Annotated in this window: 26 protein-coding genes (2 of these 26 cut by a window edge); 9 read left to right on the top strand and 17 right to left on the bottom strand. The window is 70.8% G+C overall.

The window, feature by feature from the left end:
- Nucleotides 1–647, top strand: partial view of a DUF3159 domain-containing protein gene (locus AB0E14_RS10215; RefSeq protein WP_362414554.1) — the 3' portion only. 109 nt of this gene lie to the left of the window's left edge; 647 of the gene's 756 nt are visible here — the last part of the coding sequence; its start codon lies beyond the left edge, outside the window; it ends in the stop codon at nt 645–647.
- Nucleotides 648–770: 123 nt separating this feature from the next.
- Here AB0E14_RS10215 and AB0E14_RS10210 read toward each other — a convergent pair whose 3' ends face one another.
- A complete protein-coding gene (locus AB0E14_RS10210; RefSeq protein ID WP_362414552.1) occupies nt 771–1,445 on the bottom strand; it encodes a TrkA family potassium uptake protein in 675 nt (224 codons plus the stop codon).
- Nucleotides 1,445–2,113 (bottom strand): TrkA family potassium uptake protein, encoded by a 669-nt coding sequence (locus AB0E14_RS10205; RefSeq protein ID WP_362414550.1) that lies wholly within the window; start codon nt 2,111–2,113, stop codon nt 1,445–1,447. Before AB0E14_RS10205 ends, AB0E14_RS10210 begins: the two co-directional genes overlap by 1 nt.
- A gap of 278 nt (nt 2,114–2,391) precedes the next feature.
- Here AB0E14_RS10205 and AB0E14_RS10200 point away from each other — a divergent pair, with 278 nt between their 5' ends.
- From AB0E14_RS10200 to AB0E14_RS10190, 3 genes are all read left to right on the top strand, one after another.
- Nucleotides 2,392–4,443, top strand: a complete 2,052-nt coding sequence (locus tag AB0E14_RS10200; RefSeq protein WP_362414548.1) for an APC family permease — start codon at nt 2,392–2,394, stop codon at nt 4,441–4,443.
- A 52-nt stretch (nt 4,444–4,495) separates the two neighbouring features.
- The gene (locus AB0E14_RS10195; RefSeq protein ID WP_362414546.1) at nt 4,496–5,824 is read left to right on the top strand and encodes a class I SAM-dependent RNA methyltransferase; all 1,329 of its coding nucleotides are present in this window, start codon (nt 4,496–4,498) and stop codon (nt 5,822–5,824) included.
- Nucleotides 5,825–5,999: 175 nt separating this feature from the next.
- A complete protein-coding gene (locus AB0E14_RS10190) occupies nt 6,000–6,680 on the top strand; it encodes a serine/threonine-protein kinase (RefSeq protein ID WP_362414544.1) in 681 nt (226 codons plus the stop codon).
- A 5-nt stretch (nt 6,681–6,685) separates the two neighbouring features.
- Here the strand turns inward: AB0E14_RS10190 and AB0E14_RS10185 are convergent, their stop codons facing one another.
- From AB0E14_RS10185 to AB0E14_RS10175, 3 genes are all read right to left on the bottom strand, one after another.
- Nucleotides 6,686–7,222 (bottom strand): hypothetical protein, encoded by a 537-nt coding sequence (locus AB0E14_RS10185; protein WP_362414542.1) that lies wholly within the window; start codon nt 7,220–7,222, stop codon nt 6,686–6,688.
- A 253-nt stretch (nt 7,223–7,475) separates the two neighbouring features.
- Nucleotides 7,476–7,841, bottom strand: coding sequence for a GNAT family N-acetyltransferase (locus tag AB0E14_RS10180; protein WP_362414540.1), 366 nt, complete (start codon nt 7,839–7,841; stop codon nt 7,476–7,478).
- 25 nt (nt 7,842–7,866) lie between these two features.
- Nucleotides 7,867–8,808, bottom strand: coding sequence for a pirin family protein (locus AB0E14_RS10175; protein WP_362414538.1), 942 nt, complete (start codon nt 8,806–8,808; stop codon nt 7,867–7,869).
- 97 nt (nt 8,809–8,905) lie between these two features.
- Between AB0E14_RS10175 and AB0E14_RS10170 the strand changes: the two genes are divergently transcribed.
- Nucleotides 8,906–9,409 (top strand): carboxymuconolactone decarboxylase family protein, encoded by a 504-nt coding sequence (locus AB0E14_RS10170; protein ID WP_362414536.1) that lies wholly within the window; start codon nt 8,906–8,908, stop codon nt 9,407–9,409.
- A gap of 88 nt (nt 9,410–9,497) precedes the next feature.
- Here AB0E14_RS10170 and AB0E14_RS10165 read toward each other — a convergent pair whose 3' ends face one another.
- Nucleotides 9,498–10,229, bottom strand: coding sequence for an SDR family oxidoreductase (locus AB0E14_RS10165; protein ID WP_362414534.1), 732 nt, complete (start codon nt 10,227–10,229; stop codon nt 9,498–9,500).
- 76 nt (nt 10,230–10,305) lie between these two features.
- On the opposite strand from AB0E14_RS10165, the gene AB0E14_RS10160 reads away from it, so the two are divergent.
- On the top strand, nt 10,306–10,794 hold the full coding sequence (locus AB0E14_RS10160) for an Rrf2 family transcriptional regulator (protein ID WP_362414532.1): 489 nt from the start codon (nt 10,306–10,308) through the stop codon (nt 10,792–10,794).
- A 62-nt stretch (nt 10,795–10,856) separates the two neighbouring features.
- Here AB0E14_RS10160 and AB0E14_RS10155 read toward each other — a convergent pair whose 3' ends face one another.
- The 5 genes from AB0E14_RS10155 to AB0E14_RS10135 form a co-directional block, all read right to left on the bottom strand.
- Nucleotides 10,857–11,231 carry a hypothetical protein gene (locus tag AB0E14_RS10155; protein ID WP_362414530.1) on the bottom strand — a complete coding sequence of 125 codons (375 nt, stop codon included), beginning with the start codon at nt 11,229–11,231 and terminating at the stop codon, nt 10,857–10,859.
- 29 nt (nt 11,232–11,260) lie between these two features.
- Nucleotides 11,261–12,697, bottom strand: coding sequence for an ADP-ribosyltransferase (locus AB0E14_RS10150; protein WP_362414528.1), 1,437 nt, complete (start codon nt 12,695–12,697; stop codon nt 11,261–11,263).
- A 148-nt stretch (nt 12,698–12,845) separates the two neighbouring features.
- Nucleotides 12,846–13,796 carry a bile acid:sodium symporter gene (locus AB0E14_RS10145; RefSeq protein WP_362414612.1) on the bottom strand — a complete coding sequence of 317 codons (951 nt, stop codon included), beginning with the start codon at nt 13,794–13,796 and terminating at the stop codon, nt 12,846–12,848.
- Between the two features lie 232 nt (nt 13,797–14,028).
- Nucleotides 14,029–14,874, bottom strand: a complete 846-nt coding sequence (locus tag AB0E14_RS10140; RefSeq protein WP_362414526.1) for an AfsR/SARP family transcriptional regulator — start codon at nt 14,872–14,874, stop codon at nt 14,029–14,031.
- A 439-nt stretch (nt 14,875–15,313) separates the two neighbouring features.
- The gene (locus AB0E14_RS10135) at nt 15,314–16,003 is read right to left on the bottom strand and encodes a ScbR family autoregulator-binding transcription factor (RefSeq protein ID WP_362414524.1); all 690 of its coding nucleotides are present in this window, start codon (nt 16,001–16,003) and stop codon (nt 15,314–15,316) included.
- Between the two features lie 164 nt (nt 16,004–16,167).
- Between AB0E14_RS10135 and AB0E14_RS10130 the strand changes: the two genes are divergently transcribed.
- Nucleotides 16,168–17,022 carry a ScbA/BarX family gamma-butyrolactone biosynthesis protein gene (locus AB0E14_RS10130; protein WP_362414521.1) on the top strand — a complete coding sequence of 285 codons (855 nt, stop codon included), beginning with the start codon at nt 16,168–16,170 and terminating at the stop codon, nt 17,020–17,022.
- A gap of 113 nt (nt 17,023–17,135) precedes the next feature.
- On the opposite strand, the gene AB0E14_RS10125 is transcribed toward AB0E14_RS10130, so the two are convergent.
- The 6 genes from AB0E14_RS10125 to AB0E14_RS10100 form a co-directional block, all read right to left on the bottom strand.
- A complete protein-coding gene (locus AB0E14_RS10125) occupies nt 17,136–17,900 on the bottom strand; it encodes a glucose 1-dehydrogenase (RefSeq protein ID WP_362414519.1) in 765 nt (254 codons plus the stop codon).
- A 415-nt stretch (nt 17,901–18,315) separates the two neighbouring features.
- On the bottom strand, nt 18,316–18,855 hold the full coding sequence (locus AB0E14_RS10120) for a flavin reductase family protein (protein WP_362414517.1): 540 nt from the start codon (nt 18,853–18,855) through the stop codon (nt 18,316–18,318).
- 109 nt (nt 18,856–18,964) lie between these two features.
- Complete coding sequence (locus tag AB0E14_RS10115) at nt 18,965–19,393, bottom strand: DUF4440 domain-containing protein (protein WP_362414515.1); 429 nt, start codon at nt 19,391–19,393, stop codon at nt 18,965–18,967.
- Nucleotides 19,394–19,407: 14 nt separating this feature from the next.
- Nucleotides 19,408–25,983 (bottom strand): thioester reductase domain-containing protein, encoded by a 6,576-nt coding sequence (locus AB0E14_RS10110; protein WP_362414513.1) that lies wholly within the window; start codon nt 25,981–25,983, stop codon nt 19,408–19,410.
- A gap of 70 nt (nt 25,984–26,053) precedes the next feature.
- A complete protein-coding gene (locus tag AB0E14_RS10105; protein ID WP_362414511.1) occupies nt 26,054–41,971 on the bottom strand; it encodes an SDR family NAD(P)-dependent oxidoreductase in 15,918 nt (5,305 codons plus the stop codon).
- 147 nt (nt 41,972–42,118) lie between these two features.
- Nucleotides 42,119–56,647, bottom strand: a complete 14,529-nt coding sequence (locus AB0E14_RS10100) for an SDR family NAD(P)-dependent oxidoreductase (RefSeq protein WP_362414509.1) — start codon at nt 56,645–56,647, stop codon at nt 42,119–42,121.
- A 351-nt stretch (nt 56,648–56,998) separates the two neighbouring features.
- Here AB0E14_RS10100 and AB0E14_RS10095 point away from each other — a divergent pair, with 351 nt between their 5' ends.
- Both AB0E14_RS10095 and AB0E14_RS10090 read left to right on the top strand, forming a co-directional pair.
- On the top strand, nt 56,999–57,385 hold the full coding sequence (locus AB0E14_RS10095) for a DUF4440 domain-containing protein (protein WP_362414507.1): 387 nt from the start codon (nt 56,999–57,001) through the stop codon (nt 57,383–57,385).
- Between the two features lie 159 nt (nt 57,386–57,544).
- Nucleotides 57,545–57,671: the beginning of an FAD-dependent monooxygenase gene (locus tag AB0E14_RS10090; protein WP_362414505.1), read on the top strand. Its footprint extends 1,220 nt past the window's final position; only the first 127 of its 1,347 coding nucleotides appear in the window; the start codon lies at nt 57,545–57,547; its stop codon lies off the right edge, out of view.

The raw sequence follows: 57,671 nt of genomic DNA, 5'->3' as shown, positions 1-57,671 counted from the left end.
TCGGCGGCCTGCGCGGCATGATCGAGACGGTCGTGCCCGGTCTGCTCTTCGTCACGATCTTCACGATCAACAAGAATCTGCAGGTCTCGGCGATCGCGGCGCTCGCGGTCTCGCTGGTCCTGGTCGCCGTCCGGCTGATCCGCCGGGACACGGTCAAGCACGCCTTCAGCGGCGTCTTCGGCGTGGCGTTCGGTGTGGTCTTCGCGATGATGACCGGCAACGCCAAGGACTTCTACCTGCCGGGAATGCTGTACACGCTGGGCCTGGCCCTCGCGTACATCATCACGGCGCTCGCCGGTGTGCCGCTGATCGGTCTCATCCTGGGCCCGGTCTTCAAGGAGAACCTCTCCTGGCGGACCCGTAACCCCGGCCGGAAGAAGGCGTACACCAAGGCGAGCTGGGCCTGGGGCCTGATCCTGCTCGCCAAGTGCGCGATCCTCTTCCCGCTCTACTGGTGGGCGGACACCACCCAGTTCGGCTGGGTGCTCGTGGCGCTGAAGATCCCGCCGTTCCTGCTCGCGGTCTACCTGACGTGGGTCTTCCTCGCGAAGGCCCCGCCGCCGATCGACGTCTTCGCCGAGATGGAGGCGGAGGAGGCGGCCGAGAAGGCCCGCAAGGAGACGGCCGCGGGGCAGCCGGAGGCGTAGGCGTAGGCATAGGCGGTGGCTCGCAGCTCGTAGCGCGTAGCTCCTGGCTCGTACGGGGAAGGGCCCGGGACCTTGAGAGGTCCCGGGCCCTTCCGTATGCCCGTACGTGCACGGGTCGTGTGGCTACGCGCCCTCTTCGCGGCGGACCGAGAGGAGGTCCTCCAGCTGCTCCTCGCGGGCCTGCGCGGCCACGAAGAGGAGCTCGTCGCCGGCCTCCAGGGTCTCCTCCGGGCTCGGGGTCAGCACCCGGGAGCCGCGGATGATCGTCACCAGGGAGGTGTCCTGCGGCCAGGCCACGTCGCCCACCGCCGTGCCCGAGACGGCGGACTCCGGCGGCAGCGTCAGCTCCACCAGGTTCGCGTCGCCGTGGCTGAAGCGCAGCAGCCGGACCAGGTCGCCGACGCTCACCGCCTCCTCCACCAGGGCCGACATCAGACGCGGCGTCGAGACGGCGACGTCCACGCCCCACGACTCGTTGAAGAGCCACTCGTTCTTCGGGTTGTTCACCCGGGCGACGACGCGCGGCACGCCGTACTCGGTCTTCGCGAGCAGTGAGACGACGAGGTTCACCTTGTCGTCGCCGGTGGCCGCGATGACCACGTTGCAGCGCTGCAGCGCCGCCTCGTCCAGGGACGTGATCTCGCAGGCGTCGGCGAGCAGCCACTCCGCCTGCGGCACCCGCTCCACAGAGATGGCGGTGGGCGCCTTGTCGATCAGCAGGATCTCGTGGCCGTTCTCCAGGAGCTCGCCCGCGATGGAACGGCCCACCGCACCCGCGCCCGCGATTGCGACACGCATCAGTGACCGCCCTCCTCAGGACCCTCGGCGAAGGCCGCCTCGACCTTGGCGACCTCGTCGGTCCGCATCATCACGTGCACGAGGTCGCCCTCCTGCAGCACCGTCTGCGAGGACGGGATGACCGCCTCGCCCAGCCGGGTGAGGAACGCCACGCGCACACCCGTCTCGTCCTGCAGCTTGCTGACCTTGTGGCCGATCCACGCCGGGGAGGTGTGCACCTCCGCCAGCTGCACGCCACCGCTCGGGTCGCTCCACAGCGGCTCCGCGCCGGACGGCAGCAGCCGCCGCAGCATCTGGTCGGCGGTCCAGCGGACCGTCGCGACCGTCGGGATGCCGAGCCGCTGGTAGACCTCGGCGCGCCGGGGGTCGTAGATCCGGGCCGCCACGTTCTCGATGCCGAACATCTCGCGCGCGACCCGCGCCGCGATGATGTTCGAGTTGTCGCCGCTGCTCACGGCGGCGAAGGCGCCGGCCTCCTCGATCCCCGCCTCACGCAGGGTGTCCTGGTCGAACCCGACGCCGGTGACACGGCGTCCGCCGAAACCGGAGCCGAGGCGGCGGAAAGCCGTCGGGTCCTGGTCCACGACCGCGACGGTGTGCCCCTGCTGCTCCAGGGTCTGCGCGAGAGCGGCTCCCACTCGCCCGCAGCCCATGATGACGATGTGCACGTCCCCTTACCCCGCACTCCTGATCGTCTTGCTGACCTGCGAAAACACCCTGCTCATAACTTTCCTCACCCGAATGGCCCGGGCTGTGGCGGGCAGCGCCCTGCCGAGCTGCCCGATCCGAGCTTATGCGGCAACGGCTGACGGGACCGCATCCGAGGTCGCCGCCGGGCCCATGCCGGGTCCACAGCGGGCCATCGCCACGACACCGACTGGGAGATTCGGTGCGGATCGGGGGAGGTGGTGAGCCTGGCGAATTCTCAACGCTTACGATCCTCTGCGTGCCCAAACTGACCGACCTGCCCAAACGGATCCTGATCGGACGGGCTCTGCGCAGCGACAAGCTCGGAGAGACCCTGCTCCCGAAGCGCATCGCCCTCCCCGTCTTCGCCTCCGACCCGCTGTCCTCGGTGGCGTACGCACCCGGCGAGGTGCTGCTCGTCCTGTCGATCGCGGGTCTGTCGGCCTACCACTTCAGCCCGTGGATCGCGCTGGCCGTCGTCGTCCTGATGTTCACGGTCGTCGCCTCCTACCGACAGAACGTGCACGCCTACCCGAGCGGCGGCGGCGACTACGAGGTCGCCAACACCAACCTCGGCCCGAAGGCCGGTCTGACCGTCGCCAGCGCGCTGCTCGTCGACTACGTCCTGACCGTCGCCGTCTCGATCTCCTCCGGAATCGAGAACCTCGGCTCGGCCATCCCCTTCGTCGTGGAGAACAAGGTCCTCTGCGCGGTCGCCGTCATCCTGCTGCTGACGCTGATGAACCTGCGCGGCGTCAAGGAGTCGGGCAGCCTCTTCGCCATCCCGACGTACGTCTTCGTCGTCGGCGTCTTCATCATGATCGCCTGGGGCGCCTACAAGGGAATCGTCCTCGACGAGACCATGAAGGCCCCCACCGCCGACTTCGAGATCAAGCCCGAGCACGAGGGCCTGGCCGGCTTCGCGCTGTTCTTCCTGCTCCTTCGCGCGTTCTCCTCCGGCTGTGCCGCCCTCACCGGCGTCGAGGCGATCTCCAACGGCGTCCCCGCCTTCCGCAAGCCGAAGTCGAAGAACGCGGCCACCACGCTGCTCCTGATGGGCGGCCTGGCCGTCACCATGTTCTGCGGCATCATCTTCCTGGCGCTCGCCACCGACGTGCGGATGGCCGAGAACCCCGCGCACGACCTGCTGAGCAACGGGCAGCCCGTCGGCGAGAGCTACGTACAGGACCCGGTCATCTCGCAGGTCGCAGCGGCGGTCTTCGGAGACGGAACGTTCTTCTTCGTGCTTCTGGCCGCGGCCACAGCGCTCGTCCTCTTCCTCGCCGCCAACACGGCGTACAACGGCTTCCCGCTCCTCGGCTCGATCCTCGCCCAGGACCGGTACCTGCCGCGTCAGCTGCACACCCGCGGCGACCGGCTCACCTTCTCCAACGGCATCGTGCTCCTCGCCGGCGCGGCCATGCTGCTGGTGTGGGTCTACGGGGCCGACTCGACGAAGCTGATCCAGCTGTACATCGTCGGCGTCTTCGTCTCCTTCACCCTCAGCCAGACCGGCATGGTCCGGCACTGGAACCGGCACCTGAAGACCGAGAGGGACCCGGCCAAGCGGCGCCACATGGTCCGCTCCCGCGCGATCAACGCCTTCGGCGCCTTCTTCACCGGCCTGGTCCTCGTCGTCGTCCTCGCGACCAAGTTCACCCACGGCGCCTGGGTGGCCCTGCTCGGCATGGTCATCTTCTACGTGACGATGGCCGCGATCCGGCGCCACTACGACTCGGTGGCCGAGGAGATCGCGGCGGCCGAGGAGCGCCCCGACGAGTACGTCCGCCCCTCCCGGGTCCGCTCCGTCGTCCTCGTCTCCAAGCTGCACAAGCCGACGCTGCGCGCCCTCGCGTACGCGAAGCTGCTGCACGCCCACGAGCTGGAGGCGCTGAGCGTCAACGTCGACCCGGCCGAGACCAAGGCGCTGCGGGAGGAGTGGGACCGGCGCGGGATCAACGTGCCGCTCAAGATCCTCGACTCGCCGTACCGCGAGATCACCCGGCCGGTCGTCGAGTACGTCAAGAACATCCGCCGCGAGAGCCCGCGGGACGCCGTCTCGGTCTACATCCCCGAGTACGTCGTCGGCCACTGGTACGAGCACCTGCTGCACAACCAGAGCGCCCTGCGGCTCAAGGGCAGGCTGCTCTTCACTCCGGGCGTGATGGTCACCTCCGTCCCCTACCAGCTGCGGTCCTCCGAGGCGGCGAAGAAGCGGGCAAGGAAGGGACAGGACTGGAACGCGCCGGGTTCGGTGCGTCGCGGCCCGGTCGAGAAGCGTGCGAAGGAACCGGCCGGAAAGGGCACGTAGACTGGTGGGCTGCCGCGCCACCTCTTCCTCTTTCCTCTGGAGTCACCCGATCATGCAGAACGCACCTGTTCCCTCGTTGGTCGGGGAAGAGTACGAGGTCGAGGTCGGCCCGGTGGCGCACGGCGGCCACTGCATCGCCCGCACGGAGAGCGGCCGGGTCCTGTTCGTCCGGCACGCGCTGCCGGGCGAGCGGGTCGTGGCGCGGGTGACAGAGGGCGACGAGACCTCCCGCTACCTGCGCGCGGACGCGGTTACGGTCCTGGAAGCCTCCAAGGACCGGGTGGAAGCCCCCTGTCCCTTCGCGGGCCCGGGCAAGTGCGGCGGCTGCGACTGGCAGCACGCCAAGCCGGGCGCGCAGCGCCGCCTCAAGGGCGAGGTCATCGCCGAACAGCTCCAGCGCCTCGCCGGGCTCACCCCGGAGGAGGCCGGCTGGGACGGCACCGTGATGCCGGCCGAGGGCGACAAGCTCCCGGCGGGCGAGGTCCCGCAGTGGCGCACGCGGGTGCAGTACGCGGTCGACGCCGACGGTCACGCGGGCCTGCGGCGGCACCGCTCGCACGAGGTCGAGGTGATCGACCACTGCATGATCGCGGCGCCCGGGGTCACCGAGCTGGGTGTGGAGAAGCGCACCTGGGAGGGCATGGCATCGGTCGAGGCGATCGCGGCGACGGGCTCGGGCGACCGCCAGGTGGTCCTGACTCCGCGCCCCGGCGGCCGTCTCCCGCTCGTCGAACTCGACAAGCCGGTCTCGGTCCTCCGCGTGGACGAGAACGACGGCGGGGTGCACCGGGTCCACGGCCGCCCGTTCGTCCGCGAGCGGGCCGACGACCGCACGTACCGCGTCGGCAACGGCGGCTTCTGGCAGGTCCACCCGAAGGCCGCCCAGACCCTGGTCCTCGCGGTCATGCAGGGCCTGATGCCCCGCAAGGGCGACACGGCCCTGGACCTCTACTGCGGCGTCGGCCTCTTCGCGGGCGCCATCGCCGACCGCGTCGGCGACCAGGGCGCGGTCCTGGGCATCGAGTCCGGCAAGCGCGCCGTCGAGGACGCTCGCCACAACCTGGCCGCCTACGACCGCGTCCGCATCGAGCAGGGCAAGGTCGAGACCGTCCTCCCGCGCACCCGGATCACCGAGGTCGACCTCATCGTCCTCGACCCGCCCCGCGCGGGCGCCGGCAAGCAGACGGTCACCCACCTCGCCAACCTGGGCGCCCGCCGCATCGCCTACGTAGCCTGCGACCCGGCCGCCCTGGCCCGAGACCTGGCCTACTTCAAGGACGGCGGCTACCGCGTACGGACGCTGCGGGCGTTCGACTTGTTCCCGATGACGCACCATGTGGAGTGCGTGGCGATTCTGGAGCCTGCTGACAAGGGGCGCTGACCCGGCGTTCACCTGCGTGAAGGTGAACGCGGGCGCCGCGGCGGGTGGAGACACGACCTGTCGCCGACGCGGAATGCGCTAGCCTCCGTGCTGCCCCTGAGGGGCGGGACTGTGAGCCTTCGGCTCGCCTCGGGCACAGCGGCGAGCCGGGCCACTGCGGAGACGCACCTCGGTCGTGGGCGCCGACCCTGACGCCGAGCCCCCTTGGATGGCGACGCAGTACTTCGATGCCCCGACGCTTTCCCGTCGCATCCGCGAGGAGGGCGCCCTTGAGGAGGGTGCTGTATGGCGGTTGGGGCGGGGGCTCGCCGAGGCTCTCCGTGACGTTCACCGGGCAGGCTTGGTACACCGCGACCTGAAACCCAGCAATGTGCTGCTGACCGACGACGGTCCCCGGGTCGTCGACTTCGGCATCGCCCGCGTCCTGGAGGCGGAGCCGCGTACCCGGACCGGCAAGATCCTCGGAACGGTGTCCTTCATGGCGCCGGAGCAGTTGAGTGCACCGCGTGAAGTGGGTCCCGCAGCCGATGTGTTCGCACTGGGCGGAGTTCTCGCCTACGCCGCGACAGGGCGAGGGCCGTTCGACGGGGACACCGGCACCCCACCCATCGCGATCGCGATGAAGATCGCACAGGACGAGCCCGACCTCGCCGGATTCCCTGCAGGTGACGGGCGGATCGTCTGCGTCAGTCAAGCCGCAGGGGAGCTCCTGTGGCGGAGCGCAGAACGACGGGACCCGAACCGAAGCCTCGTGAACGAGGCCGGCTCGACTGTGGAACCCCTGGTTCTGAAGGGTGTGGTGTTCGCGGGAACGAGCACGGGGTCCGTCTTCGCGGTCGCTCCGCCCTCAGAGTGAGGCATCTACGGCGTCGCTGCGCGGCAGGTCACCCTGCCTGTGCCTGGAACCGCCAGACGGCGTGCTCCAGTCCGCCGTGTTCGTGCCCGAGGTAGTCCGCGCTCCTCATACACGGCGCGCAGCTGCTCGTACGGGAGCCCCGCGACACCCGCCGCCGCCGCGAAGGCCCGAAGGTGCACGTCCACGGCGACCTGCGACCGTCCGACCAGGTTGCCGATGTAGTCGACGCTCTTCGGTCCCACCCCCCTCACCTGTCGAAGGGTCGCGCGGTTGTCCGCATGGCCGAGCCAATCGTGGAGATCACCGCGGGTGTCGACCCCGCGCGCGGCCAGCAGATCGGTGAGGGCGTGGGCTGTCGCGACTCTGCCGGGGCTGTTGAACTTCATGGCGACGCCGAGGTCCTCCGTGGCCAGTCGTGCCTGGAAGCCGCGGACGGTGACGGCGTCCGGCCATGCCGACTGGAGCAGGAGAAGGCGTGGCCGGATGGTCGACTCGTACTTCCGGCGCGCCTGGAAGCTGACATCGCAGATGACGGCGCCCATGTGAGTCCAGCCACCTGGCGGAGGGAATGGTCCGTCCCCCAGGGCTGACTGGACATGGGCGGTGAGCAACTGGACGGGGCTGAGAGCGGCCATGGGCCAATGATGTCGTTCCGACCAGACAACCGGACCGGATTCGAGGAGGTCTGTCTGCGGGCGCGCGGTCAGGACCGGAGTCTGACTGCCACCCTCTGCGCATGTACTGCTCGTGGTCGCATCGGGGTGGATCGCCCCGCGGCGCCGCTCCGGCAGGAGTTCAGCGCTTCAGCTGGGAGTCGAGCCAGGTGAGAACCTCGGGCGTGACGGGGTCGGTGATGTCCGCGAACTCCCCGTGCTTGGTGAGGAACTTGGCCACGTACGGGCAGACGGGGACGATCCGCAGCCCGGAGGCGCGGACGTCGGTGAGGGCCTGCTCGACGAGGATCGCGGCGAGTCCCTGGCCGGCGTACGCGTCGTCGATCTCGGTGTGGAAGAAGACCCGCCGGTCGTCGCGGTCGCGGTAGGCGGTCAGGCCGGCGCGGTTGTCGTCGACGAGGATCTCGTAGCGGTGGCGGGCCTCGACGCGGCGGACGACGGGGGCGGTGGTGGCGGTGGTGGCGGTGCTGTCGGTCTGCTCGCTCATGGCGAAGGTCCTCTCGGTGCGGGGCTCAGTGGCGGGTGGGGTTCTTGCGGGGAGAGATGGTGGCGTTGGGCAGGGCGGGGGCGGGAAGTCTGGCGCCGGGGTAGCCCTCGACGGTGCCGAAGCGGTCGGAGGCGCGCTCCCAGTCCTCCCGCGCCTCGACGATGTCCTCGTGGCTGCGGCCGATGAAGTTCCACCACATCACGATCTCCTCCTCGAACGGCGGGCCACCCAGGAGGACCGTGCGGGCCGTGCGGTCGGAGGCGTTGGTGAGGGTGAGGGTGGTGCGGCCAGGGGCGGCGTAACCGAGTTCGGCGCGGCCCAGGGGGGTTCCGTCGAGGCGGACATCGCCTTCGTCGACGAGGAGCCCGTGTTCGAAGCCGGGGTCGACGTCGAGGGTGACGGTGGCGCCGGCGTCGATCAGGACCTCGGCGCCGAGGAGCGGGGTGAAGGTGCGCACCGGGGAGGTGCCGCCGGCGAGCGTGCCCAGGAAGACCCGCAGTTCCGCTCCGTCGACGTGGAGCGGCTCGGGTGCGTGGTGCTGGAAGTCGCGGGGGGCGTGGCGGTGTTCGTCGGGGAGGGCCACCCATAGCTGGACGCCGTGCAGCACGGTGGTGCCGGGGGTGGAGACCTCCGTGTGGCTGATGCCGTGGCCCCCGGTCATGAGGTTGATCTCGCCGGGCCGTACGAAGGCGTGGGTGCCCAGGCTGTCGCGGTGCTCGATCTCCCCGCTGAACAGCCAGCTGACGGTCTGGAGCCCGGTGTGGGGGTGGGGAGCGACGTCCATGCCCCCGGAGTCGGCCACCCGGTCCGGACCGTAGTGGTCGGCGAAGCACCAGGCGCCGATGAGGGTCCTGGCCCGCTGTGGAAGGGTGCGCCGTACGGTCATCGCCCGCGGTCCGCCCAGCGGGACGTCCCTGGCGGTGAGGACCTCGACTCCGGCCTCGATCTCGACGTCCGTGTGATCCATCTCCTGGGCCCTCTCCCACCAAAGTAGTTTTGTTTTCAACAACTATGGGTGATCATAGTCCCGAAGGCAACCCGGGACAACAGGCGAAGGAGCAACGGTGATCGAGACGGCGCAGGCCTCGGAGGCCCACCGGTCCAACGGCAGGATCTACCTCGACAAGCAGAGCCCCGCCGCGTACCAGGCGCTGGTCAGGACCGCTGACACCGTCCGTGCGACGGCGGCCGAGGCGGGCCTCGACCGGATCCTGGTCGAGCTGGTCAACCTCCGCGTGTCCCAGCTCAACGGCTGCGCCTTCTGCCTCGACGTCCACACCCGGGCCGCGCTCCGCGCCGGGGAGACCACCCGGCGCCTCGGGGTGCTCGCCGCCTGGCGGGACACCGAGCTCTTCACCGCCCGCGAGCGCGCGTCCCTCGCCCTGGCCGAGGCCACCACCCACCCCGCCGACGCCCTCGCCCAGGAGCGGGCGTACGCGGAGGCAGGACAGGTGCTGAACGACGACGAGATCTCCGCCGTGGTCTGGGTGGCGATCGCGATCAACGCCTTCAACCGGGTCTCGATCCTGAGCAAGCACCCGGTACGGGAGGCCTCCGCCCGATCTTGAGCAGGCCTGCCCGGTACGCGGAACTTCCGTCCGCTGATCCCTACGGGGCCGGCGCACGCGCGAGTGTGGGCCGGGGTTTCTGCTGCGGTCAGGTGGTGAGCCAGTCCCTGTAGTGGGTCGGGGCCAGGCGGGCGTTCGGGCCAGGGGTGAGGACGTCGCCCTGGACGGCGGCGAAGAGGCCGGCTTGCGCGTCCACGACGACGGGGCGGTCGTCGCCGCGGGCGGTCAGGGTGATGCGGCCGATCTCGTCGAGGGTGAAGCGGTCGGGTCCCGCGACCTCGAGGATGCCGTCGAGCGGTGAGGCGGTCACCACGTCCGCGAGGGCGTCGACCACCTCCGCGCCGGCGATCGGCTGCACCGGCGTCGCGGGCAGGCGTACGGACGTCTCGTCCGACGTCCACGACATGGTCGGCTCCATGAACTCGAAGAACTGCGTGGCGCGCACGATCGAGTACGGCGTCGGGCCGCCGCGCAGCAGCTCCTCCTGGAGCAGCTTGGCGCGGTAGTAGTCCAGCTGCGGCACCTGGTCCACGCCGACGATGGAGAGAGCGACCTGGTGGGCCACGCCCGCGCGCTCTCCGGCGGCGAGCAGGTTGCCCACCGTGGTCCGGAAGAACTCGATGGACTTCTCGTCGAAGGTGGGGGAGTTGGTCACGTTGACGACCGTGTGGGCGTCGGCGAGGGCCTTGTCGAGACCGGCGCCCGTGAGCAGGTCGACGCCGGACGACAACGATGCCGTCGTGACGTCGTGGCCCTGAGCGGTGAGCTTGTCGGCGAGCTGGGACCCGATCAGGCCCGTGCCGATGACGGTGATCTTCATGGTGCGCTCCTGACTCGGACACATCTTGTCCGAGATTATACTCGGATATTCTGTGTCTGAGTCAAAGGGAGGCGGCATGAAACTGTCCGGGGGTGTCGAGTGGGCGCTGCACTGCTGTGTGGTGCTGACCGCGGCGAGCGCGCCCGTGCCGGCGGCACGGCTCGCCGCGCTGCACGACGTGTCGCCGAGCTACCTCGCCAAGCAGATGCAGGCGCTGTCGCGCGCGGGTCTGGTGCACTCGATCCAGGGCAAGACCGGCGGGTACGTCCTCACCCGCAAGGCCGAGGACATCTCCCTGCTCGACGTGGTGCAGGCCGTCGACGGGGCGAGTCCGGCCTTCGTCTGCACCGAGATCCGTCAGCGCGGACCGCTGGGGACGCCCCCCGGACAGTGCACGAAGGCATGCGCCGTCGCCCGGGCGATGGGAGCCGCCGACGCGGCATGGCGGGCCTCGCTGGCCGCCGTCACGATCGCCGATCTCGCCGCGTCGGTGGAGGGGGACAGCGGGCCGGAGGCGCTGCCGAGGGTCGGCGCCTGGCTTGACGGGGCGTCAGGAGGCGGCTGAGGCCGAACCGGCGCCGGTGCTCAACGGAACGGGCACCGCCGTTCGGCCTCCTCGCTTCAAGCTCAGCCCTTGTCGGCTTCCAGTGCGGCCAGGTTCGGCGCGTGGCCCTCGGCGTCCGCGGGCACGTGTCCGGCCTTCGGGTCGTCCGCCTGCCCGGTCCAGCGCCGCAGCGCCTCAAGCGCGGTGAGCCCCTGCGCCTTCGACTCCCGCAGCCGGCGGGTCCAGACGATGGCCGCCGGTCGTGAGGCGGTTCCGGCGGCGGGTGAGGCGAGGAAGCCCGCGGCGGCTTCCGTGGCCGACGCCCACACATGGCCCACGGTCACGCCGCCCCGGACGACCGGTGCGTACACGACGGCGGTGTCCGTCTGGCGTGCGTAGTCGTCCGGCATGCTCACCGTGGTGAACTGCGGGTCCTCGGACATGGGTCCGCGTCGCATCTTCTCTCCCTCTCCCTGTGGCGCGTTCATCAGCGAATGATCTCACCGTGGACGTGGTAGCGGTCGTCGTCCTCGTTGTAGTCGAGCTCCGTGACGAGGTATTCGACGCCGCGGCCGAGGAGCAGTTCTCGTTCCGAGCCGTACTCGGAGACTCCTTCCAGGTACATGGCGGGGGTGCCCTCCGGGACCCTGAGGTGGAGCACGACTTCCTTGCTGGTGTCGAAGTCCGGATCGGACCCGAGAGCGGTCGACAGGTATCCCCGGTCGCTCTGGACGCTGCCTTCGATCTCCTCGATGGGGCAGTTGAAGGAGTCCAGGCCGGTCTCCCGCATGACGGTGAGGTCCTCGGGGACGGGGTGAATCTCCATCCCCTCGTCCAGCCTCTGGATGCTGTTGTCGACCTCCGCGGAACCCGGAGCGTAGCCGCGCAGGAAGCCGTTGATCTCCTTGTAGTCAGGGGGCCCCTCGTCGCCGGGGTACTTCTCCAGGCTGTAGCCGTAGAACGCCTCCCGCTGCTCGTCGGTGAGACGGCTCTGCGCGTCGGCCCATTCCGTCCGGCCGTACTCGGCGCCCTCCTCGTTGCTGGAGAAGTCCCGTGCCGGGGACCGGACCTCGGCTTCGGCGCCGTGATCGAGCTCCTCCGGTTCGGAATCCGGAGCCTCCTCCCGCTCGGAATCCGGAGCCTCCTCCTGCTCGGAGTCCGGAGCCTCCTCCTGCTCGGGAGCTTCGGCCTGTCCCTCCTCGCGCGGTAGGTCCGGTGCGGCGGCCTTGCCTGTCTCCCCGGCGCCGAGCGATGCCGTGTACGTGGTCGAGTACGGCACGGAGTCGCGGTAGGGCGCGAGTTCCAGCTCCAGCTCGGGAAGTTCGTCGTCCGGGTCGTCTGCGTTGTCAGAGTCGGCCGGGTCGTCCGCGCCCTCGGCGTCGGCCGTGTCGTCCCCGTCCTCCGGGTCGGCCGTGCCCTCTGCGTCGGCCGGGTCGTCCGCATCCTCTGGGTCGTCCGCGTCGTCCGCGTCGACGGAGCCTTCCGGCGCTTCCGGTTCGTCGTCCTCCTCCAAGGCGTCCTGGAGTTCCGGCTCCTCCGGCTCTGCCAGGCCTTCCGGTTCCTCCGGCTCCTCCGGCTCCTCCGGGTCTCCCAGCTCCTCCGGATCTTCCCGGCCTTCCGGTTCCTCCAAGCCTTCCGGCTCCTCAGGCTCCTCAGGCTGTTCCGGCTCTTCCGCGAGATCCCGGCTGTCCCTGGAGTCGAAGCGCTCCCTGGGAGCCGACGGTTCCTCCGGTTCGGCGTCCCCGCTGTCCCTGTCGGCGCTGCCGCCTCGGGTCGTCTCCGCCGACTTCGCGTCCGTGCCGGAGGGCGATTCGGCCTCCCGCGGCGGCTCCTGAGGCTCGCCGACCGGCTCCGGCGCGTCCGGCACGCGAGGTGGCGGGACCGTGTCCGGCCTGGTCGCCGCAGTCGTGTCGAGCTCGCTCATCGCTTGTCCCCCGTGGATGGTGACGGCGGTTCGTGAGACGTGAGGATGACGCAGCGCCCACTCTGTCGACCGAACTCGCCTTCAGCATCCTAGAGTTCGATCGATTTTGACTCCAACCTGACTGTGAATGACCTAGTTTGTACGGAAGTCACCTGTGGTGCCGTTCTGGTACCAGGCGCGGGACCAGGCGGACGTACGCGACCATGCCCAGGACTTCGACGAGGGTCTGGGTGACCACCACCACCGCCGCGACGGCGAGGGTGTCCGGGAGGGCCAGGGCCAGGGGGAGGACGACCAGGGAGTTGCGCGTCGCGCCCGTGAAGACGATGGCCCGGGCGGCGCCGGTGTCGAGGCGGAAGAGGCGGGCGACGGCCTTGCCCGCGAAGGCCATCACCACGAGGAACGCCGCGTAGAAGGGGATCACGGCCGCGACGTCCGTGAGGCTGTCGCCGAGCTTCGGGACCTGCGAGGCGACCACCGTGAAGAGGGTCGCCGCCATCAGGGGGACCATCGTGGTGGTCGCCGCGTCCGACACCTTCTGGCCCGTGGGGCGGCGGGAGGCCCAGGCCTGGAGGGCCCAGGCGAGGGCGAGCGGGACCACGATCAGGACGAGGAACGCCTCCAGGAACGGGCCGGGCTCGACGATGTCGGCGAGGTCGGGGCCCAAGAAGAGGTAGAGGAACCCCGGGAGCAGTAGCATCTGCGCCACCAGGAGCAGCGGCGTGGCGGCGAGCAGCCGACGGCTCGATCCCCCGGCCAGGCCCGAGAAGACGATCACGTAGTCGACGCACGGGCACAGCAGCACGAGCAGGACTCCGAGGCGGACCGCCTGGTCGGCCGGGAGGAACGCGAACATCGCCGCGACCACCAGCGGGACCACGACGAAGTTCACGACCAGGGCCGCCGTCAGGAAGCGCCCGTCGCGCAGCGACCGGAACAGCTCGGCCGCGGGCACCTGGAGGAAGGTCACGAACAGCAGCGCCCCGAGAACGGGGTTGATCGCGTGTTCCAGTCCGGGGCCCGCCGCCGGGGCGAGCCGGCCGATGAGGCCGCCCACCACCATCGCCACGAGGTAGATCGCGACCTGGTGGTCGTCCATCCGATCGACCCAGCCCCTGGACACCTTGTCCGCCACGTCGCCCGCTCTTCCCGGTCACTCGCCCGCGTCGCTGCCCTGGTGGGCGGCACCCTTCTCAGGGGCATCTTCGCAGGTGTCTTGGGTGCGGCCCGCGTGGGTGTGCGGACGTGCGCACGTGCGGGTGCGCGGGTGTGAGGGGGTGGGTGCCTGGGCGTGAGTGGGGGTGGGCGTGTGGGTGCTGAAGCCGGCGGTGTCAGCTGGCGACTGCCGTCGCCCAGAGCGGAGCCACCGCCGAGCGCGCCATTCTGTCGTCTCGTCGGCGCAGCGGCAGGGGGTCTTCGCCGGCGGCCGCGTGGAGGATCTCGGACTGCAGGCGCTGCAGGTCCTCCGAAGGCTCCAGACCCAGCTCGTCGTTGAGGATGCGGTGGAGGTTGCGGTACGCCTGCAGGGCTTCGCCCCGGCGGCCCGCATGGTGCAGCGTGACGATGAGCTGGCCGTGGAACCACTCGTGCAGCGGGTACTCGTCGACGAGCGTCCGCAGGTCGGGGAGGAGTTCGCGGCGTCTCCCGAGGCGGCTCTCCGTCTCTATGCGCAGTTCCAGAGCCCTTATCCGCAGCTCCTCCACGCGGGCCATCCGGCCTGCGAGCACGCATCCGACCGGTACGTTGCTCAGCACGGGACCGCGCCACAGGGCCAGTGCCCGCTTCAGTTTCTCCGAGGCGCGCTCGAAGAGCGCTTCGGTGAAGTCGGCCTGGGCTTCGCGGACATGGCGCTCGAAGAGGCTGACGTCGACCTCGTCCTCGCCCAACTGGATCGCGTAGCCGGGGGCCTTGGTGACGAGGAGGTTGCGGCCCGGGGCCACGGCGCGCTCGTCCAGCAGCATCTTGCGTGCGTGGTAGACGTGGGTCTGCAGGGTGCGCAGGGCGCTGCGCGGAGGGTTGCCTCCCCACAGTTCCAGGATGAGCGAGTCCGTGGCCGCCGCCTCGCCGGGCTGAAGTGCCAGGAGCGCGAGCATCTGACAGATCTTCGGGGCATTCGGTGCGTATTCCCTGCCGTCATCGGTGATGATCTCGAATGGACCGATGAGGTTGAACTGCACTGCACACACTCCTGTTCCGCGCGTCCGCGCGCGACTTGATCCCAGTCGGTTGCTTCGTCTTGCGATGCGACGACTTACCGCTTATCTCGCGGCGATCACGTCCCGATACGGCAGTCCCGCCGTGCCGGCTGCCAGGTCACCTCGGCTGAGACCTGAGGTTGCTGACCGGAGTCGGATTCCATGGCTCCCCCTTGTGCATGCGGACGAGCGGCACCGGACGCCGTAGTTCATACGGTGGCCTCGGCACCGAACAAGTATCTCGATACAAAGAAACCATTCATCCGGTTCTTTGTATAGGGGTTTTCGGGGAGCCCTGACGGGGTGCGAATGTGCTGCGACCTGGGGTTGGATGATGAACAGGGCAGGTCAGAGTACTTGTTGGTGGGATCGGGGGCCGGTCGGCCTGCCGGCAGGGCAGGCCCGTAAACATACCGGCGATTCAGTTTTGCTGCGAAGCGGGCTCAAGTGCCCCCGTCTGCGCCGCCTCCCGCGCCTGTGTCAGCAGCAGCTCGCCCCGGGTCGGGGAGGTGTCCAGCCTGCACAGCACTCCCGGCACGGCGATGCTCGGGAGGAGGTGCTGGAAGAGATTGGCGATCTCGACCGACAGGTCGAGGCCCTCGTCGCACATCGACTCTGTCAGCAGCTGGACCCCCGTCCACGCGCCGACGGCCAGCCGGGCCGTCGCGCCCGGGTCGACGTGGGCGAGCAGCTCGCCCCGCTCCCGGGCCTCGGTCAGGATGCCGGTTCCCAGGGTGATCCAGTCGGGCCAGCGGGTGCCGAACAGCCCGCGCGCCTTGGGGTCGACGGAGAGTCGCACGGACGCGCTGAGCAGCGGTTCTCGGGGCAGTCGGCGGGCGAGCACCAGGCCCAGGTCCACCCACTCCTGGAGCTTGAACGTCTGCGGCAGCACGCCGTCCGCCGTGACCGCCTCGGCCAGGACTCCGCGTGCCAACTCCTCCTTGGAGGTGAAGTGGAAGTACAGGGCGCCGCGCGTGAGGTTCGCCCGCTCCACGATCGCGGCGATGGACGCCGCGTCGTAGCCCTGCTCGTTGAAGACGCTGGCGGCGGCCTCCAGGAAGATCCTGCGCGTCCGGATCGCCCGTTCCTGCTTCGGTTCCTGTCTGGACAAGTCATCACCCGCGCGTCAAGTGGTTTTGTCTTCTCTTGAAAAAGACCGGAGAGCCGGTATCTTAACAGCGTTGCGTCGATCAACTGTCCAGTTGTGCCACGTCCATGGGGGAAACCGTGCCTGAGGCAACCACGTACGCGAGCGTGTTACGAGGTACCGGGGGGGTGCCGAAGGAATATGTACATCTCCACAAGGAGGAATCCGTCGTCGTCACGGGTTGGACCCGCCGGGACGACGCCCTCTATTCACTGACCGCGCAATGGCCGACGCCGACGGTCGAGGGGTCGTACGACCCGCGCATCCTCGCCCAGACGATCCGGCAGAGCGGCCTTGTGATCGTCCATGCCGAATATGGAATTCCGCTTACTCATCAAACCCTGCTCTACGACTTCAATTACACCGTCCACCCCGACTTCCGGGTCTCGCCCACCGAGCCCCCCGCGTTGGACGTCGAGGTCCGGGTCACCGAGACCCGGCGGAGCGGCCGCGTGATCAGCGCGCTGCGGATGGATATTCATCTGCTCAAGGACGGCGTCACCGTCGCCCGGGCGGACACCGAATTCGGGTGGGCATCCCCGGCGGCCTACCGACGCCTGCGCGGCGAGAACTTCACGGTGGACTGGGGCAACTGGCCCGTGCCGCCACCCGTCGAACCCCACACGGTGGGCCGTACCGATCCGGCCGACGTCTTCCTCGCGGCCGGCGACCGGCCCGGCCGGTGGCAGCTGCGCAACGATGTCGACAACACGCTGCTCTTCGATCACCCGGTCGACCACGTCCCCGGGCTCGTCCTGATCGAGGCCGCCTACCAGGCCGCGTACGCCGCGGCCGCACCGGCGCGCTTCGAGCCGACGGACCTGGCCAGCGGGTACGAGCGGTACGTCGAGTTCGACGAACCCTGCTGGCTGGAGACCGAGTTGATCCCGTTCCCCGCCTCCGGGCGCCTCACGGTCCGGGTGACCGGATCACAGGGCGGGCGCAGGGCGTTCCGCGTGGATCTGAGTGGGACGGTTCGGTAGCGGGGTGGTGGGGTGAGGTGCGGTGGGCGTGGGGTGCGGTGGGGGTGGGGTGGTGTGGGCGTGGAGTGGTGTGGGGCGGGGGCGCCGCGGTGCGCCCCCACCTCCGCGCGCCCTCATTGGTTGACGAAGCCGCCGTCCACCGGCAGCACGGTGCCCGTGAGGAACGGGCAGCGGTCGCTCAGCAGCCAGGCCGCCGCAGCCGCGATCTCCTCGGGCTCGGCCGTGCGGCCCTGCGGGGTCATGGAGTTGACCATGTCCTCGAGGCCGGGATTGCGGCCGAACCAGTCCGCGGTGATCTCGCTGCGCGTGGTGCCGGGGGCCACCGCGTTCACCCTGATGCCCTGCTTCGCGTACTCGTCCGCGGCCGCCCGCGTGAAGCCCACGACCGCGTGCTTCGAGGCGACGTAGGGCGCGGCCGTGGGGATCGCCACCAGGCCCCCCACGCTGCTGTTGTTCACGATGCTTCCCGCGCCGTTCTCCAGCATCGCGGCGATCTCGTACCGGAGACAGTTCCACAGCCCCCGGACGTTCGCGTCCATGATCGTGTCGTAGACGTCGTCCGACATCAGGTGCAGCGGCGTGCGGTCGCCACCGATGCCGGCGTTGTTGAAAGCCGCGTCCAGGCGTCCGTACGTGGAGACCGTGAAATCGACCGCGCGGGCGGCGTTCTCGGCCACCGACACGTCGCTGACGATGTAGGAGGCCTCGGCGCCCTTGTCCCGCAGGACGTCGACCAGTTCGGCCAGTCTCTCCTCTCTGCGGGCGGCCAGGACGACTGTCGCGCCTTCCTGCGCGAACACCTTCGCTGCCGCGGCGCCGATGCCGCTGCTCGCACCGGTGATGAGGACGACTTTTCCGGGGAGGAGGCCATGGTTCATGGGGCGCAGTCTAGAACGTGCGTACGGGGCGCGGGTTGTGGTCGGGGGCTGACTCGATACTCCGTCAACTGAGTTGTCTGGTCGACCTGTTGGCGAGGCAATCGGTGAGGGAGTCACATGTTCCCTGCGGGCCTCCGTGCTCAGGGCTTCCGGAGTCTGCGAGGACGACCGGCTCAGTCCCTCGTTCAATGCCCGGACGAAGCTGCTTCCGACGAAATGCGGCCAGACACCGTCTCCGGAGCGTTCCGCGTCCGAGTCGATGACGTCGCGGTCGATTCCGCCCCGGTCGATGACATCGCGGTCGATTCCGTCCCGGTCGACATTGCCTCGGTCGACTGCATCTCGGTTGATCCCGTCCCGGTTGATTCCGTCCCGCACCCCGTTGCGCATAGCGTGACCACTTCCCATGCTCCCACTATTTGGATACAGGGCCCACCTGTTGGAACGCCCCATTGAAGAAGAGCAGCCCGGACGTTTCCGAACCCTTGCCGGCGGCGGCCACATTCCCGAGGAATATGGAGTGATCGCCGGAGTCGTGCACGTCTGTCAGCTCGCACTCCAGCCACCCCAGGGCGCCCCGCAGCAGGGGAGCCCCCGTGTACCTGCCCGGCTCCCAGTCGAGCCCGTGGAACTGCTCGGGCCCCAGCGGCCGTTTCTTGTCGGCGAAGAATCGCGCCAACGTCTCCTGCTCGGCGCCGAGTACGGAGACACCGAAGCGACGCTCGGCCAGAATCGCCTTGTGCATCACCGCGCTGTGCGACACGCAGACCAGCACGGTCGGCGGATCCAGGGAGACCGAGCTGAACGCGTTGGCCGTCATGCCATGAATGTGGTCGCCGCCGACGCTCAGGACGATGACACCGGTAATGAAGCGTGACATCGTCTCGCGCAACGACGATGGATCGCCCATGGGGATTCGGTTTTCGGTTGCTTCCTTGGTGGATACAGAGCTCATGCCGAACCCTTCAGGAGATTCATGAGACGAACATAGAGGGGTGGGCACCTGCCTTCGCTCACCATGAGGTAATCAGGTGCCCAGGGCGACGCATCGTGGTCAATCGTGGTCAATCGGCGGCGAGCGCCGTCGTTCTGTTGCTCATCTGGCGGATGATCAGCCACTCGCTTTCGACGCGCCGCCACACCACGAGTTCGTTCGTACGTTCCTCGTGCACCGTGCCGTCGGGCAGCGAGACCGTCGTCACGGCGATGCCGGAGTCCAGGATGACGTCGCCGTGGACGGCCACGTCCGGTTCGCCCAGCGCCCGCCAGGTGAGCGTGCCGCCCTGGGCCCGCACCTCGTCGAGGAGCGAGCCGAAGTGGGCGGCGATGGCCTCGCGCCCCACGATCGGCCCGGTACGCCCTTCGACGAAGAGCCGGCCGTCGGGCGCGAAGCCCGCCGCCAGGGCGGCGGCGTCGCCCCGCGCCATGGCGTGGGCGACATCGCCTTCCATGCGGGACATCAGGGCGAGGGCCTGGGAGTGCGTGATGCTCATGGGGTGCTCTCTCCTCACGCCTCGACGAGTCGGGACGCGGACCCGGACGCGGACCCGGACGCGGACCCGGACGCGGGCGCGGACGCAGACGCGGGCGTGGGCGGGAAATGGCCGACCTCGACGAAGAAGTCGACGTACTTCCTGAAGAGCTCCTCCGTCAGTTCCGGGCACTCGACTCCGGTCCCTTCGAGGGCCGCGTCGGTCTCGCTCGTGTCGAACGGCGGGTAGAAGGCGTCCGTGTTCGAGACCATGATGTCGAACGCGTGGAGCAGCGGGGTCATCACGTTCTGCCGGTCGGCGCGCACCGCCTCGCTCCACGAGGCGTGGTCCTGCTCCGCCAACTCGTAACCGAGCGAGCGCAGATACGTCGCGCAGGTGCGCAGGCTGAGCGAACTCCTGTTGTAGAGGTGGAAGGTCCGGCCGTCCGTCCCCTCGCGCTGGGACAGCCCCACGATCGCCGCGCTGACGTAGTCGACCGGCAGCATGTGGAACCGCCCTCCGTCGACGTCCGGAACCGCCCCGGCCTGCAGCAGCCCCTTCAGGCTCAGCCAGACGAAGTCACGTGTCTGGCAGGCACCGTTGCTCTGGTCGCCCGACACCACGTCGACGCGGTAGATGGACACGGGCAGCCCCCGGTCCCTCGCCAGGCCGATGACCTGCTCGGCGACCCACTTGCTCTGCGTGTACCCGCTGGGCAGCGCCTCACCGGGCCCGGTCGGGTCCGTGACCTTCGCCGGACCGCCGTGGGCCGCGCCTCCGGCGAAGACGCCGACCGTCGACACATAGTGGACCGGTACGGTCCGGTGTCGGGCGGCCAGCCGCAGCACCTCCTGCGTCCCCTGTACGTTCGCCGGCTTCAGGTCCGCGTACGGGCGCAGCCAGTGGACGGTGGCGCCGTTGTGGTAGACGACGTCGACCGTGTGCGCCAGGTCGTCGAACACCTCCTCGGCAAGGCCGAGAAGCGGCAGCGACAGGTCGCCGACGAGGACCTTGATCCGCTCGGACTCGGCCTCCATCTCGTCCCACACCCGGTACCACTCCAGGCTCTCGCGCAGCCGCTGCCACGCCTCCGCCGCATCGGACCCCCGTACGAGACAGTGGACCGTGGCTCCCGTCGTACGCAGCAGGTCGCGCAGGAGGAACGCTCCGAGGAAGCCGCTGGCGCCGGTGAGGAGCACGTTCTGGGGGTCCGCAGGGTGGCTGTGAGTGTGTGCGGCGTCGTACCCGTCGGCGGGGACGATGGTGTCGTCGAGCCGGACCTCCGCCGCGAAGTCCACCTTGCGCGTCTCCGGTGTCGCGGGTTCCTCCTGACCGGTGCCGGCCGACGCCAGCTGCGACAGCAGCTCCGCGTGGAGATAACCCGCGAGGGACGCCGGATCGGGGTGGTCGAAGACCAGGGTCGCCGGCAACCTGCTCCCCGTGAACTCGCCGAGCTGGTTGCGCAGCTCGACCGAGGTCAGCGAGTCGAAGCCGAGGGAACCGAACGCCTGGTGCGCGTCGATGCGGCTGGTGTCCGGATGACCGAGGACCTCCGCGATCTCCGCGAGCACCCGGTCGCGGACGAAGGGCAGTTGCTCGGCAGCCGGCAGAGCCGCCACGAACTCGGCCGCCGAGGCCGACCCCATGCCGGTGTTCGTGTTGCGGGCCTTACGGCGGTACGGCGTACGGACCAGGCCGCTGAGCACCGCGGGTGGCCGGCCGGTCTGGGCACGCAGGGCGGCGACGTCCAAGGGGGTCACCACGGTGGTGGCCCGGCCCAGCCGCATGGCCGTGTCGAGCAGGGCGGGTCCGCGGTCGGACTCGACGGGCCGGAAGCCCGCCTTGGCCATGCGCTGGAGATCCGCCTCCCCCAGCTGACCGGTCATGCCGGTCGCCTGCGCCCACAGGCCCCAGGCGACGGAGGTCGCGGGGAGACCCTGGGAGGCACGGTGCTCGGCAAGGGCGTCGAGGAAGACGTTGGCGGCCGCGTAGTTGGACTGCCCGGGGCCACCGATGACGCCGGCGAGGGACGAGAACAGGACGAACGCGGAGACCGTCGGGATCCGGCGGGTCAGCTCGTGCAGATGCCACGCCGCGTCCACCTTGGGCCGCAGGACCGCTGCCAGCCGCTCGGGGGTCAGCGAGGAGACGAGACCGTCGTCGAGGACACCCGCCGCATGGATGACGCCGGTGAGGGGGCGGTCGGCGGGGATGGCGTCGAGGACGGTCGCGAGGGCGTCGCGGTCGGCCGTGTCGAGGGCGGTGATGGTGACGTCGGTGGCGCCGAGGGCGATGAGTTCGTCGCGGAGCTGGCCGGCACCGGGGGCGCGCGGGCCGCTGCGGCTGGTGAGGAGGAGGTGTGCGACGCCGTGGTCGGTGACGAGGTGGCGGGCGAAGAGGGCGCCCAGGGATCCGGTGCCGCCGGTGATGAGGACGGTTCCGGGGGTGCCGCTGCTGCTCCAGGTCGCGGGCAGCGCGGGGGAGTCGGTGGTCGGCGTCAGACGCTGGAGGCGGGGGATGTAGGTCTTGCCCTCGCGGATGGCGGCCTGGCCTTCCTCTCCGTCGGTGAGCGCGAGGAGCGCTTGGAGGGAGGCGGCGGCGTCGTCGAGGTCGGCGAGGACGATCCGGCCGGGGTTCTCCGACTGGGCCGAGCGGAGGAGACCCCAGAGGGCGCTGCCGGCCAGGTGGTCGGTGACGTCGGCGGTTGCGGTGGTTGTGTCGGTTCGGGTTCCGGTTTCGGTGACGGACACGGCGCCGTTGGTGAGGACGACCAGGCGGGTCCGTGCCAGGTGGTCGTTCGCCAGCCACTCCTGGACCAGGGTCAGCACCTCTCGGGTGGCGTGGTGCGTGGCTGCGACGACGTCCGTGCCGGCTGGGGACGAGGCGTGGGGCGTGTAGGGGAGGAGTACGGCTTCGAGTTGAGTGTTGCCGGATTCGACCGCCTTGGCGACGGACTCGACGTCGGCGTAGTGCTCGGCGCTTGCGAAGGCGTCCGCGTGAGGGGCGTTCTCGTAACTGCCCAGGACGCCCCAGGCCGGCGATCCGGTCGGCTGCGGGGGCGCGGTCGGCAACCAGTCGAGGTGGAAGAGGGTGTCGGGGTGCCGCTCCGCGGTCCCGGCGCTGATCGTCTCCATCGGGACGGCTTGGTAGGTGAGGGCGTCGATGGTGAGGACGGGTTGGCCGGTCTGGTCGGTGAGGTGTACGGAGGTGGTGGTGGGGTGTGTGTCTGTGGGGGTGGTGGTGTGGGTGTGTACGGAGGTGGCGCCGGTTGCGTGGAGGCGTACTCCGTGCCAGGTGGTGGGGATCCAGGTGTGACGGTCTTGGTGGGGGAGTTGGTGGGTGGCGAGGGCTGCGTCCAGGAGTGTCGGGTGCAGGCCGAACCGCGGGGCGTCGCCCATGCGCTCCTGTGGGAGGACGACCTCGGAACTCGCTCCTGTGTCGTCGCCCGACCACGAACTTCCCGCTCCCACCGCGCTGCCGCTCACGCCGATGTGGCCTTCGGCGTGCAGGGTCCAGGGGGCGGTCGCCGTGGCGTCGTCGGGGCGGGCGTGGATGGCCAGCGAGCGACGGTGCGTCGTGTCGAGGGTGCCGACGCGGACCTGAAGCTGGACGCCACCGCGGGCCGGGATCACGAGGGGCGTCTTGAGCTCGAGTTCGTCCAGAACGCCGGCTCCGAACTCGTCACCGGCCCGTATCGCCAGCTCGACCAGTGCCGCGCCGGAGAGGACGGCGGTGCCGTCGATGGTGTGGTCGGTGAGCCAGGGGTGGGTGCGGAGGGAGATTCGGGTGGTGAAGAGCGTCTCGTCGCGGTCGGCGATGTTGACGGCTGCGCCGAGGAGGGGGTGGCCGGTGTCGGTGAGGCCGAGGCCGGTGGCGTCGGCTGTGGTGTGGGCCGATTCGAGCCAGTAGCGCTGGTGCTGGAAGGGGTAGGTGGGGATGTTGGCGGGCTTGGCGCCCGTGTTGGTGAGGTAGTGCTGCCAGTCGACGGTGGTGGTGCTGTGGGTGTGGAACTGGGCGAGGGCCGTGAGGAGTGTGTCCGCTTCGGGGCGGTCTCGGCGGAGGAGGGGGATGGTGGTGGCGGTGTCGGTGGTGTTCTGGATCATGGCGGAGAGGACGCCGTCGGGTCCTGCTTCGATGATGGTGGTGGTGCCGAGGTGGGTGAGGGCGTGGGTGGCGTCGGCGAAGCGGACGGCTCCGCGGACCTGGTTTGCCCAGTAGTCGGCGGTGCGGAGGTCGTTGCCGGTGGCCGGGCTGCCGGTGAGGGTGGAGATGACCGGGATCTTCGGTTCGCTGTAGGTGAGTTGGGCTGCGATCGTCCGGAATGCGTCGAGCATCGGATCGATGTGGGGGGAGTGGAAGGCGTGGGAGACAGTGAGCTGTTTCGTCTTCCTGCCCTGGGCCTCCATCGTGGAGGCGAGCGAGTGGACAGCTTCTTCGTCGCCCGAGATGACCAGGGAATTGGGGCTGTTGATTGCGGCGATCGCGACGCTGTCGGCGAGGAGTGGGGTGATCTCTTCCTCGGTGGTCTGTATTGCGGTCATGGCTCCGCCGGTGGGCAGGGCCTGCATGAGGCGTGCCCGTGCGGTGACCAGCTTGGCCGCGTCTTGGAGGTTGAGGATGCCGGCGATGTGGGCTGCGGTGAGTTCGCCGATCGAATGCCCGGCCAGGACATCGGCCGAGACGCCCCAGGTTTCGACCAGTCGGTAGAGGGCGACCTCGGTGGCGAAGAGCGCCGGCTGTGTCCAGCCCGTCTCGTCCAGGCCCGCACCGGATGCGATGACCTGCTTCAGCGGCTGGTCGAGGTGCGGGTCAAGAGCCGCTGTGACCTCGTCGAAGGCAGCAGCATAGGCCGGGAAGACTTCATAGAGTTCCAGGCCCATGTTGATCCGCTGCGCGCCTTGGCCGGTGAATACGAACGCGGTCTTTCCGTTCGTGCGGGTGCCTCGGGCCAGGCCTGGGGCTGAGGTTCCGGTGGCGAGTGCCCGCAGGCCGGTCAGTAGTTGGTCGCGGTCGCGGCCGGTGATGACGGCGCGGTGGTCGAGCGTCGCCCGTCCGGTGGCGAGGGTCCAGGCCACGTCCACCGGCTCGATGGCCGTGTCAGTCTCCGCGTACTCCAGGAGTCGGCTCGCCTGGGCTTCCAGGGCTGCCGGCGTCTTGCCTGACAGCACCCACGGCACCACCGGAACGGGAACCATCGGCTCGGAGGCCGGCTCGGGCTCCTCCGCCTCCGCGACCTCCTCGATGATGACGTGAGCGTTCGTCCCGCTGACGCCGAAGGCCGATATGCCCGCGCGGCGCGGGCCGCTGTCCGCCTGCCATGGCCTGGCCTCCGTCAGGAGTTCGACGGAGCCCGACTCCCACTCCACGAACGGCGTCGGCTCGTCGACGTGCAGCGTCTTCGGGAGTACGCCGTGGCGCATCGCCTGGACCATCTTGATCACACCGCCGACACCGGCGGCCGCGACGGAGTGGCCGATGTTCGACTTAAGGGAGCCGAGCCACAGCGGCCGGCCCTCCGGGCGCCCCTGACCGTAGGTGGCCAGGAGCGCCTGGGCCTCGATCGGGTCGCCGAGGCGGGTGCCGGTGCCGTGGGCCTCGACGGCGTCGACATCGGCGACGGTCAGGCGGGCGTTGGCCAGCGCCTGGCGGATCACGCGCTCCTGGGAGGGCCCGTTGGGGGCGGTGAGCCCGTTGGAAGCGCCGTCCTGGTTCACCGCCGAACCGCGGATCACGGCCAGCACCTGGTGGCCGTTCTTCCGGGCGTCCGACAGCCGTTCCAGCAGGACGAGGCCCACGCCCTCCGACCAGCTGGTCCCGTCGGCGGCCGCAGCGAAGGACTTGCACCGGCCGTCGGCGGCGAGACCACGCTGCCGTGCGAAGTCGACGAGGCCGGACGGTGAACCGGACACGGTCACACCGCCCGCCAGGGCCAGGGTCGACTCCCCCTGCCGGATCGACTGGACGGCCAGGTGCATGGCCACCAGCGACGACGAGCACGCCGTGTCGATCGAGACGGCGGGCCCTTCGAAGCCGAACGAGTACGAGACCCGGCCCGAGGCGACACTGCCGAGCTTGCTGGTCATGAGGTAGCCCTCGAACTCCTCGGGCCCGTCGAGCCCGAGGTAGCTCTGCTCGACCACTCCCGCGAAGACACCCGTACGGCTGCCCCTCAGGGTGTCGGGATCGATACCCGCGTTCTCCAAGGTCTCCCAGGCCGTCTCGAGGAGCAGCCGCTGCTGCGGGTCCATCGCGAGGGCCTCGCGCGGCGAGATCCCGAAGAAGCCCGCGTCGAAGAGGTCGGCGCCGTCGAGGAATCCGGCCTCACGGCTGTACGAGGTACCGGGCTTGTCGGGGTCCGGGTCGTACAGCTTCTCCACGTCCCAGCCACGGTTGGTGGGCAGTTCCGTGATGGCGTCGACCTCGTCGACGACGAGCTGCCACAGGCCGTCGGGCGAGGAGACCCCGCCCGGGAACCGGCACGCCATACCGACGATCGCGACCGGTTCCACCTTGCCGGCCTCAAGTTCCGTGACCCGCTGACGTGCTTTCTGAAGATCGGCGGTCACCCTCTTGAGGTACTCGAGCATCTTCTCTTCATTGGGAGTGGACATGCGGAGCCTCAGTTCTCCTTGGAGGGTCGAGAGTCGAGTGGGGTGGCGGGTCGCCGTGCGATGAGGGTGATCACTGATCGGTGCCGAATTCCGAGTCGATGAGGGCGAAGATCTCGTCCGCGGTCGCCGATGCGATCCGGCTCTCCGCGTCGTCGTCCGCGCCTTCCGCCGCCGTTCCGCCGCCCGCCCTCTGCGTCGTCTCCTGGACCTTGGCCAGGAGGGTCTGCAGCCGGACGGCGATGGCGGAGTGGTCCAGGTCGCCCCACGAAGGTGCCGAGAGACCGGTGACCGCCGCCTCCAACTGCGCCAGCTCCGCGAGAACGGGCTGCTGCGCCGCCGCGTCGTCGGGCACGACGCGCTGAAGGACGTGGTCCGCGAGCGCGGCCGGTGTCGGATGGTCGAAGACGAGCGTCGCCGGCAGCCGCGTACCCGCCATGGCGTTGAGCCGGTTGCGGAGTTCGACGGCGGTGAGGGAGTCGAAACCGAGCTCCTGGAACGCGCGGTCCGGCTCGATCACGGCGTGATCGGCGTGCCCGAGGACGAACGCCACCTCCGTGCGGACCGCCTCCAGGACATGCGCCCGGCGCTCCTCCCCGGAGAGACCGGCCAGCTGCTGCGCCAGGGCACCGGGCCCGCGGCCGTCGGCACCGGCCCGCGCCGCCTGGCGACGCCGGACCACGCCCGTGTCCGCGACGAGACCGCGCAGCAGCTCGGGCGTACGGCTCTCCCCGCGTACGGCCCCGAGGTCGAGCGGAGCGGCCACCACCTTCGTACGGCGAGTGGCGAGAGCCGCCTCGAACAGAACCGTCGCCGCGGACTCCGTCACGGGGCGGAAGCCGCCCTGGGCCGGCGCCTCCGCACCGTCCCACGGACCCCAGGCGATGGAGGTCGCGGGAAGGCCGTGCGCGGTGCGGTGTTCGGCGAGGGCGTCCAGGTAGCCGTGGGTGAGACCGGACCCAGATCCGGCGGTGGCGCTGCCGGCAAGAGTGGAGAAGAGGACGAACTCGGCCAGCGTGTCGATGCCGCGGGTCAGCTCGTGGAGGTCGCGAGCCGTGTCGAGGTCGGACTGCTCCTGGGCGCTCCCCGTGTCGCCGGCGACGCCTGCGTCGGAGGCGGCGATGACGGCGATGACGGCGGTGAGGGGGTGGTCGGTGGGGATGGACGCGAGGGTCGTCGCGCTGAGGGTGGTGAGGGTGACGTGGGTGGCGCCGAGGGCGGTCAGTTCGTCGTGGAGCTGGGTGGCGGCGGGGGCGTCGGGGGCGGTGTGGCTGGTGAGGAGGAGGTGTGTGACGCCGTGGTGGGTGACGAGGTGGCGTGCGATGAAGGCGCCCTGGGGACTGGTGGCGCCGGTGACGAGGACGGTTCCGTTGGTGATGTCGGCGCTCCAGGGCGCCGGCGGGGCGGACGGGGCTGTCGGGGCTGTCGAGTCGGTGGGAGGGGTGAAGTCGGTGGTCGGCGTCAGGCGCTGGAGGCGGGGGACGTAGGTCTTGCCCTCGCGGATGGCGGCCTGGCCTTCCTCTCCGTCGGTGAGTGCGAACAGGGCCTGGAGGGAGGCGGCGTCGTCGTCGAGGTCGGCGAGGACGATCCGGCCGGGGTTCTCCGACTGGGCCGAGCGGAGGAGACCCCAGAGGGCGCTGCCGGCCAGGTGGTCGGTGATGTCGGCGGTTGCGTCGGTTTCGGTTTCGGTTCCGGTTTCGGTGACGGACACGGCCCCGTTGGTCAGGACGACCAGGCGGGTCCGTGCCAGGTGCTCGTTCGCCAGCCACTCCTGGACCAGGTTCCGCATGTACTGCGTACGGGACGCGAGGTCGGTGGCCGTGGTGGGGGCGGGGGCCCAGGGGAGGAGTACGGCGTCGAGGCGGGTGCCGGCCTCGACCGCCTTGGCCACTGCTTCCACGTCCGCGTAGTGCTCTGCGCGTGCGTAGGCAGCCTGCTGGGAGGTCTCACCGGCGTAGCTCAGAACACCCCAGGCGGGCGGTGCTGCCGGCTGCGCAAGGACCGTCGGGAGCCACCGCACCTCGAACAGGTCGAGAGCTGGGCTGTCCGATGTGACGACGGCGAATGCCTCCATCGGGAGGGCTTGGTAGGTGAGGGCGTCGATGGTGAGGACGGGTTGGCCGGTCTGGTCGGTGAGGTGTACGGAGGTGGTGGTGGGGTGTGTGTCTGTGGGGGTGGTGGTGTGGGTGTGTACGGAGGTGGCGCCGGTTGCGTGGAGGCGTACTCCGTGCCAGGTGGTGGGGATCCAGGTGTGGCCGTCTTGGTGGGGGAGTTGGTGGGTGGCGAGGGCTGCGTCCAGGAGGCTCGGGTGCAGGCCGAACCGCGGGGCGTCGCCCATGCGCTCCTGCGAGAGATCGATCAACTGCTGCGGCCCGGTTCCGTCGGCGTTGCCAGGCGAAGGCACGGTGGTCAGGGGGCCCTCGCTGTCGCCCTTGCCGAGGCGGCCCTGGGCATGGAGGGTCCACGGGGCGTTGGTCGTGTCGTCCGGGCGGGCGTGAACCGTCAGCGAACGGTTGCCCGTCGTGTCCGGGATGCCGACGCGGACCTGAAGCTGAACGCCACCGCCGTCCGCCGGGAAAGCGAGAGGCTGTGCCAGATCGAGCTCTTCGAGCACGGACGCGCCCACCTCGTCACCGGCCCGAATCGCCAGCTCGACCAGTGCCGCGCCGGAGAGGACGGCGGTGCCGTCGATGGTGTGGTCGGTGAGCCAGGGGTGGGTGTGGAGGGAGAGGTGGCTGGTGAAGAGCGTCTCGTCGGATCCGGCGAGGGTGGCAGTGGCGCCGAGGAGGGGGTGGCCGGTGTCGGTGAGGCCGAGACCGGTGGCGTCGCTGGTTGTGGTGTGGGCCGATTCGAGCCAATAGCGCTGGTGTTGGAAGGGGTAGGTGGGGATGTCCGTGCGCTTTCCACCGGTTCCGGCCAGGTACTGCTGCCAGTCGACCGTGGTGGTGCTGTGGGTGTGGAACTGGGCGAGGGCTGTGAGGAGTGTGTCCGCTTCGGGGCGGTCTCGGCGGAGGAGGGGGATGGTGGTGGCGGTGTCGGTGGTGTTCTGGATCATGGCGGAGAGGACGCCGTCGGGTCCTGCTTCGATGATGGTGGTGGTGCCGAGGTGGGTGAGCGTATGGGTGGCGTCGGCGAAGCGGACTGCTCCGCGGACTTGGTTGGCCCAGTAGTCGGCGGTGCGGAGGTCGTCACCCGTCGCCGGCTTTCCGGTGAGGGTGGAGATGACCGGGATCTTCGGTTCGTTGTAGGTGAGTTGGGCTGCGATGGCCCGGAATTCGTCGAGCATGGGGTCGATGTGGTGGGAGTGGAAGGCGTGGGAGACGGTGAGCTGTTTCGTCTTCCTGCCTTGTGACTCCATCGCCGAGGCGATGGCCCGTACTGCCTCTTCGTCACCAGAGATGACCAGTGATGTGGGGCTGTTGATTGCGGCGATCGCGACCCTGTCGGTGAGGAGGGGGGTGATCTCTTCCTCGGCGGCCTGTATTGCGGTCATGGCTCCGTCGGTGGGCAGGGCCTGCATGAGGCGTGCGCGTGCGGTGACCAGCTTGGCCGCGTCTTGGAGGTTGAGGATGCCGGCGATGTGGGCTGCGCTGAGTTCGCCGATCGAGTGTCCGGCTAGGACATCGGCCGTGACGCCCCAGGTTTCGACGAGTCGGTAGAGGGCGACCTCGGTGGCGAAGAGTGCCGGCTGTGTCCAGCCCGTCTCGTCCAGGCCCGCGCCGGATGTGATGACCTGCTTCAGGGGCTGGTCGAGGTGCGGGTCGAGAGCCGCTGTGACCTCGTCGAAGGCAGCAGCATAGGCCGGGAAGGCTTCGTACAGGTCGAGGCCCATGTTGATCCGCTGCGCGCCCTGGCCGGTGAACACGAACGCGGTCTTTCCGTTCGTGCGGGTGCCTCGGGCCAGGCCTGGGGCTGAGGTTCCGGTGGCGAGTGCCCGCAGGCCGGTCAGGAGCTGGTCGCGGTCGCGGCCGGTGATGACGGCGCGGTGGTCGAGCATTGCGCGTCCGGTGGCGAGGGTCCAGGCCACGTCCACCGGCTCGATGGCCGTGTCAGCCTCTGCGTGCTCCAGGAGTCGGCCGGCCTGGGCTTCCAGGGCTGCCGGTGTCTTGCCCGACAGCACCCACGGCACCACCGGAACGGGAACCACCGGCTCGGACGCCGGTTCGGGCTCCTCCGCCTCCGCGACCTCCTCGATGATCACGTGGGCGTTGGTGCCGCTGATGCCGAAGGAGGAGATGCCTGCGCGTCGGACGCGGCCTTCGGCCTGCCACTCGCGCGCCTCGGTGAGGAGTGCGACCTCGCCGGTGGTCCAGTCGACGTGGTCTGTGGGCTCGTCGATGTGAAGCGTCTTCGGGAGTACGCCGTGGCGCATCGCCTGCACCATCTTGATGATGCTTCCGACGCCTGCGGCTGCCTGGGTGTGGCCGATGTTCGACTTAAGGGAGCCGAGCCACAGCGGCCGGCCCTCCGGGCGCTCCTGGCCGTAGGTGGCCAGGAGGGCCTGGGCCTCGATGGGGTCGCCGAGGCGGGTGCCGGTGCCGTGGGCTTCGACGGCGTCGATGTCGGCGGTGGTGAGGCCGGAGTTGGCGAGGGCCTGGCGGATGACGCGCTCCTGGCTGGGCCCGTTGGGGGCGGTCAGGCCGTTGGAAGCGCCGTCCTGGTTCACCGCCGATCCGCGTACGACGGCCAGCACCTGGTGGCCGTTCTTCCGCGCGTCGGACAGGCGCTCGACGAGGAGCAGGCCGACGCCCTCCGACCAGCCGGTGCCGTCGGCACCCGCCGCGAACGGCTTGCAGCGACCGTCAGGGGCCAGGCCGCGTTGCCGCGAGAACTCCACGAAGGAGAGCGGCGTCGACATGACGGTCACGCCTCCGGCGAGGGCGAGGTCGCACTCACCGCTCCTGAGCGCATTGGCCGCCATGTGCAGGGCGACGAGCGAGGAGGAGCAGGCGGTGTCGACGGTGACGGCCGGGCCTTCGAGGCCGAACGTGTACGACAGCCGACCCGAGGCCACACTGCCTGCGTTGCCGCTGGCCAGAAAGCCTTCGAGGTCCTGCGGGATCGTCTGCACGCGCGAGCCGTAGTCGTGGTACATGACGCCGGCGAACACCCCCGTGCGGCTGCCGCGCAGCGTGGAAGGCAGGACGCCCGCGTTCTCGAAGGTCTCCCAGGCGGTTTCGAGGAGGAGTCGCTGCTGGGGGTCGGTCGCGGTCGCCTCGCGGGGCGACATGCCGAAGAACTCCGGGTCGAACTGGTCCGCCTCATGCAGGAACCCGCCTTCACGGGCGTACGACGTCCCGACCCGCTCGGGGTTCGGGTCGTAGATGCCGTCCAGGTCCCAGCCGCGGTTGGTGGGGAACGGGGTGATGGCGTCGGTGCCTTCGGCGACGAGTCGCCAGAGGTCGTCGGGTGATGTCACGCCGCCGGGGTAGCGGCAGGCCATGCCGACGATGGCGATCGGCTCGTCTGTTGTGGTCGTCTTCGACTCGACCACTGCCTTGGCCGTTGTGGTGCCGGAGATGTTCTCGTCGAGGTGGGCGGCGAGGGCGGTGGGTGTGGGGTAGTCGAAGATGAGGGTGGTGGGGAGGCGGAGGCCGGTGGCGGTGTTGAGTTGGTTGCGGAGTTCGACGGCGGTGAGGGAGTCGAAGCCGAGTTCCTGGAAGGCCCGGTCCGCGTCGATGGAGGTGTGATCGGCGTGGCCGAGGACGGACGCGACATGCGTCCGCACCAGGTCGATCAGCGCCTTCTGCCGTTCCTCGGAGGACAGCTCCGCCAAGCGGTCCGCCAAAGACGATCCGCCGCTTTCGGCGACAGCGTTTCCGGCGCGACGAGGTGCTGCGGGCACGAGGAGACGGAAGAGCGGCAGCGGGCCGTTCGCCTGGGCGCGCAGGGCGTTGGTGTCGATGCGGGTGGCGGCGAGCACGGCGTCGCCCGTGGTGTGTGCGGTGTCGAAGAGCTGCATGGCGTGGGTGGTGGTGAGCGGGCGGAGGCCCGCGCGTGCCATGCGCTTGAGGTCGACGTCGGCGAGGCCTTGGGTGATGTCGCTGGTCTGTTCCCACAGGCCCCAGGCGAGGGAGATCGCCGGCAGGTTCTGCGCTCGTCGGTGTTGGGCGAGGGCGTCGAGGAAGGTGTTGCCGGCGGCGTAGTTGGCCTGTCCTGCGGTGCCGACCAGGCCTGCCAGGGAGGAGTAGAGGACGAAGGCAGTGAGGTCGTGGCCGCGGGTGAGGTCGTGGAGGTTCCAGGCGGCGTCGACCTTCGCCCGGAGTACGCGCTCCAAGTGCCCCGGCGTAAGGGACGTGACGAGCGCGTCTTCGAGGACGCCTGCTGTGTGGATGACGGCGGTCAGGGGTCGGTCGGCCGGGATTGCCTTCAGGACCCTGTCGAGTGCGTCGCGGTCTGCGGCGTCGCATGCGACGACGTCGACATTTGTGGCCCCCAATGCGGTGAGTTCGTTGCGGAGTTCGGTTGCGCCGGGTGCTTCGGTTCCGCGTCGGCTGAGGAGGAGTAGGTGGTGGGCGTGGTGTTCGGTGACGAGGTGGCGTGCGAGTACGCCTCCGAGGGCGCCGGTCGCGCCCGTGATGAGGATCGTGCCGGTGCTCCAGTCGGGGGCCTGGGTGGTCTGCTCGGACGAGGGCGCGGTTCGGGTGAGGCGGGGTACGCGGAGTTGGCCTGCTCGTAGGGCCAGCTGGGGTTCACCGGAGGTGACGGCTGCCTGCACCCAGCGCGGAAGGTCAGCCGTGTCGTCGGTGTCGAGGAGGGTGATCCGGTCGGGGTGTTCCGTCTGGGCTGCGCGCAGCAGCCCCCATACGCCGGCGTGGGCGAGGTCCGGTACGTCTTCGTCCCCGCCTGCCTCGACAGCGCCGCTCGTCACGACCACGAGGCGAGAGGCGGCGAAGCGGTCCTCCGTCAACCAGTCCTGCACCAGGGCAAGGAGCTCCTGCACGGCTGCGTGGGTCGCGCCAGGGACTTCGTCATGAGAGGCCACTGGCTGCGAGCCGAGCGGGACCACCACGACGGGCGGGACGGCCGATCCCGCGTCCAGCGCGGTGACCAGTTCGCTCAGAATTGAATAGGCCTGCCCTATCGTCGGCGACAACCCCTTGCCCACCACGGCCCAGGCGACGCCTTCGGCGAGAGCGTCCGGCTCCGGAATGCCGGTCCAGCTCACGCGGTACAGGCCGTCACGCGTGGCCGAACCGGCCGCACGGAGGGCGTTCTTGGACAGGGGGCGGTACGCCATGGTCTCGACGGTGGCGACCGGCGTGCCGGTCGTGTCGGCCAGGTCCAGGGACACCGACTCCGGGCCCGTCTGTGTGAGCCGTACGCGAAGCGCCGAGGCGCCGACGGCATGCACGCTCACTCCCGCCCACGTGAAGGGGAGAGCCGCATCCCTACTGGTGTCCACGACACCTGGCAGGAGGGCATGCAGGGACGAGTCCAGCAGTACGGGGTGGAGGTCGAAAAGGGCTGCGTCGGTGCGCTGGTCGTCGGCGAGGGCGACCTCGGCGAAGATCTCACCGTTGTTGGTGCCCTTCCAGGCGCGGCGCAGGCCTTGGAAGGCGGGGCCGTAGCTGTAGTCCTGCTCGGCCAGGCGGTCGTAGACGCCGTTGAGGTCGACTTCCACGGCACCGGCCGGCGGCCATGCCACCAGGCTGGTTGTGTTCGCGGGGGTCGTTGTGGCGGTCGTGAGGGTGCCGGTGGCGTGGGTGGTCCATGCCCGGCTGTCGTCGCCTTCCGTGTCCGTGTCGGGGCGTGAGTGCACCTGGAGTGTCCGGCGGCCGGACTCGTCGGCGCTCGTGACCACGACCTGGAGCTGGACTCCGCCGCTTTCCGGCAGGACCAGCGGAGCCGCCAGCGTCAACTCCTCCACTCCGCCCGCACCGACATGCTGAGCAGCTCGAACGGCCAGCTCTACGAAGCCGGTCCCAGGTACGAGCACGGTGTTCGCGACGGTGTGGTCGGCGAGCCAGGGGTGGGTGGGGAGAGAGATGCGGGTGGTGAAGAGGGTTTCGTCGCGGTCGGCGATGTTGACGGCTGCGCCGAGGAGGGGATGGCCGGTGCTCGTGAGACCCAGGTCGGTGGCGTCGCTGGTGGTGACCGGGGCATCGAGCCAGTAGCGCTGGTGTTGGAAGGCGTAGGTGGGGATGTCCGTGCGCTTTCCACCGGTTCCGGCCAGGTACTGCTGCCAGTCGACGGTGGTGGTGCTGTGGGTGTGGAACTGGGCGAGGGCCGTGAGGAGTGTGTCCGCTTCGGGGCGGTCTCGGCGGAGGAGGGGGATGGTGGTGGCGGTGTCGGTGGTGTTCTGGATCATGGCGGAGAGGACGCCGTCGGGTCCTGCTTCGATGATGGTGGTGGTGCCGAGGTGGGTGAGGGCGTGGGTGGCGTCGGCGAAGCGGACGGCTCCGCGGACCTGGTTGGCCCAGTAGTCGGCGGTGCGGAGATCGTCGCCGGTGGCCGGCTTCCCGGTGAGGGTGGAGATGACCGGGATCTTCGGTTCGTTGTAGGTGAGTTGGGCTGCGATGGCCCGGAATTCGTCGAGCATGGGGTCGATGTGGGGGGAGTGGAAGGCGTGGGAGACGGTGAGCTGTTTCGTCTTCCTGCCCTGGGCCTCCATCGTGGAGGCGAGCGAGTGGACAGCTTCTTCGTCGCCCGAGATGACCAGTGATGTGGGGCTGTTGATTGCGGCGATGGCGACGCTGTCGGTGAGGAGTGGGGTGATCTCTTCCTCTGTGGCCTGTATTGCGGTCATGGCTCCGCCTGGGGGCAGGGCTTGCATGAGTCGGGCTCGTGCGGTGACCAGTGTTGCGGCGTCTTGGAGGTTGAGGATGCCGGCGATGTGGGCTGCGGTGAGTTCGCCGATCGAGTGTCCGGCGAGGACGTCGGCGGTGATGCCCCAGGTTTCGACGAGTCGGTAGAGGGCGACTTCGGTGGCGAAGAGTGCCGGCTGTGTCCAGCCTGTGTCGTCCAGGCCCGCGCCGGATGCGATGACCTGCTTCAGGGGCTGGTCGAGGTGCGGGTCGAGAGCCGCTGTGACCTTGTCGAAGGCAGCGGCGTAGGCGGGGAAGACTTCGTAGAGTTCCAGGCCCATGTTGATGCGCTGCGCGCCCTGGCCGGTGAATACGAACGCCGTCTTTCCGTTCGTGCGGGTGCCTCGGGCCAGGCCTGGGGCTGAGGTTCCGGTCGCGAGTGCCCGCAGGCCGGTCAGTAGTTGGTCGCGGTCGCGGCCGGTGATGACGGCACGGTGGTCCAGTACGGCGCGTCCGGTGGCCAGGGTCCAGGCCACGTCCACCGGCTCGATGGCCGTGTCAGCCTCTGCGTACTCCAGCAGCCTGCCGGCCTGGGCTTCGAGCGCCGCAGGCGTCTTCGCCGACAGCACCCACGGCACCACCACCGGCGGTGCGGCGGTCTCCTCGGCTGTTGCGGCGGGCTCTTCGATGATGACGTGGGCGTTGGTGCCGCTGATGCCGAAGGAGGAGATGCCTGCGCGTCGGACGCGGCCTTCGGCCTGCCACTCGCGCGGTTCGGTGAGGAGTGCGACCTCGCCGGTGGTCCAGTCGACGTGGTCTGTGGGCTCGTCGACGTGCAGCGTCTTCGGGAGTACGCCGTGGCGCATCGCCTGGACCATCTTGATCACGCCGCCGACGCCGGCCGCTGCCTGTGCGTGGCCGATGTTCGACTTCAGGGAGCCGAGCCACAGCGGGCGATCCTCCGGGCGCTCCTGGCCGTACGTCGCCAGCAGGGCCTGAGCCTCGATGGGGTCGCCGAGGCGGGTGCCGGTGCCGTGGGCTTCGACGGCGTCGATGTCGGCGGTGGTGAGGCCGGAGTTGGCGAGGGCCTGGCGGATGACGCGCTCCTGGGAGGGGCCGTTCGGAGCCGTGAGGCCGTTGGAGGCGCCGTCCTGGTTGATGGCGGAGCCGCGTACGACGGCGAGGACCTGGTGGCCGTTCTTGCGGGCGTCGGACAGGCGCTCGACGAGGAGCAGGCCGACGCCTTCCGACCAGCCGGTGCCGTCGGCACCCGCCGCGAACGGCTTGCAGCGGCCGTCGGCGGCTAGGCCCCGCTGACGGGAGAACTCCACGAAGGCGGTGGGAGTCGACATGACCGCCACACCTCCGGCGAGGGCCAGGTCGCACTCACCGCTCCTGAGCGCGTTCGCCGCCCAGTGCAGGGCGACCAGGGACGAGGAGCAGGCGGTGTCGACCGTGACGGCCGGGCCTTCGAGGCCGAACGTGTACGACAGCCGACCTGAGATCACGCTGGAGAGGTTCCCCGTCATGAGGAAGCCCTCGTACTCCTCGGGCGTACTGCGCAGCCGGGACGCGTAGTCGTCGTACATGGCTCCGGTGAAGACGCCGGTGTTCGTGCCGCGTACGGTCGCCGGGTCGATCCCGGCGCTCTCGAAGGTCTCCCAGGCGGTTTCGAGGAGGAGTCGCTGCTGGGGGTCGGTCGCGGTCGCCTCGCGCGGCGACATGCCGAAGAACTCCGGGTCGAACTGGTCCGCCTCATGCAGGAACCCGCCCTGCCAGACGTACGTCGTACCAGCGGTGTCGGGGTCCGGGTCGTACAGCTTCTCGGTGTCCCAGCCGCGGTTGGTGGGGAACGGGGTGATGGCGTCGGTGCCTTCGGCGACGAGTCGCCAGAGGTCTTCGGGTGATGTCACGCCGCCGGGGTAGCGGCAGGCCATGCCGACGATGGCGATCGGCTCGTCCGCGGCGGCGGTGTTCGTCTGCACGACCGTCTTCGCCGTTGTGGTGCCGGAGATGTTCTCGTCGAGGTGGGCGGCGAGGGCGGCGGGTGTGGGGTAGTCGAAGATGAGGGTGGTGGGGAGGCGGAGGCCGGTGGCGGTGTTGAGTTGGTTGCGGAGTTCGACGGCGGTGAGGGAGTCGAAGCCGAGTTCCTGGAAGGCCCGGTCCGCGTCGATGGAGGTGTGATCGGCGTGGCCGAGGACGGACGCGACATGCGTCCGCACCAAGTCCACGAGAGCTTTCCTCCGCTCCTCCCCAGACAGCCCCGCCAGGGCTGAACCAGTGCTGGACGCCGTGGCGACACCGTTTCCGGCTCGGCGCGGGGCTGCGGGGACGAGGCCGCGGAGCATGGCCAGTGCCTCGTCGCCCCGCGCTCGCAGAGCGGCGGTATCGATGCCGGTCGCCGCGAGGACGGCGGCCTTGGTCGTGTGTGCGGTGTCGAAGAGCTGCATGGCGTGGGTGGTGGTGAGCGGGCGGAGGCCCGCGCGTGCCATGCGCTTGAGGTCGACGTCGGCGAGGCCTTGGGTGATGTCGCTGGTCTGTTCCCAGAGTCCCCAGGCGAGGGAGACGGCGGGGAGGTTTTGGGCTTGTCGGTGTTGGGCGAGGGCGTCGAGGAAGGTGTTGCCGGCGGCGTAGTTGGCCTGTCCTGCCGTGCCGAGGAGGCCTGCGAGGGAGGAGTAGAGAATGAAGGCCGACAGGTTGTGGTCGCGGGTGAGGTCGTGGAGGTTCCAGGCGGCGTCGACCTTGGGGCGCATGACGGCGGTGAGTCGGTCCGTTGTGAGTGATCCGAGGAGTCCGTCGTCCAGGACGCCTGCTGTGTGGATGACGGCGGTCAGCGGCCGGTCGGCCGGGATTGCCTTCAGGACCCTGTCGAGTGCGTCGCGGTCTGCGGCGTCGCATGCGACGACGTCGACATCTGCGGCCCCCAATGCGGTGAGTTCGTCGCGGAGTTCGGTTGCGCCCGGTGCTTCGGTTCCGCGTCGGCTGAGGAGGAGTAGGTGGTGGGCGTGGTGTTCGGTGACGAGGTGGCGTGCGAGTACGCCTCCGAGTGCGCCGGTCGCGCCGGTGATGAGGATCGTGCCGGTGCTCCAGTCGGGGGCCTGCGTGGTCTGCTCGGACGAGGGCGCGGTTCGGGTGAGGCGGGGTACGCGGAGTTCTCCCGCTCGTAGGGCCAGCTGGGGTTCACCGGAAGCGACTGCCGCCTGCACCCAGCGCGGCAGATCAGCCGTGTCGTCGGTGTCGAGGAGGGTGATCCGGTCGGGGTGTTCTGTCTGGGCTGCGCGTAGCAGACCCCATACGCCGGCGCGGGCGAGGTCCGGTACGTCTTCGTCCGGGCCTGCCGCGACAGCGCCGCTTGTCACGACCACCAGCCGGGAAGCCGCGAAGCGGTCCTCCGCCAGCCAGTTCTGCACCAAGTCCAGTACTTCGGCTGTGACTTCGTGCACCGCTGTCGCCAGAGCGTCGCTGTCACGGGCCTCGGGCAGCAGGGGAAGCAGCAGGACCGGCGGTACGGATACGTCGGTACCGGCCGCCACCGTACGCAGATCCACGTACGGCTCCCCGCCAGCGGCGGGCGTGGTCGGGGCCGAGACGGGCTTCCACTCCACGCCGAAGAGGCCGTCGTGTGGGGACTGCCCCGCCGTGCGGAGGGCGTCCTTCGACAGCGGCCGCAGCGCGAGCGTGTCGATGTGGGCGACCGGGGTGCCCGTGCCGTCGGCCAGGTCCAGGCTCACGGACTCAGGTCCAGCCTGTGTCAGCCGTACGCGCAGCAGCGAGGCGCCCACGGCGTACACGTTCACGCCCGACCAGACGAACGGGAATCCAGCCTGGCCCGCACTGTCGGCCACCCCGGGCAGGAGGGCGTGCAGCGAGGCGTCCAGGAGGGCGGGGTGCAGGGCGAACTCGGCCGCGTCCGCGCGCAGTTCTTCCCCGAGAGCGACCTCGGCGAAGAACTCGCCGTCGTTCGTGCCCTTCCAGGCGCGACGCAGGCCCTGGAAGGCGGGGCCGTAGCCGTACTCCTGCTCGGCCAGGCGCTCGTAGACGCCGTCCAGGTCCACCTCCACGGCACCGGCCGGCGGCCACGTCAGGAGGTCGGTGGAGACCGCTGCGGAATCGTTGAGCGTGGTGAGGAAGCCGGATGCGTGGAGGGTCCAGGCGGAGTCGTTGTCGTCGTCGAGGCGCGAGTGGACGTCGATCGTGTGGCGTCCGGCGCCGTCGGGGGACCCGACGCGGACCTGGAGCTGGACTCCGCCCTGCTCGGGGAGGACCAGAGGGGCGGCCAGGGTCAGATCCTCGACCTGGCCGACGCCGAGTTGCTGACCCGCGCGTACGGCCAGCTCTACGAAGCCCGTGCCGGGGAACAGCACATGGCCCAGGACGGTGTGGTCGGTGAGCCAGGGGTGGGTGCGGAGGGAGATGCGGGTGGTGAAGAGCGTCTCGTCGCGGTCGGCGATGTTGACGGCTGCGCCGAGGAGGGGGTGGCCGGTATCGGTGAGGCCGAGGCCGGTCGCGTCGGCTGTGCTCTGGGTCGACTCGAGCCAATAGCGCTGGTGTTGGAAGGGGTAGGTGGGGATGTCCGTGTGGTTCGCACCGGTTCCGGCCAGGTAGGTGTGCCAGCCGACGGTGGTGGTGCTGTGGGTGTGGAGTTGGGCGAGGGCTGTGAGGAGTGTGTCGGGTTCGGGGCGGTCTCGGCGGAGGAGGGGGATGGTGGTGGCGGTGTCGGTGGTGCTTTGGATCATGGCGGAGAGGACGCCGTCGGGTCCTGCTTCGATGATGGTGGTGGTGCCGAGGTGGGTGAGGGCGTGGGTGGCGTCGGCGAAGCGGACGGCTCCGCGGACTTGGTTGGCCCAGTAGTCGGCGGTGCGGAGGTCGTCGCCCGTCGCCGGTTTCCCTGTGAGCGTCGAAATCACGGGAATGACAGGCGGGTTGTACGTCAGTTGGGCTGCGATCGTCCGGAATTCGTCGAGCATGGGGTCGATGTGGGGGGAGTGGAAGGCGTGGGAGACGGTGAGCCGCTTCGTCTTCCTGCCCTGGGCCTCCATGGCCGAGGCGAGCGAGTGGACAGCTTCTGCGTCGCCCGAGATGACCAGTGATGTGGGGCTGTTGATTGCGGCGATGGCGACGTTGTCGGTGAGGAGTGGGGTGATCTCCTCTTCGGTGGTCTGTATTGCGGTCATGGCTCCGCCGGTGGGCAGGGCCTGCATGAGGCGTGCCCGTGCGGTGACCAGCTTGGCCGCGTCTTGGAGGTTGAGGATGCCGGCGATGTGGGCTGCGGTGAGTTCGCCGATCGAATGCCCGGCGAGGACATCGGCCGAGACGCCCCAGGTTTCGACCAGTCGGTAGAGGGCGACCTCGGTGGCGAAGAGCGCCGGCTGTGTCCAGCCCGTCTCGTCCAGGCCCGCACCGGATGCGATGACCTGCTTCAGCGGCTGGTCGAGGTGCGGGTCGAGAGCCGCTGTGACCTCGTCGAAGGCAGCAGCATAGGCCGGGAAGGCTTCGTACAGTTCGAGGCTCATGTTGATGCGCTGCGCGCCCTGGCCGGTGAACACGAAGGCGGTCTTCCCGCCCGTGCGCACACCCTGCGCCAGGCCGGGTGCGGATTGGCCGGTGGCGAGTGCCCGCAGGCCGGTCAGCAGTTGGTCCCTGTCCCGGCCGGTGATGACGGCGCGGTGGTCGAGCATCGCGCGTCCGGTGGCGAGGGTCCAGGCCACGTCCACCGGCTCGATGGCCGTGTCAGTCTCCGCGTACTCCAGGAGTCGGCTCGCCTGGGCTTCCAGGGCTGCCGGCGTCTTGCCCGACAGCACCCACGGCACCACCGGAACCGGAACCACCGGCTCGGAGGCCGGCTCGGGCTCCTCCGCCTCCGCGACCTCCTCGATGATCACGTGAGCGTTCGTCCCGCCGAACCCGAACGACGAGACACCCGCCCGCCGAGGCTCGCCGGTCTCCGGCCATGTCACCTGGTCACGGAGGAGTTCGACGGCGCCGGCCTCCCACTCCACGTGCGGGGTCGGCTCGTCGATGTGAAGCGTCTTCGGGAGTACGCCGTGGCGCATCGCCTGCACCATCTTGATCACGCCGCCGACACCGGCCGCTGCCTGTGCGTGGCCGATGTTCGACTTCAGGGAGCCGAGCCACAGCGGCCGGCCCTCCGGGCGCTCCTGCCCGTACGTCGCCAGCAGGGCCTGCGCCTCGATGGGGTCGCCCAGCGCCGTTCCTGTGCCGTGGGCCTCCACCGCGTCGACCTCGGCAGCCGTCAGGCCCGCGCTCGCGAGAGCCTGGCGGATCACGCGCTCCTGGGAGGGGCCGTTGGGGGCGGTGAGCCCGTTGGAGGCGCCGTCCTGGTTCACCGCCGAACCGCGGATCACGGCCAGCACCTGGTGGCCGTTCTTCCGGGCGTCCGACAGCCGCTCCACCAGCAGCAGGCCGACGCCCTCCGCCCAGCCGGTGCCGTCGGCACCCGCCGAGAAGGACTTGCACCGGCCGTCGGCGGCGAGGCCGCGCAGCCGGGAGAACTCGATGAAGGCGACCGGCGTCGACATCACCGTCGCACCGCCCGCGAGCGCGAGGTCGCACTCACCGCGGCGCAGGGCTCCGGCGGCGAGGTGGAGCGCCACCAGGGAGGACGAGCAGGCCGTGTCGACCGTGACGGCCGGGCCTTCGAGACCGTACGTGTACGACAGCCGGCCCGACGCGATGCTGCCCGCGCTGCCGCTGAAAAGGTAGCCCTCGTTGCCGTCGGCGGGGAGGTTCGGGCGGGAACCGTAGTCGTTGTACATGACGCCGGTGAACACACCCGTACGACTGCCCTTGAGCGAGCCGGGGTCGATGCCGGCCCGCTCGAAGGTCTCCCACGCGGTTTCGAGGAGGAGCCGCTGCTGCGGGTCGACGGCGAGCGCCTCGCGAGGCGACATCCCGAAGAGCTCGGGGTCGAACCGGTCGGCCTCGTGCAGGAAGCCGCCTTCGCGGGCGTACGACGTCCCGACCCGCTCGGGGTCCGGGTCGTACAGCTTCTCGAAGTCCCAGCCGCGATTCGTGGGGAACTCCGACACCGCGTCCACGCCGTCGGTCACCAGCCGCCACAGGTCTTCCGGAGAGGACACGCCTCCCGGGTAGCGACAGGCCATCGCGACGATCGCGATCGGTTCCTGCTGCTTGTCCTCGACCTCACGCAGCCGCTTGCGTGCGTCACGGGCATCTGCGATCGCCCGCTTGAGGTAGTCGCGGAGTTGTTCCTCGCCCGCCATGATGCTCTCAGCTCCCCGCTGGTGTCGACGTGTTGATGTGGTGCCGTGGTGCCGTGGTGTCGTGGTGCTGCGTTGTCGTGTTGCTGTGCTGCTGTGTTCCGTGGTGTCGCGATGACCTGGTGGACAGGGGCCTGGACTGTGGTCGGCCTACTCCAAGTCGTCGAGCAGCGCGAAGAGTTCCTCGTCGCTCGCCGCTTCGAGGTCCTGGTCCGCACCGTCGGCCGCCTGCTTGCCCGCCGCTTCGTCGGCGATGTCCAGGAGTTCCCTCAGTCGGTCCCTGACCTGGCCGTGCGCGTCCTCGTCCGCGGCCAAGGCTCTGATCGCCGACTTGAGCTTCGCCAGCTCCGCCAGGACCGGTCCTGCCGACGGCGCCTCGCCGTCCGTCCCGAGTTGCTCTCCCAGGTAGCTGGCGAGGGCGGCAAGGTTCGGGTGGTCGAAGATGAGGGTGGTGGGCAGCCGTAGACCGGTCGTGGTCTTGAGCTGGTTGCGCAGCTCGACGGCCGTCAGCGAGTCGAAGCCGAGTTCCTGGAAAGCCCGTTCCGCTTCGATCGCCGTAGGGTCGCTGTGACCGAGGACGGCGGCCACGTGCGTCCGTACCAGGTCGATCAGCGCCTTCTCCCGTTCGGGGGAGGACAGTCCCGCCAACCGGTCCGCCAACGACGGACCGCCGCTCGCCACCATCGCGTTACCCGCTCGGCGCGGGGCTGCGGGGACGAGGCCGCGGAGCATGGCCAGTGCCTCGTCGCCCCGCGCTCGCAGAGCGGCGGTGTCGATACCGGTCACCGCGGTCACCGCGTCGCCCGTCGCCTGCGCGGTGTCGAAGAGGGACATGGCCTCCTTCGTCGCCAGCGTACGCAGACCACTACGGGCAAGCCGCTTGAGGTCGACGTCGGCGAGGCCTTGGGTGATGTCGCTGGTCTGTTCCCAGAGTCCCCAGGCGAGGGAGATCGCCGGCAGGTTCTGGGCTCGTCGGTGTTGGGCGAGGGCGTCGAGGAAGGTGTTGCCGGCGGCGTAGTTGGCCTGTCCTGCGGTGCCGAGGAGGCCTGCGAGGGAGGAGTAGAGAATGAAGGCCGACAGGTTGTGGTCGCGGGTGAGGTCGTGGAGGTTCCAGGCGGCGTCGACCTTGGGGCGCATGACGGCGGTGAGTCGGTCCGTTGTGAGTGATCCGAGGAGTCCGTCGTCCAGGACGCCTGCTGTGTGGATGACGGCGGTCAGCGGCCGGTCGGCCGGGATTGCCTTCAGGACCCTGTCGAGCGCCTCGCGGTCTGCGGCGTCGCATGCGACGACGTCGACATCTGCGGCCCCCAATGCGGTGAGTTCGTCGCGGAGTTCGGTTGCGCCCGGTGCTTCGGTTCCGCGTCGGCTGAGGAGGAGTAGGTGGTGGGCGTGGTGTTCGGTGACGAGGTGGCGTGCGAGTACGCCTCCGAGTGCGCCGGTCGCTCCCGTGATGAGGATCGTGCCGGTGCTCCAGTCGGGGGCCTGCGTGGTCTGCTCGGACGAGGGCGCGGTCGTTCGGGTCAGGCGGGGTACGCGGAGTTCTCCCGCTCGTAGGGCCAGCTGGGGTTCACCAGAAGCGACTGCCGCCTGCACCCAGCGCGGCAGATCAGCCGTGTCGTCGGTGTCGAGGAGGGTGATCCGGTCGGGGTGTTCTGTCTGGGCTGCGCGTAGCAGACCCCATACGCCGGCGTGGGCGAGGTCCGGTACGTCTTCGTCCGGGCCTGCCGCGACAGCGCCGCTTGTCACGACCACCAGCCGGGAAGCCGCGAAGTGGTCCTCCGTCAGCCAGTTCTGCACCAAGTCCAGTACTTCGGCTGTGACTTCGTGGACCGCTGTCGCCAGAGCGTCGCTGTCACGGGCCTCGGGCAGCAGGGGAAGCAGCAGGACCGGCGGTACGGATACGTCGGTACCGGCCGCCACCGTACGCAGATCCACGTACGGCTCCCCGCCAGCAGCGGTCGAGGTGGACCCGACTCCCAGCGGCTTCCACTCCACCCGGTACAGCCCGTCCCGGCCCGCCGATCCTGCAGTGCGGAGGGCGTCCTTCGACAGGGGGCGGTACGCCATGGACTCGACGGTGGCGACCGGCGCGCCGGTCGTGTCGGCCAGGTCCAGGGACACCGACTCCGGGCCCGAGTGCGTCAGCCGTACGCGGAGTGTCGAGGCACCGACAGCGTGGACGCGAACCCCGGCCCACGTGAACGGCAGTACCGTCGCCCGGTCCTCGTCCACGACACCCGGCAGCAGCAGGTGCAGGGTGGAGTCGAGCAGGGCGGGGTGCAGTTGGAAGCGGTCGGCGTCGGTGCGCTGGTCGTCGGCGAGGGCGACCTCGGCGAAGATCTCACCGTTGTTGGTGCCCTTCCAGGCGCGGCGCAGGCCTTGGAAGGCGGGGCCGTAGCTGTAGTCCTGCTCGGCCAGGCGGTCGTACACGCCGTTGAGGTCGACCTCCACGGCACCGGCCGGCGGCCATGCCACCAGGCTGGTTGTGTTCGCGGGGGTCGTGGTGGCGGTTGTGGTGGTGAGGGTGCCGGTGGCGTGGGTGGTCCAGGCCCGGCTGTCGTCGCCTTCCGTGTCCGTGTCGGGGCGTGAGTGCACCTGGAGTGTCCGGCGGCCGGACTCGTCGGCGCTCGTGACCACGACCTGGAGCTGGACCCCGCCGCGCTCCGGCAGGACCAGCGGAGCCGCCAGCGCCAACTCCTCGACCTCGTCCGCGCCCACATGGCGGGCGGCGTGCAGGGCGAGTTCCAGCAGGCCCGCTCCCGGTACCAGCACCACGTCGGCGACGGCGTGTTCGGTCAGCCAGGGGTGCGTGCGCCGCGACAGGCGGCCCGTGAAGACGTACTCGTCGCGGTCCGCGATCGTCACCGCGGCGCCGAGCAGCGCGTGACCGGCCTCGTTCAGGCCCAGGCCGGCCGCGTCGGCGGCCGCCGCCGGGGCGTCGAGCCAGTAGCGGCCGTGCTGGAAGGCGTACGTGGGCAGGTCGTCGACGCGCCGTGCCCCGGGGAAGACCGTGGACCAGTCGGGCGTGACGCCGCGCACGGCCAGCCCGCCCAGCGCCGTACCGACGGTGTCGGGGTCGGGCCGGTCCCTGCGCAGCGCGGGGGCGAGTGAGCCGGCCTCCTCCGTCAGGCACTCCTGGACGAGGGCGGTCAGGACGCCGTCGGGGCCGAGCTCCAGCCAGTCCGTGACCCCCAGTTCCTCCAGGTGGCGCACCCCATCGGCGAAGCGGACCGCCTCGCGGATGTGGCGCGCCCAGTAGGCGGGCGAGGAGAGCTGCTCGGGCGTGGACAGCGTGCCGGTGACGTTCGACACCACGGGGATCGTGGGGGAGCGGAAGGTGAGGCTCTCGGCGACGGACCGGAACTCCTCCAGGACGGCGTCCATGTGCGGCGAGTGGAAGGCGTGCGAGACCGGCAGCAGCTTGGTCTTCGCACCCACCTCGCGCCACCTGGCGACGACCTCGTTGACCAGCAGCTCGTCACCGGAGATCACCGTCGACCGGGGGCCGTTGACCCCGGCGACCACGACCGTGCCGCCGAAGTCGGCGAGCGAGTCGCGCACCTCCGCCTCGCTCGCCTGGATCGCGGCCATGGTGCCGTCCTCGCGCGCGGCCTGCATCAGCCTGCCGCGCTCGGCGACCAGGACGGAGGCGTCCGCCAGGTCGAGGACTCCGGAGAGGTGGGCCGCGGTGACCTCGCCGATCGAGTGGCCGAGGAGGTAGTCGGGGGTGATCCCGTGGTGCTCGAAGAGCCGGAACAGCGCGGTCTCCAGTGCGAAGAGGGCCGCCTGTGTCATGACCGTCTGGTCGAGGAGCGCCGAGTCGGCGCTGCCCTCGGGGGCGAACACGACCTCCTTCACCGACCGGAACAGCTCGCGGTCGAGCTGTGCGCACACGGCGTCGAAGGCCGCGGCGAAGACCGGCGACGCGGCGTAGAGCTCCCGGCCCATGCCGAGGCGCTGAGAACCCTGCCCGGTGAGCAGGAACGCGAGCTTTCCGCGTCCGCCGCTGCGCCCTGCGGCCCCGCGCACGGCGGCTGGACCCCCGTGCACGATCGTCGTACCCCCGTGCCCGCCGGTCGGCGACGGGACGCCGTCGGCCACGGCCGCCAGGCCCCGTACGAGCGCGTCGCGGTCCGATCCGACGACGGCCGTACGGTGTTCCAGGGTGCCGCGCGTCGTGACCAGCGACCAGCCGATGTCGGCGGCCGTCGCCTCCGGGTTTCCGAGGGCGTACGCGTGCAGCCGGCGCGCCTGGGCGCGCAGCGCCGTCTCGTCGTGGGCGGAGAGCAGCCAGGGGACGGAGAGGCGGCCGGCAGCGCCTGCCGCGTCCGCGTTCGCGTCCGGATCAGCGTCCGCGTCCGGACCCGGACCCGGGTTCGTGTTCGGGTTCGGGTTCGAAGGCACGGTGGGTGTCGTGTCCGTGCCCGCCGGCTCCTCGATGATGACGTGGGCGTTGGTGCCGCTGATGCCGAAGGAGGAGATGCCCGCGCGTCGGGCCCGGCCGCCGTCCGTCTGCCACTCCCGTGCCTCGGTGAGCAGCGCGACCTCGCCGGTGGACCAGTCGATGTGCGGGGAGGGCTCCTCCGCGTGCAGGGTCCTCGGCAGGACGCCGTGCTGCATGGCCTTGATCATCTTGATGATGCCGCCGACGCCCGCGGCCGCCTGGGTGTGGCCGATGTTGGACTTCAGCGAACCCAGGTAGAGCGGGCGGTCCTCCGGGCGCTCCTGGCCGTACGTCGCCAGGAGGGCCTGGGCCTCGATCGGGTCGCCGAGGCGGGTGCCGGTGCCGTGGGCCTCGACGGCGTCCACGTCGGCACCGGTCAGCCGCGCGTTGGCGAGGGCCTGACGGATCACCCGCTCCTGGGAAGGGCCGTTCGGAGCGGTCAGGCCGTTCGACGCGCCGTCCTGGTTCACCGCGGAACCGCGGACGACCGCGAGGACCCGGTGACCGTTCCTCCGCGCGTCCGACAGCCGCTCCACCAGCAGCAGGCCGACGCCCTCCGCCCAGCCGGTCCCGTCGGCACCCGCCGAGAAGGACTTGCACCGGCCGTCGGCCGCGAGACCGCGCTGCCGGGAGAACTCCACGAAGACGTTCGGCGAGGACATCACCGTGACGCCACCCGCGAGCGCCAGGTCGCACTCCCCGCCGCGCAGCGCGTTCGCGGCCAGGTGCAGGGCGACCAGGGACGAGGAACAGGCGGTGTCGACCGTGACGGCCGGGCCTTCGAGGCCGTACGTGTACGACAGTCGGCCCGACACCACGCTCGACAGACTGCCGGCGAGCGTGAACCCCTCGAACTCGGCCGGGGTACTGGGCAGTCGCGCGGCGTAGTCGTCGTACATGGCTCCGGTGAAGACGCCGGTGTTGGTGCCGCGTACGGTCGCCGGGTCGATCCCGGCGCTCTCGAAGGTCTCCCATGCGGTTTCGAGGAGGAGCCGCTGCTGGGGGTCGGTCGCGGTCGCCTCGCGCGGCGACATGCCGAAGAACTCCGGGTCGAACTGGTCCGCCTCATGCAGGAACCCGCCGTGGCGGACGTACGAGGTGCCGATACGGTCCGGGTCGGGGTCGTAGAGCGAGTCGATGTCCCAGCCGCGGTTCGACGGGAACGCGCTGATCGCGTCTCCGCTCGCGGCGACGAGTCGCCAGAGGTCGTCGGGTGATGTCACGCCGCCGGGGTAGCGGCAGGCCATGCCGACGATGGCGATCGGCTCGTCCGCGGCGGCGGTGCTCGTCCGCACGACGGCCTTCGCCGCCCTCGCCGCCGCGCCCGACACCTGGCTCAGCAGGTGCGCTGCGAGCGCGGCCGGTGAGGGGTGGTCGAAGACGATGGTCGCGGGCAGACGGAGGCCAGTGGCCGTGTTGAGCTGGTTGCGCAGCTCCACCCCGGCGAGGGAGTCGAAGCCCAGCTCCTTGAAGGGGCGTTCGGCGTCGACCGCGGCCGCGCCCGAGTGACCGAGGACCGCGGCCACCACACCGCGTACGAACTCCCTCACGGAGTCGAGGCGTTCGGCTTCGGGCAGGGCGGCGACGCCCTGCGCCCAGTCGCCGCCCGTCGGGGCGCCACCGCCCCGCCCCGCGCGACGCGGACGGGTGCGGACCAGGCCGCGCAGCAGCGCGGGGACCAGGCCGTCGGCCGCGGCGCGGGCCTTCGCCGGGGTCATCGCGGCCGGGGCCAGCAGCGGGGTCTCGGTGGCGAGGGCCGCGTCGAACAGGGCCAGACCCTGCTCGGGTGCCAGCGGGGCGACGCCGATACGGGCCCAGCGGGCCAGGTCCGCGTCGCCGAGCGTGCCGCCCATGCCGGCCGTGCCGTCCCACAGCCCCCAGGCCAGCGAGGTCGCGGGCAGGCCCGCTGCGCGCCGGTACGAGGCGAGGGCGTCGAGGAACGCGTTGGCGGCCGCGTAATTGGCCTGGCCGGCCGTGCCGGTGAGGCCGGAGAGGGAGGAGAAGACGACGAACGCGCCGAGGTCGAGTCCGCGTTCGCGCGTCAGCGCGTCCAGATGCCAGGCCGCGTCCGCCTTGGGGCGCAGGACGGCCTCCAGCCGCTCGGCGGTGAGGTTCTCGACGGTCGCGTCGTCGAGCACGCCGGCGGTGTGCACGACCGCGGTCAGCGGCCGCTCGGACGGTACGGCGTCCAGGACGGCCGCGAGGGCGTCCCGGTCACCCGCGTCGCACGCGACGAGCTGTGCCTCGGCGCCGAACTCGGCCAGCTCCGCGCGTAGTTCGTCGGCGCCGGGCGCGTCCGGTCCGCGCCGGCTGAGGAGGAGCAGGTGCCGTACGCCGTGCCGCGAAGCCAGGTGGCGGGCGACGAGACCACCCAGACCGCCGGTGCCTCCGGTGATCAGGACGGTGCCTCTGGGGTCGAGCCGCAGGGTCGGCGCCTCGGTCCCGGCCGGGGTCGCCCTCGCGGTTCCGGTCGTGGTCGTGGTCGAGGTCGAGGTCGCGTCTGCGGTGCCGGTGCCGGTGGCGGCGCCGGCGCTGGTCCCGGTCGAGGTCGACTGCCCGGTCCCGGTCGTCGCGCGGGTCAGGCGGGGGGCGTGCAGCCGGCCGGCGCGTACGGCGAGCTGCGGCTCGTCGCCGGCCGCCGCTGCGGCGGCGATCAGTGCCTCGGTGGCGCCGGAATCCGTCGCCACCGCCCGCGCCGCGTCCTCAGCCGGCTCATCGATGTCGATGAGCAGCAGTCGGCCCGGGTGCTCGGTCTGTGCCGAGCGGACGAGACCCCAGACGGGTGCGGCGGCGAGGGAACCGATCCCGTCGCCGGGGAGCGCGGCCACCGCGCCACGGGTGACGAAGGCGAGCCGCGCGTCCTGGAAACGCTCGTCGGACAGGAAGCGCTGGACGAGACCGAGCGCGCGGGTGGCGGCGCCGTGCGCGGCGGCCACCGGGTCGGCGCCGTCCAGGGCCCAGCTGTCGGTGCGTACGACGACGGTGGCGGCGCCGACGGCCCCGGCGAGGTCGTCGCCCGCGTCGAGCAGCGTCGCCGGGCGCGAGCCGTGCGCGTCCGGGGCGGAGACCTCGGGCCACTCGACGGTGAACAGCGCGCCCTGTCCGACGCCGGAGGCTGGGGCCACTTCGCTCTTGGCGACGGCGCGCAGCGTCAGGGCCTCCACGGACGCGACGGGCACGCCGCCGGGGTCGGCGACGGCGAGCGAGACCGTGTCGTCCGACGCGCTCGGGGTGATCCGCACGCGCAGGGCGGTGGCCCCGGTCGCGTGCAGGGACACTCCGGACCACGCGAACGGCAGCTTGATCAGGTCGGAAGGCGACGCGGACGCGTCCTCGTCCGCGAAGGCCAGCACGAGCGGGTGGAGGGCCGCGTCGAGGAGCGCCGGGTGCAGGGCGAAGTGCGCGGCGCCGTCGTGGTGTTCGGCGCCGAGGCTCACCTCGGCGTAGAGCTCGTCGTCCTTCTGCCAGAGAGCGGTCAGGCCCTGGAACGCGGGCCCGTACGAATAACCGAACTGCGCGAGCCGGGCGTACACCTCGGCCAGCGGACGCGGCGAGGCGCCCTCCGGCGGCCAGGGGGTGGTCGCGTCCGCCGCCTCGGGAGCGGTGGACGCGGTGGTGAGCGTCCCCGTGGCGTGGCGGGTCCAGGGGAGCTGGTCGGCGTCGCCGCTGTCGGGGCGCGCGTGGACGGTGAACGGGCGGGTGCCCCGCTCGTCGGGGGCGCCGACGGCGACCTGGACGCGGACGGCGCCGTGTTCCGGCAGGGCGAGCGGGGCCGCCAGGGTGAGATCGTCGACGTGCCCGGCGCCCGTGTGGTGGCCGGCGGCGACGGCCAGTTCCAGGAAGGCGGTGGCCGGTACGAGGACGGTGTCGCCGATCACGTGGTCCGCCAGCCAGGGCTGCCCGTTGAGGGAGAGCCGGCTGGTGAGCACCACGTCGTCGCGGTCGGCCAGGTGCACGGCCGTCGTCAGCAGGGGGTGGTCGGCCGGGTCGAGGCCCAGCGTGCGCGCGTCGGCGCCCCGCTCGGTCGCCAGCCAGTACCGCTCGCGCTGGAAGGGATACGTCGGCAGGGCGGCCCGGCGGCCGCCGAGGAAGAACGACGCCGCGTCGAGGGCCGTGCCGTTCACGTACGCCGTGGCGAGGGCGGTGGCCACGGTCTGCGCCTCGGGGCGGCCCGCGCGCAGCAGGGCGACGGTGGTGACGGGAGCGGCCGAGGCGTGGGCCTCGGAGGCGGCCTGCGCGCCCGTTCCCGTACGCGTACTCGCACTGCCCGTACCCGAATCCGTACCCGTACCCGTACCGGTACCCGTACCCGTACCCGTACCTGCGCCCGTGAGCGTGTCCGTGACCGTGCCCGAGTTCTCGGTGTGCGGTTCGCGGGTCGCCTCGGCGGCCATGGCCGTCAGTACGGCGTCGGGGCCGACCTCGACGAAGATCGTGGCGCCGCGCCCGCGCAGGGTGCGTACGGCGTCCAGGAAGCGTACGGACTTCCGGATCTGCGCGGTCCAGTAGTCGGGCGAGGTGAGTTCGGCCGTGGTGGCGAGTGCGCCCGTCACGGTGGACACGAGCGGGATCCGGGGCTCGTGGAAGCGCAGGGCGGCGGCCACATCACGGAACTCGGCGAGGATGCCGTCCATGTGCGGCGAGTGGAAGGCGTGACTCACGTTCAGACCGCGCGTCTTGCGTCCCCGCTCGCGCCACAGCGCCTCGACAGCGTCGACGGCGGCCCGGTCGCCCGAGACGACGACGGAGCCGGGGCCGTTGACGGCCGCGAGGGAGACCTGCCCCTCGAACGCCCGCAGGGTCTCGGCGACCTCGTCCTCCTCGGCCTGGATCGCCGTCATCGCCCCGCCCTCGGGCGCGGCCTGCATCAGCCGGCCCCGGGCGGCGACGAGCACGGCAGCGTCGCGCAGCCCGAGGACACCGGCGACGTGCGCGGCGGCCAGCTCCCCGATCGAGTGGCCGGCGAGCAGGTCGGGGGTGAGCCCGTGGTGTTCGAGCAGCCGGAACAGCGCCACCTCGACGGCGAACAGGGCGGGCTGCGTGTACGCGGTGCGGTGCAGCAGCTCCGCGCGCTCGCGCCCCTCAGGGCTGTCCTCGTCGGCGAGGACGACGTCCTTCAGCGGCACGTCGAGGTGCGCGTCGAACTCGGCGCAGACGGCGTCGAAGGCGCGCGTGTACACAGGGTGCGTGGCGTACAGCTCCCGGCCCATGCCGACGCGCTGCGCGCCCTGGCCGGTGAACAGGAAGGCGGTCAGGCCGGACCGGGAGGCGTTCGCGGTCACGGTGCCGGGCGCGGCCGTTCCGCGCGCGAGGGCGTCGAGACCGGCGAGCAGGTCCTCGCGGGTGGTGCCGACGACGGCCGCCCGCTGTTCGAACGCGGTACGGGTGGCCAGGGAGCGGCCGGCGTCCTGACCGGTGACCTCCTCGTCCTCCGTCAGCCGTGCGTGGAGCCGGCCGGCGTGCGCCCGCAACGCGCGCTCGTCACGCGCGGACAGGACCCACGGGACGGGGACGGGCGCGTGGTCCGGGACGGGCGGGTGGTCCGGGACGGAGGCGGGCGCGGATACGGATACGGATGCGGACGCGGACGCAGACGCGGATACGGACGCAGTCGCGGATGTCGTCTCCACGAGCGGTCCTGCGGAGGCGGCGGGGCCTGCCTCCGTGAGCGGAGTCGCGGCGGCTTCCTCGATGATCACGTGCGCGTTGGTGCCGCTGATACCGAAGGACGAGACGGCGGCGCGGCGCGGCCGCCCGGTCTCCGGCCAGGGCCGTTCCTCGGTGAGCAGCGAGAGCGCGCCGGCCTCCCAGTCGACGTGCGGGGAGGGCTCGTCCACGTGGAGCGTCCTCGGCAGGACGCCGTGCCGGATGGCCTCGACCATCTTGATGACACCGCCGACACCCGCGGCCGACTGGGTGTGCCCGATGTTGGACTTGAGCGAGCCGAGGTGGACCGGCGTACCGCCCGCCCGGCCCTGGCCGTAGGTGGCCAGGAGCGCCTCGGCCTCGATCGGGTCGCCGAGCCGGGTGCCCGTGCCGTGCGCCTCGACCGCGTCGACGTCGGCCGTGCCGAGGCGGGCGTCGGCCAGGGCGTCGCGGATGACCCGCTGCTGGGAGGGGCCGTTGGGGGCGGTCAGGCCGTTGCTGGCGCCGTCCTGGTTGATGGCGGTGCCGCGGACGACCGCGAGGACCTGGTGGCCGTTCCTGCGGGCGTCGGAGAGGCGTTCGAGAAGCAGCAGGCCGACGCCCTCGGCCCAGCCCGTGCCGTCGGCGGAGGCGGCGAAGGACTTGCAGCGCCCGTCGGGCGAGAGGCCCCGCTGGCGGGAGAACTCCAGGAACATGCCGGGACCCGACATCACGGTCGCGCCGCCGGCCAGGGCCAGCGTCGTCTCTCCCTCGCGCAGCGAGCGCACGGCCATGTGCAGGGCCACCAGGGAGGACGAGCAGGCGGTGTCGATGGTGACGGCGGGTCCGACGAGGCCGAGCTGGTAGGCGATCCGCCCCGACAGGATGCTGGTGTGACCGCCGGTCAGCAGGTGGCCCTCGATGCCCTCGGGCGCCTGGTCCATGCGCGGGCCGTAGTCGAGCGCGGTGCCGCCGACGAAGACGCCCGCACGGCTGCCTTCGAGGGCGCGCGGGTCGAGGCCCGCGTGCTCCACGGCCTCCCAGGCGGTCTCCAGCAGCAGCCGCTGCTGCGGGTCCATGGCGAGCGCCTCGCGCGGGGAGATACCGAAGAAACCGGCGTCGAAGGCGCTCGCGTCGTGCAGGAATCCGCCGTGCCGGGCGGAGCTCTTTCCGGTGCGCTCGGGGTCCCGGTCGTAGAGCTCCTCGTCCCAGCCGCGGTCGACGGGGAACTCGCTGATGGCGTCCCGGCCTTCGGCGACCAGGCGCCACAGCTCCTGCGGCGAGGAGACGCCGCCGGGGTAGCGGCAGGCCATGCCGACGATGGCGATCGCCTCGTCGGCCCGGGCCCGGGCCCGGCGTGGACGGCGTCCGGAGGCGGAGGCGGCCGTGGAAGCCGAGGCCGCGGAGGTCGAGGGGGCGGCCGCACCCGCCCCCTCGACCTCGCCGTCCCCGGCGCCGGGCGCTTCGAGGACGGCCGTCGCCAGGTGGTCGACCAGGTTCTCCAGGGTCGGGTGGTCGAAGAGCAGCGAGGAGGGCAGCCGCAGCCCGGTGACCTTGCTGAGCCGGTTGCGAAGTTCCACGGAGGTGAGCGAGTCGAAGCCCAGGTCCTTGAAGGTGCGGCGGGAGTCGACGGCGTCCGACTCGTACTCCAGGACGGCGGCGGCCTGCGCACGGACCAGGTCGCCCACGGCACGGCGCCGCTCCTGCTCGTCGACGCCGGTCAGCCGGGTGTGCAGCTCCGCCGCGCCCGCGGTGTCGCTCTCCGAGGTGGCGCGCACGTCCTCGCCGACCCAGAAACGGCGCCGCTGGAAGGCGTACGTGGGAAGGTCGACGGGGACGGCGCCGGAGCCGGCCGTCAGGCCCGCCCAGTCGACCGGTACGCCCTGGACCCAGGCCTCGGCGAGCGAGGCGAGGAAGCGGCGGGGGCCGCCCTCGCGGCGCCGCAGCGAGCCGAGGAACACGGCCTCGCCGGTGCCCCGCGCCTCGGCGGTCTGCTCGATGCCCACGCCCATGAGGGGGTGGGGGGACATCTCGATGAACGTCGCGTCCCCGTCCGCGAGCACGGCGGCCACGGTCTCCTCGAAGCGCACGGTCTGCCGCAGATTGCGGTACCAGTACGCGGCGCCCATCTCGGTGCCGTCGAGGGGGCCGGCGGTCACCGTCGAGTAGACGGGTACGTCGGAGGGGCGCGGCGCGATCCCGTCCAGTACGGAGGCGAGTTCGGCCTCGAGCTCCTCGACCTGCGCGGAGTGCGAGGCGTAGTCCACGGGGATGCGGCGGGCGCGGACGTCCTGCTCGGCGCAGCGGACGAGGAGTTCGTCGAGGGCGGAGCTCTCGCCGGCCACGACGACGGTGGCCGGGCCGTTGACCGTGGCGAGGGAGAGCCGGCCGTCCCAGGAGGCGATCAGCTCCTCCACCCGCGCGGCGGTCTCGGCGACGGACACCATGCCGCCGCGCCCGGCGAGGGCCAGCAGGACCCGCGAGCGCAGCGCGACCACCCGCGCCGCGTCGCGCAGCGACAGCGCTCCGGCGGCGCACGCCGCGGCGATCTCGCCCTGCGAGGCGCCGATGACGGCCGTGGGGGTCACTCCGTGGGAGCGCCACAGTTCGGCCAGCGAGACCATGACCGCGAACAGCGCGGGCTGGACGACGTCCGCCCGGTCGAACCCCGGGGCGCCGGGCGCCTGGCGCAGGACGTCGCGCAGGTCCCAGTCGGTGAACTCGGCGAGCGCCTGGGCGCATTCGTCCATGCGGCGGGCGAACACGGGGGAGGAGTCCCACAGTTCCACGGCCATGCCGGCCCACTGCGAGCCCTGGCCGGGGAAGACGAACACGACGCGGTCCGCGGCCGGTCCGGTGCCGCGCGCCGGGCCCTCGACGAGTCCGGGAGCGCTCTCGCCGTCCGCGAGCGCGCGCACCCCGGCCACCAGCTCGTCGTGACCGGCGCCGACGACGACGGCGCGGTGCTCGAAGGCGGTACGGGCCGAGGCGAGCGTCCCGGCGATGTCCAGCGCCCGCGTCGAGGGCCGCTCGGCGGCGTACGGGGCGAGCTGGCCCGCCTGCGCGCGCAGGGCGCCTGTTCCGCGCCCGGAGAGGACCCAGGGCACGACGGGCGCGTCGACGGGTGCGTCGCTCTCCGTGCCGTCCCCCGCGATACCGGAACCCTCAGGACGCGCCTCGACCGGCGTCTCTCCCGGCGCCTCGACCGGCGCCTCTTCCAGCACCACGTGGCAGTTGGTGCCGCCCATGCCGAACGAGCTGACGCCGGCCACCAGGGGCCGGTCGGGCCGGGGCCACGGCGTCAGCTCCCGCTGGACCGCGAGGCCGAGCTCGTCCAGCGGGATCCGGGGGTGGGGCGTCTCGAAGTTGAGGCTCGCCGGGATCTCCCGGTGCCACAGGCTGAGCAGCGTCTTGAGCAGTCCGACGATGCCCGCCGCGCCCTCGAGGTGCCCGACGTTGGTCTTGGCGGAGCCGACCAGCAACGGACGGACCCGCTCCCGCCCTTGGCCCTGCTCCTCCCGAGGCTCCTTCCCGTGCCCCTGCCCCTGCCCCTGGCCTCGCTCTTGCCTCTGGCCTCGCCCTCGCCCGAGCGCCGCGCCGAGCGCCGCGGCCTCCAGCGGGTCGCCGACCGGGGTGCCCGTCCCGTGCAACTCCACGTACTGCACGTCCTCGGGCGCGACGCCGGCCTGCGCGTACGCCTGGCGCAGGACCTCTTCCTGGGCCGTCGGGCTGGGGACGGTGAGGCCGGGGGTGGCGCCGTCGTTGTTGACGGCGCTGCCGCGGATCACGCCGTAGACGCGGTCGCCGTCGGCGAGCGCCCGGCTCAGGGGCTTGAGGACGACGACACCCGCGCCCTCGCCCCGTACGAAGCCGTTGGCGCGCGCGTCGAACGTGTAGGTCCGCCCGTCGGGCGAGAGGCCGCCGAACCGCTCCTCGGTGACGGCCGATTCCGCGAGGATGTTGAGGTTCACACCCGCGGCGATCGCCATGCCCGCCTCGCCGCTCCGCAGCGACTTGCAGGCGAGGTGGACCGCGACGAGCGACGAGGACTGGGCGGAGTCCACGGTGAGGCTGGGGCCGTGCAGCCCCAGGTGGTACGAGACGCGGTTGGCGATGACGCCCCGGTTCACGCCCGTCATCGTGTGCTGGGTGAGGGCGGCGCCGCCGTGCTGGTTGACCAGGCCGGCGTAGTCGTCGCGCAACGACCCGACGAAGACCGCGGTTCCGCTCCCCTTGAGCGTGGCCGGGACGATGCCCGCGTCCTCCAGGGCGGCCCAGGTCAGTTCCAGGACGATCCGCTGCTGCGGGTCCATGGTGACGGCCTCGCGCGGCGATATCCCGAAGAAGGCGGCGTCGAAGTCCCCGACGTCGGGCAGGAACCCACCCCGGCGCGCCCCGGCCGGAAGGTCGTCGTCCGCCGCCCCCTCGTCGTCGAGCAGCGACTCCCAACGCCCGTCCGGCACGTCGGTGACGGCGCTCCTGCCCGCGCGCAGCAGGGACCAGAAGGCCGCGGGCGTCGGCGCATCGGGGAGCCGGCAGGCCATTCCGACGACGGCGACCGCTTCGCCGTGTCCGTCGCCAGTCGCCAGAGAACCCTGCTCAATCGTCATCGCGCTCGGATGCCCTTCCCTAGGTGAATCCCACAAGGCACGTCGAGGTCTGCAATTCCACTTTTCAGGGATTGCGGTAAACGCCTCTAGGTGACACTTGATTCGAAACTCTGCGGTTGCGCAATTCCTTTTCTGCAACCCAGACTGAGGCTTCCCGAGGACAGTAACAGCGAGCCGGACCGGCCCCTCTCAGTCGTCAGTCACAGGGCAGTAATCCCCGGTGGAACGTGCTGGTGGGAGGGCTGTTACTTGCCGATGAGCGGCTAATGGGAGATGACCGGATATGGTCGCTCCGACTTGATCCGAGCACACGTTACCGAGAAGTCCAAAGGAAGCGGAGCGGACTGCATCATGGCGAATATCGAGCTCACGAGCGACGCCGAAAAGCACACCGATCTCTATGTCCGGGCCATCAACTCCGGGGACGCGGAGGCGGTCAACGCGATGTACACCCCGGAGGCCGTGGCCGCCTGGGAGAAGGGCAAGCCGCTGACGGGCCGGGAGCGGGAGGTGTACGTCGAGGAGTTCCTCAAGCTGAAGCCCGTCATGACGGCGACGACGCGGCACGCGTACGTGACGGCCGACACCGCCCTCCTCGTCGTCGACTGGACGATGGAGATCGTCCACCCCGACGGCACCAAGGAGACCGGCGAGGGCGTCGGCCTCGATGTGCTGCGCCGCGGCGACGACGGCAACTGGCGCTACGCGATCGACGACCCGTACGGCGAGTCGAAGTAGCACTCCCGTACGGCGAGTCGAAGTAGCTCTTCCGTACGGCGAGTCGAAGTAGCTCTTCCGTACGGCGAGTCGAAGAAGCGCTCCCGTACCGCGAGTCGGAGCGGCGCTCCCGTACGGCAAGTCGAAGTGGCGGACCAGCGGACCTTGAGGAGGACTGGGATGACCCCTGCGCGTCAACGCGTCGGAGACCACGCGGTCGTGCTCGGCGGCAGCATGTCGGGGCTCTTCGCCGCCCGCGTGCTGTCGGACGCGTACGAGAAGGTCACCGTGGTGGAGCGCGACGAGC

The organism is Streptomyces sp. NPDC047981 (assembly GCF_040653315.1).
GTDB lineage: Bacteria > Actinomycetota > Actinomycetes > Streptomycetales > Streptomycetaceae > Streptomyces.
This window is presented reverse-complemented; position numbering and strand designations above follow the sequence as displayed.

Coding starts and splice junctions, on each gene's coding strand:
- AB0E14_RS10165 (WP_362414534.1), bottom strand. CDS start 10,229: ATGAAGATCACCGTCATCGGCACGGGCCTGATCGGGTCCCAGCTCGCC.
- AB0E14_RS10175 (WP_362414538.1), bottom strand. CDS start 8,808: ATGGATCACACGGACGTCGAGATCGAGGCCGGAGTCGAGGTCCTCACC.
- AB0E14_RS10095 (WP_362414507.1), top strand. CDS start 56,999: ATGGCGAATATCGAGCTCACGAGCGACGCCGAAAAGCACACCGATCTC.
- AB0E14_RS10125 (WP_362414519.1), bottom strand. CDS start 17,900: ATGAACCATGGCCTCCTCCCCGGAAAAGTCGTCCTCATCACCGGTGCG.
- AB0E14_RS10100 (WP_362414509.1), bottom strand. CDS start 56,647: ATGACGATTGAGCAGGGTTCTCTGGCGACTGGCGACGGACACGGCGAA.
- AB0E14_RS10120 (WP_362414517.1), bottom strand. CDS start 18,855: ATGAGCTCTGTATCCACCAAGGAAGCAACCGAAAACCGAATCCCCATG.
- AB0E14_RS10150 (WP_362414528.1), bottom strand. CDS start 12,697: ATGAGCGAGCTCGACACGACTGCGGCGACCAGGCCGGACACGGTCCCG.
- AB0E14_RS10195 (WP_362414546.1), top strand. CDS start 4,496: ATGCAGAACGCACCTGTTCCCTCGTTGGTCGGGGAAGAGTACGAGGTC.
- AB0E14_RS10115 (WP_362414515.1), bottom strand. CDS start 19,393: ATGAGCATCACGCACTCCCAGGCCCTCGCCCTGATGTCCCGCATGGAA.
- AB0E14_RS10210 (WP_362414552.1), bottom strand. CDS start 1,445: ATGCGTGTCGCAATCGCGGGCGCGGGTGCGGTGGGCCGTTCCATCGCG.
- AB0E14_RS10110 (WP_362414513.1), bottom strand. CDS start 25,983: ATGTCCACTCCCAATGAAGAGAAGATGCTCGAGTACCTCAAGAGGGTG.
- AB0E14_RS10185 (WP_362414542.1), bottom strand. CDS start 7,222: ATGGGCGCCGTCATCTGCGATGTCAGCTTCCAGGCGCGCCGGAAGTAC.
- AB0E14_RS10160 (WP_362414532.1), top strand. CDS start 10,306: ATGAAACTGTCCGGGGGTGTCGAGTGGGCGCTGCACTGCTGTGTGGTG.
- AB0E14_RS10105 (WP_362414511.1), bottom strand. CDS start 41,971: ATGGCGGGCGAGGAACAACTCCGCGACTACCTCAAGCGGGCGATCGCA.
- AB0E14_RS10155 (WP_362414530.1), bottom strand. CDS start 11,231: ATGCGACGCGGACCCATGTCCGAGGACCCGCAGTTCACCACGGTGAGC.
- AB0E14_RS10145 (WP_362414612.1), bottom strand. CDS start 13,796: ATGGACGACCACCAGGTCGCGATCTACCTCGTGGCGATGGTGGTGGGC.
- AB0E14_RS10180 (WP_362414540.1), bottom strand. CDS start 7,841: ATGAGCGAGCAGACCGACAGCACCGCCACCACCGCCACCACCGCCCCC.